The following is a 57,671-nucleotide window of genomic DNA, read 5'->3' as shown; positions in this document are numbered from 1 at the left end:
GTTCCGAGGTGACCAAGCTCTCCCGCCTTTCCGGTCAACTTCGCCGCGACGCCGTTCGTCTCGTTGACAGAGACGTCTCCGCGACTCCGGTCCGGAGGCGTCCGGCGGAACAATGGAAAACCGCACTGCTTGGGGGAATGCAATGACCGACCACGACTTTCCCGCTATCAATTTCCTCACCTCCGGCGACGTCGCCGAGGCCGACCGGACGGCCGCCGCCGCGGCCGTCCGCACGGCCTTGGACGACGAGGGGGCCGATGTGACGAGCGTCCAGGTGACCCTGAGCGTTGTTCCGGGCGCGGACGTTCCGCGCCCGGCGCTGGCGCAGGCGATCGTCGGCATCGACGGCCACCGCCTCCGCGCCCAGGCCGCGGGCCGGACGCTCCCCGAGGCGATCGGCCTGCTCCGCGATCGTCTGCACGTCCGCACGGCCTACCTGCGAGCCGGCTGACCCAGCCCGGCGGGGCCGCGCCGGACGGAAAGCGCGGACCGACGCCGGTCCGGCCGCAGCACGACCCGGCCGGGCCGTCCCCCGGCACCACCGGCCCCGCCTCCCTCCCGGCGGCGGCTCCGGCGACCGGAGCCGCCGCCACCCCTTCGCCGGTGTTGTGGCGTCGCCTGGCGGTCGTGGCGCGGTAACCCTCGGCGCGTGGCCGTCCGCAGAGAGGAGCGCTCGCTGTGCTGGGCTCCGTCCGGTGCACGTTCATGGCGAGGTTCCCACGTCGTAGCCGAGGAAGCCGTACAGCGGATCGGACAGTTCCTCCCACAACCATTCGTTGAGCGAGCCGGGGAACCGGCTCGGCGGGCCCACGTGCAGCAGGCGCGGGCCGAGCGGCTCCAGGAGCACCGGGACGGGGTCGTCGTCCCACACCGCCCCGTCCACGCCCCAGTAGCCCGCCAGATCGTCGCCCGTGAGCGCCGGCTCGCGCGGGACGTGGTGGACGCCCGGCCGGTCTCCGAGGGGCAGCAGCCGCCGCGCGGTGGCGCGCAGGAGGTTGAGCGCGGCCAGGTCGTGCCGGCACGCCACCCCGCTGACGCGCAGCTCCGGCAACCCGAGACGGCGCAGCCCCCGCGTCGTCATCTCCACGCACGCGCAGCCGTCGACGTCGTCCTCGTCGGCCGTGCAGCGGCCCGCGTCCCGGTGCGGCGGGAGCCAGACGCCGAGCCAGTCGTCCGCGAGCGCGAACACCGGGGGTTCGGGGAGCGGCGGGAGGACCTGGCCCGAGTCCGGGTCGATGACGACGCCGTCCGCCGCCTCGGCGAGGGAGCGGGCGGCGGCGCGCGCGATCCACGCCCCGTCCGGCCGGTCGCCGGCGGGCAGGATCGCGGTGATCCAGATGCGGCGGGCGGCGGGCCACGCCGTGACGGGCGTCGGGTCGCACGACGCGGTGTCGGCCGCTTCCTCGGTGACTTCGAGCGCAGGTGAGCCGAGCCGCCTGGCCGCCTCGTCCGCGAACGGCGCGTCGAGCCGCACGGCCGAGCGCGGCACCTCGTCGGTCCGGTCGGTGGCGACGACGAACGCCGCCCGGGTGGTCTCGGGGACGGTCAGGGCGATGGTGCCGGACATGACGCCTCCTGGAAGCCGGTGGGCCTCCAGCGTCCGACAGCCCGGCACCGGCCCGAAAGTCGAACCCCGTTCTGTGGATAACGCGCCGCGGCCCGGCATCGCGTGATGCCGGGCCGCGGAAAGCGCGAGGTCAGCGCGAGGAGATGTCGGCGTAGTGCCGCTCCGTCGGGCCGGTGTAGACCTGCCGCGGACGGCCGATCTTGGTGGCGGGGTCGGCCATCATCTCGCGCCACTGCGCGATCCAGCCGGGCAGGCGGCCGAGCGCGAACAGCACGGTGAACGCGTTGGTCGGGAACCCGAGGGCCTTGTAGATGACGCCGGTGTAGAAGTCGACGTTCGGGTAGAGCTTCCGCTCGGCGAAGTAGTCGTCGCTGAGCGCGACCTCCTCCAGCCGCATCGCCAGGTCCAGCAGCGGGTCGGACTTGCCGAGCGCCTCCAGGACCTTGCCCGTCGCCTTCTTCACCACGGCCGCGCGCGGGTCGTAGTTGCGGTACACGCGGTGACCGAAGCCCATCAGCTTGACGCCGGGCTCCTTGTTCTTCACACGGTTGACGAACGTCTCGATGTCGTCGCCGTTGGCGTGGATGCGCTCCAGCATCTCCAGGACGGCCTGGTTCGCACCGCCGTGCAGCGGGCCGAACAGGGCGTCCACGCCCGCCGACACGGACGAGAACAGGTTCGCCTGGCTCGACCCGACGAGCCGCACGGTGGACGTCGAGCAGTTCTGCTCGTGGTCCGCGTGCAGGATGAACAGCATGTCGAGGACCCGCACGATCTCCGGGTCGATCTCGTAGGGCTCGGTGGGCAGGCCGAACGTCATCCGCAGGAAGTTCTCGACGTAGCCGAGCGAGTTGTCCGGGTACAGCAGCGGCTGACCGATCGACGTCTTGTACGCGTAGGCGGCGATCGTCGGGAGCTTCGCGATGAGCCGTACGCTCGACAGGTCGACCTGCTCGGCGTCGAACGGGTCCAGGCTGTCCTGGTAGAAGGTCGAGAGCGCGCTGACGGCCGACGAGAGCACCGCCATCGGGTGCGCGCGGCGCGGGAACGCGGAGAAGAACGCGCGGAACTTCTCGTCCAGCAGCGTGTGTTTGCGGACCTTGTCGGTGAAGTCCCACAGGGCGTCGGAGGTCGGCAGCTCGCCGTAGATCAGGAGGTAGGCGACCTCCAGGAACGACGACTTCTCCGCGAGTTCCTCGATCGGGTAGCCGCGATAGCGCAGAATGCCCGCGTCACCGTCGATGTAGGTGATGGCCGACGTGGTGGACGCGGTGTTGGTGAACCCGGGATCGAGCGTGACGTGGCCCGTTTCCTTGAGCAGGCTTCCGATGCCGAACCCCGAGGGTCCTTCGCTCGCCTGCGTGATCTCCAGGGGCATACGGCCACCCGCGTGGTTGAGCTCGAAATCGGACATGCTCGCTCGCTCCCAACTCCGTCCACACCTGCGTAGACGTTCCGTCGTTCATCGTAACCAGCCGATCATTGCAGGTCGTTCCGGGGCCTTCGGGACAGCGGGGTCGTCCGCGCGCCATCGTGCCCCGGACGCCGCGAACACCGCCGAACGCGCGTCCACCTTGCGATCTCGTGGCCGTGGACGCGGGTCGGCCGTGCCGAGTCCATGAGATCACCGTCGTTACACGGCCGTTCGATGAGCCGTATCGAGTGACGAGGATCTCAATGCCGCGTGTCGCCCCGGGCGCGTCGCCGTCGCCGCGAGCCCGATCTTCGCCGCTTCGGCGGCCCACTCGCATGATCAACAGCTTGGATGTCGCCGGGTATTCGGCCAGAGTTTTCCCCAGAATTGGATTCGGGTTTTCTGGCGTTTCGGCGCGGCGCAGGCTGGTCCCGACGCACTCACGCGAAGGGAGAATCGAGATGTCCCAGACCTACGGGCAGCGGGCTTTCGCCGCCGCTCTCGACCTCGGCGACTGGCAGTTCCGCTCGGCCCGCACGCTCGGCCTGGTGCCCGCCCCGGACGCCGGACCCGGCCGGTGGTCCGCCGACCTCGTGGACCGCTGCGGCGGCGAGGCCGACCGGATCCGCGCCGAGCTGGGGTCGGATCCGCCGGTCGGGGCCGCCCGGGCCGCGGCGCGGTTGGCGCGGCGCGTCGTGCTCGACGTGGAGCGCGTCGACGTGGACGTGCTGGCGGCCAGCGGAGTCCTCGCGGCGGCGGGCCGCTACCGCGGGCACCCGGTCTACCTGGTGCGCCATCTCGACGCGGTCCCGGCGGACACGCTCGCCGAGGTCGTCGCGGCCCGGAAGGGGCCGCTGCGCGACACGATCGACGCGGGCGGCGCGGTGCGGGCGCTCGGCTGGCGGTCGCAGCAGTTCGGCCGCGTCGCCGCCGAACGCGGGCTGGCCAAGGACCGGCTGGGACGCTACGCCCTCGCCGACGTCCGCGCGCTCGCCGCGGACGAGGAGCTGATGGCCACGGCGGTCGCCGACGCGGCGCGGGCGGACGTCCAGCGGGCGCGCCGGGCCGAAGAACGGTGCACGACGGCGTTGCGCGGGTGGCTCGCCGACTGCGCGCGCTTCCTGGACGGCACCGAGACTCGCTCGCCCGACCTGGCGGCGGCCCGCCGCGCCCTCAGCGGCCTCACGTCTGCCCGCTACATCTTGTCCGCCACGACGGACCGAGAGGTGCGATGAGCCCAAATCTCCCATTCGGCACACACGGCCGACCGAACGTGCGGAGCGATGAGGCGCGGGCGTCGTCCCCATGCCCGGCGCGTCGTCAGCGGATTCGTCCCCCTCCCAGGGGCTGAGCGCGCGGCCGTGCCGGGAGGGGGCCGGTACTACTTCCTCTTCAGGAGGCCGAGGCCGCGACGGCGCGGCGCCGCCGGTTCGGGGACCATCGTGTAGAGGCGGTCGCGGGCGGCCGTGCGGGAGAGCGCGGGCAGGCGTTCCGGGAGTCGGTCGGTGAGGGCCGCGGTCGTCTGGACGGTGCCCTCGCCGTCGACCTCGGCGCGCTCGCCCGGCCAGTCGCCGAGCAGGACGGCCGCGACCTCGCCCGGGTGGGCGGTGACCAGGCGTTCGATGCGCTCGACCTCGTCCTCGCAGTCGGCGACGAGCAGGAAGCGCCGGGTGCAGGTGCCGCCCGCGTCCCGGCGGACCGCCAGTTCGGTTTCCATCGAGCCGAGCGCGGACTCCAGGTTGCCCGGAAGGAACAGCCCGTCGGGGCCGCCTTCGAGAAGTTCGTCCTCCGCGAGGCCGAACAGGGCGATGGCGTCCGGGCGCGGCACGACGACGAGGGCCGTGTCCTCGAAGTCCTCCAGCGCGGCGAGGGCAAGCACGCGGGCGGTCGCGGGCGCCCCGGCCCCCGACAGGCCCATGAGCGGCACCGAGAAGGGGTCGATCGCCGGACGGTAGCTGAACCGGGTCGTCCGGCGCGGCTCCACCTCGACCGAGACAGGGGAGAACCACGGACCGACCAGCGCCTGGATCCGCCGACGGAGCGGATAGCAAAGAGCGACGAGCGACAGGACGAGCCCGAGCAGAACGACAGGAGGACGCATGATGCGCGGACGGCCGACGGCGCTGTCGTGAGAGACGGGGACCGGTACGGGCGCCGCGGCCTCGGCGGTCGGCGCGGCGGCGGTCGGCGGGGTCTCGGGCGGTGTCGGGACGGGCCCGGCCTTGCGCGTCCGTTTGGCACGGACCGCCGGCCGCGGCGGCGCCACACGGCGCTGGGGCTTCACCTGTTTGCGATGCGAGCGCCCGCCGTGCCGGGCACCGCTGGCCGGCGGCCGTCCGGCGCCCTGGAACGCCTCCCAGGCGGCGCACAGCCGCGAGAGCCGCCAGTCGCGGACGGGAGGGACGCGGCACATCGCGGGCGCCGACGCGCGCTCGGCCGGACGCGGAGGCGTCGCCGCACGGGCGGGGTCTGCCGTGCTGAATGCGACGGTCCCGGCCACGATCACGCAGCCCAGTACTCCGCAGGCGGAGAGGAGAGCTCCGTTGTAACTGCCATGTGGGTTCATTCACTGCCCCGGGGGGATCGCGGTGGTCACCGTAAGGGCACCGATGGTAGCCACTCCGGCTACTCAGCGTTGACCATTGGTCACACTTGATCAAGGAACAGTTCTTCGCGCACGGCATATCGGCTTTTCTCACACGCGAAAGCCGACCGCAGTGCCGGATAAGCGGCTTCCGACCGTCCAGTTCCCACCGAACCCACGAGACGCCGAAGCCGAGCCCCACACCGAAGCCGACCGCATCCGAGCAGCCAACCCCGAGCTGGCCCTCCGAACCGAGCGAAGGAGGACACCGAATCTGCACACAAGCCACCACGCCGACTGAACCAGCCGCCACCCGACCGCCGAGCCACGGCCCCCGCTCGCCCGACCCGACCCGCGTCGACCCACGGCCCGGCTCGGCCCGGCCCCGCCCGGCCCCCGCCCACCGCGCCGTGCCGTTCCGTGTCGCGTCACGTTGTGCCGTGCCGCGGTGGGTTGCATTGGTGCCGTGATGGCTGTGCGGTTTCGTGTCGTGGTGTGCCTTGCTGGGTCGGGCTGTGCGGGGCCGTGTCGTGTGGTGTTGCGATGCATTTGGCCGCGTTGTGCGTGTCGCATCGTGCTGTGCAGGGTCGCGGTCGGCCGTGCCGTGGTGGGCTGCGCACGGGCGGGTTGTCCTGTGCTTGGCGGCGTTGGTTCCTGGGGGTCTTTCGTGCCGTTGGTTCTGGTTGTTGGGTCTGTCTGTCGCTTGTCGTGGGGCTGGTCTCTGCTGGCTTGTCCTCGCGTGTGGCAGTTGACGCTTTGTGGTGGTTGGTCTGTGTTCGGCGATGGACGTTCGTTTGTTGCTGGTTCGTGGCGGGTCGAGGGTGGGGTGCTTGGTTGGGCTTTGCTGGTGGGCTTGGCGGGTGGGTGTGGGGTGTGTGTGGTGGGGCTTGGGTTGCTGGAATTTGGGCTTGGGGCGGTGTGGTTGCTTGGGGGTTCGTGTGGGGTGGGTGGTGGTGGGGTGGGCTACGTATTTGGGGTGTTTTTTTGGGCTCGTGGTGTCATTGTGATGGTTTGTGGGGTTGGGCTGGGGTGGGGTTGGCGGTTTGTAGGCGGTGGGGGAGTGACGCGGGGGTGGGTTGTTGCGCTTCTGGTGTGAGGGCGGGGTGGAAAACTGCACTTCACCGGGCTGGTAAGTGGGGTATTTGGGGTTCTTGCGGGTTGTGGTCGGGCCGGGTGGGGTGTGGGGTCGGGTCCTAAAGGGGGTTTCGGCGGGTCGGGAGAATTCGGGCGGCCGGTGGGTCGGAGGGTGGGAACGCGACCAGGGGGCGCTTCGTCCGGCGGAGTGGGGGAGCGGCAACGGTTTCGGGTGTGCTTGCGGGTGTGGGTCATCTGTCCGGTGTTGACACGCCGTACGCCGTGAAAAAGACCGGCATCGGCCTATCTTGTGCTGTTCCGGCGGTAGCGCGGGGGGATTTGCGGGCAATGTGTACGTTGGGGGGTAGATCAACAGCGCTGTGAGCTGCGGGATCGCCCGCGCTCCGGCCCAGACGCAGGAGGTAAACGTGAGTCGCACTCTGGCGAGGGGGACCCGGGTCACCGGCGCCGAACGCACACAGCTCGCGGCGGAACTCGCGCCGCGCTACGCCGCGGGGGAGAGCATCCGCGACCTTGCCGCCGAGACCGGGCGGTCGTACGGCTTCATCTACAACGTTCTGAAGGAAGCGGGCGTCCCGCTGCGCGGGCGCGGGGGGAACACGCGTCGCAAGAAGGGCTGAGCGCGTGTCGTCCGCGCCCTCCGGGTGGACGGACGGCGCTCAGCGTCCGCCGGAGGGGTCGGCGACGGCGCGCCGCCCGTCCAGCCCGGCGAGGTCGGCCGCCGCGCGCCCGGCCGCCCAGCCGGCCGCGTTCGAGACGGTCCGCGCCCGTCCCCGGACGAGACCGGGGAACAGCGCGTCCACGGTCCGGTCCACGGCGGCGTCGCGCGCGGCCAGTGCCGGGACCAGGTCGGTCCGCGGCCCGGCGTGCCCGGCGGCGTTGTCGGCCGCCGCGCGCAGGCGCTCGCCGACGCGCGCCGCGTAGGCGTTCAGGAAGGAGTGCCGGAACGAGCGGATTCGCGTCCGCGCGGGCGCGTCCCCGCGCGTCCCGGCGTGCGTCATCGCGGCCGTCGCCTGGACGAGCAGGGACGTGAACAGCATCTCCACGGCGGCCAGCTCGGCCGGGTGCCCGATGACGGTTGCGAGTCCCAGGTCCCGGTGCCAGACGGCCCGGCAGCGGTTCGCCTCGGCCACCACGCCGAGCAGTACCGCCTTCGGCCCTTCGTACGGGCCCTCAACGACGATCCTGCGGCCGACCGGCGCGTCCCCGGCTGCGGGGACTGCTCCCGCGAGCAGCGCACGATCGAGGCTGTAGCGCGTCATCAGTTCCTGCGCGCGGGCGCTCAGCGCCTCGGCCTCGGCGGGGAATGCGGTGGACTCGGCCTTGGCGAGCAACGCGCGCACGCGCCCGAGCACCCGCCGCTCCACCTCCGGATCAATCCCGCCGGGCGACCCGCCTGCACCGGGCCCCCCGCCGCCCGGCGTCTGGTCGGCTTCGGGTTCCGTGCCGCTCGTTGCCCGGTCGGGCTCAGGTCTTGTGCCGCCTTGTGCCCGGTCGGATTCTGTGCCGCTCGGCGCCTGGTCGGGGCCGGGGCCTGTGTCGCTCGGTGTGTGGGCGGGCTTGGGGTCGGCGGTGGCTGATGGGTGGTCCGTCTCTGGGGTGCTGTTATCCGGGGACGGGCCGGGCTGGGACGGGGTCGGGGCGGGTGGTGGGAGCGTTCCAGGTGGGGGGCCGATCCTTGCCAGTGCGGGGGCCTCGGACAGGAGGCGTAGGACGTCGCTTGCGCAGGAGACCAGGGCGTCCGGGTCGGCGCGTTCGCGGGTGCACCAGGACGTTGCGTAGGAGCCGTCCGACGGCCACCACAAGTGGGCGCCGAGGGCGGCGGGTTGGTCGGTCCAGACCGGGTCGCCGAGGGACGGGTAGGTGCGCAGTTCGGCGGCGATCGCGTCCAGGACCAGGCGGCGTGCGCGGGCGCCGTGCGTCCGGGCGGTGTAGGCGGCCAGGTCGGCGGGCTGCCAGCCGCGCGACCAGGCGGACGTGACGCCGGCGGTGAGGGCGCCGAGGAGGGCGCGGCCGGTGGCGTCCGGCCAGAGCGGGGCGAGGGTCAGCAGGGCGGCGCAGCGGCGGCGGAGCGCGGCGTCGCGGGAGCGGGCCAGCTCGGCGGTCAGGGTGCGCGCGGTGGCCAGCGCGGGCGTGTGCCCAGCCGTCATGTCGCCTCCCGTCGTCGCCCCCTCGATCCTGCCACGGGGCGCCGGGACGGTCAGCGGTACGAGCGCAGGCCCTCGGTGATCACGCTGCGGTACGCGCGGGTCGTGTCGGGGACGTAGGTCAGGCGGGCCAGCACCCGGCCGCCGTCGCGGATCTCGAAGCTGTAGCCGTCCGCGCCGCCGTCCTCGATCTGCGCGACGGCCTGGTCGTGGCGCAGACGGCACATCGTGTCGACCTTCTCCAGGGCCAGATCGAGGCTGCGCGCCTCCGAGATGAGGCGGGCGGGCTCGCCGGTCTCCCAGATCTCGAACATCAGGTCAGTCCTGTCAGGGGATCGGAGCGGTCGGGGGCCTTGCGATGACGTCGACGATAGCTTGCGCCGGTTTGGTGGATCTTTCAATCGTCCAAGATCTCGGATCCATCACGTTTCGGAGCCGTTCGTCATCGTAGCGTCATGACCGAAAGCCGCCCGGACGTTCCTCAGTCCGCCGGGGCGACGGTCACGACCCGCTCGACGGCGTCCGGTTCGGTGAGGGAGAGCAGGGCCTCGCCCTCGGCGGTGAGGGCGTCCAGCGCCCCGTCGGGGAGCGGGCCGAACGGGCGCAGGACCAGTGTCGCGACCTTGCGCTTGCGGGCGGCCTCCCAGGTTCCGGCGGCGAACCCGTCCCACAGGAAGGTGGCGCGGACGCGCAGGTTCTTGCTGGTCAGCAGCGGACGGTCCGCGTCGGAGATCACCCGGGCGCGGTCGGCGTGGGCGAGGACGAGCGAGTCGAACTCGGGCAGGAACCGGGCCGGCGCGGGGACGTCCGGGCCGGGGCGCGGGGCGTCCGGGACGTCGAACAGCTCGCGCCCGCGCTCGTCGGCGAAGACCCGCAGCCGCGGCCGGAGCCGGTCCAGGACGGGGCCGAGCGCGGCCAGTCCGGTGAACGCCTGCGCGTCGGCGGCCGTCGCGGGGCCGAATGCGGCCAGATAACGGACGATGAGCGCGTCGGGCTCCGCGGTGCCCGCGGGCTCGGCGCCGAGCCAGTCCGCGGCGAGCGCGAACCGGGCCGTGCGCGGGAAGCCCCAGCGGTCCTCGCTCGGGACCATCACCAGCGGCACGCACATCCGGACGGTGAAGCCGAGCGCGCGGTCGTTGACGTCCGGGAACCGCTCCTGGAGCAGATCCCGCAGCTCGGCGAACGTGCGCGGACCCGCGAGCAGCAGCTCGCGCGCGACCGGCAGCACGGCGGCAACGTCGAGCCCGGCGGCGCGGTCGCCGAGGACCTTGCGGCCCGCGTCCAGCACCGGCTGCAGCGGCGTCCGGAACGCGGCGAAATCGGCGGCCGTCACCAGGTGCAGCGTGCCGCGCATCAGCGTGGCCCGGACGACCTCACGGCTGTGCAGCGCGGCCGTCAGATCAGAAGGCGCGAAGCCCGCGACCCGGCTCCACAGCCCGACGAACGGTGGCCGCGCCTCCTGCGCCTGGAACCCCCCGAACCGTTCCACGGCCGCCGCCACGCCGAGCGGTTCCCGCGCCAGCAGCCCCTGCCGGGCGAGGGTGGCCCGGTTCAGCGCCCGGACGGTCAGGACTTCGGTCATCGTTCTCCCCGCTCGCCGATGTCCGAAATTGTGCCACCGGGGAGGACGCCGGCCGCGTCCAGCACCGCGTCCCGGACGATCCCGCGCAGCCACGCGTGCGCCGCGTCCGCGTCGTACCGGACGTGCCACGCCATCTCCAGCACGCACGGCGGCAGTTCCAGCGGCGGCACCACCGCGACGAGCCCGAGCCGGTCGATCAGCCGCCGGTGCAACCGCGCGAGCGCGAACGCCACCAGATCGGACCCGGCGACGACGGCCAGCGCGGTGTGCGCGTCCGGCACCGAGCCGACCAGCCGCCGCCGCAGCCCCTCGGCGGCCAGCGCGTCGTCGATCGGGCCGCGCGTCCGGCCGCGGCGGCTCGTCGCGAGCTGGGACGCTGCGGCCCACGCGGTCAGCGGCGCGTCCGGCTTCGTGAGCGGGTGGCCCGGCCGCATGACGGCCACGAAACGCTCCGTCAGCAACGGCAGGGTGCTCGTCTCGGGCGTCGCGCTGATCACGCCGACCTCCAGGTCGACCGTGTCGCGGCGGAGCCGGTGCGTGTCGCGCGGACCCTCGCCGAGGAACCGCAGCGTGACGCCGGGCGCCTCGCGCGCGAGCCGTTCCAGCAGCGGCCCGGCGACGACCGCGATCGTCCCCTCCTCGGCCTGGACGGTGAAGCTCGCCTCCAGCGTGCCCGGATCGACCCGTTCGTCCGGCCCGAAGATCCCGGCCGCCCGCCGCACGACGTCCCGGACCTCGGCCCGCAGCGCGAGCGCGCGCGGCGTCGGCACCATCCCGCGCCCGGACCGGACGAGCACCGGATCCCCGAGCGCCCGCCGGATCCGCCCGAGCGTGCGGCTCATCGCCGGACCGGACAGGTGCAGCCGGGCGGCGGCGCCGGTGACGCTCTCCTCCTCCAGCAGGACGTCGAGCGCGACGAGCAGATTGAAGTCCAGTCTGGATTGCATTTCCCGCACTCCTCGGCTGCAGAAGTTGCATTTGAATGCAAGACACCAATGAGCCTACGGTCAGTCGCGGAGGCCGCGCGCGTCCCGGGATCCCGCCTCCGTTCCTTGTTCCTTTCTCCCGAAGGAGAGCCCCCATGACGGTGAACGCCGTCCGGAAAACCGCGCCGCCGGTCCCGGGACCGGGCCGCGCGCGGCTGATGCCGCCGCTCATGTCGGCGTGCGTGGTCCTCGTCGTCGCGATGGTCGCCGCGACCAATCTCGCCCTTCCCGATCTCGCCCGCAGCGATCTCCACCCGTCCGGATCCCAGCTTCTCTGGATCGTCGACACCTATGTCCTCGTCTTCGGCTGCCTGCTCATCCCGGCGGGCGCCGTCGGGGACCGGCGCGGACGCAAAGGAGCCCTGCTCGCCGGCCTGGCGGCCTTCGCCGCGGGCTGCCTGATCTCGGCGTTCGCGCCCGGCGTCGCCGTCATGCTCGCCGGACGGCTCGTCACCGGCGCCGGCGCCGCGCTGATCATGCCCGCGACCCTGTCCCTGCTCCTCCAGGTCACCGAGCCCGCGCGGCGCCCGCACGCCATCGCGGGCTGGACGGCCGCGACCGGCGTCGCCGGGGCGGTCGGCAACGTCGGCGGCGGCGCGATCCTGCGCTGGCTGCCGTGGCAGGGCCTCTTCTACGTCGGCGCGCCCGCCGCGCTCCTGCTCGCGGCGGCGGTCGCGTGGGCGGCCCCGCGCGGCGAACGCCATGAAGCGGACCTGGACGTCACCGGCGCCGCCCTGCTCACCCTCGGCCTGTTCGCGCTGCTGTTCGGGATCATCGAAGGCCCCGGGCACGGCTGGACGTCGGGCGTCGTCCTCGGCGGGTTCGCGGGCGCGGCCGTCCTGCTGGCGGTGTTCACCGTCCACGCGCTGCGGGCCGCGCACCCGCTGCTGGACCCGCGGATCTTCGCCGTCGGACGGCTGCGCGGCGGCGTCGTCGGCGTCGGGGCGGTGTTCTTCGGCCTCTTCGCGCTGTTCTTCGTCAACGCGCAGTACCTCCAGTACGCCAAGGGCTACGACACGCTGAAGACCGGCCTCGCGATCGTCCCGCTCATCCTCGGCATGATCGTCGTGTCGCGGCGGTCGGTGGCGCTCGCGGCGCGCTGGGGCGAGCGGACGGTCGTCGTCGCCGGCCTGGCGTGCGTCGGCGCGGGCCTGCTCCTGCTGTCGTTCGCGGACGCCGCCACGCCCTACCCCTGGTACGCGGCGATCCTCCTGCTGCTGTCCTGCGGGACGGGCCTGTGCCTCCCGACGCTCTCGGTCGGCGTGATGACCTCGCTGCCGCACGGCCGCGCGGGCCTCGGGTCCGGGCTGAACGGCGCGGCGCGCGAGATCGGGAGCGCGCTCGGCGTCGCGGTCGCCGGGACGGTCCTGGCCGCGCGGCTCGCCGCCGGGCTGCCGCCGGGGGAGCGCGCACGGTCGGCGGGGGAGGCCCTCGCCCACGCGGCGCCCGGCCTGCACGACCAGGTCGTGGGCGCTTTCACGGACGGGATGTCGGCGGGACTGCGGGTCGTCGGGGCGGTCGTCCTCGCCTCGGCGGCGCTCGCCGTGGCGGGCCGCCGCTCCTGAGAGTGTGGCGAATGTCGCTGTGGCGGCCCGGACGGGGCGGACGCCGGTCGCGGCGCCGCCCCGCGCGCCGGGCGCGGCAGGTCGCTGACGAGCGAGAACCGTCCCGGTCGCCGGGAGGCGACCAGGGGGCCGGACTTGAGCGAAATCAGGTGAGATGCACGTGCATCGGCTCTTGCACCTGCACGCCATCTTTAGCAGGATTGCTCCCGGACCACGCACCTCCCGCACTGCGAACGCCCCCCGGAGATCGCGATGACCGCACATCTGAGCGACAGTGACCGACAGGCGCTGCGCCTCGCCCACGACCTCCGCGAAGAGCTGCGCCGTGCGCTTCCGCACGTGCCGGCGGCGCCGTCGATCTCCCCGTTCGTCGACCCGGGCGGTCGCCCGAGCGTCCTCGTGCGCATGGACTCCGACACGGCCCGCGCGCTGATGGCCCTGCTCGGCGAGCCCCGCGCCGTCCAGACCGGCCCCACCCCGCTTCCCCAGCAGCTCCCGCAGCAGCTCCCCCCGCCGCTCCCGCAGCAGCGCCGTGCCGACGGCACCGTGCCGCCGCCGGTGCCGGAGCTGTTCGTCCAGCGCTGACCCCCGCCGTCTCGTCCGGCCCTGCCCGCCTCGTCGGCGCGCAGGGCTCGTCCGCGCGACCCCCTTTCCCGTAGGGGCTTTCGCGCTCTCCGCCGCCCCGCGCCGGTCCGGCGCGGCGGGCCGCCGAGAAAAAGATCTACCTACGCCAGGGTCAAAAAAATGGCGATCTGGGTGGAACGTGACAATTCTGCCTATACTCATCGTCAGATCAGGGTCAAGAGCCCCTTGACCTGGTCGAACCTTCCGGCGTCGTGTCCCGCCCGCCAGGCGGGTCCTCCCCAGCCGAACCGCGACCGGCCATGCAGCGGTCGCACCGGAGCCGCGCCCCGCTGAGGCGCGCCCGGTCGGCGATCCTTCCCGTTCTCCGCCGCACGCCCGTTCCGCCCTGCCCTTTTTTCGGCCGGGGCCCGGGCGCATCCCGTGCTGCCCAGAAAGCACGACGGCGGAATTCCCACGGGTCCATTCGCGGCGCCCGCGCCGGGCCATGCCCCGGCGCCGCCGTTCCCCGCGCGCGACAGCGGCGCAGGGACGGCTGCTCTGTCCGCCGAACGAAGGATTCTCATGCACAAGCGTGCGACGAACGCCCTCCTGGCCGGGGTCACCGGCTCCGCGCTCGCCGGGATGCTGGTCGCCGGCGTGGCCGTCGCGAGCGGCGACGACCAGGCGCCCAAGGAGACCGCGGGCGCGCCGGTCGCGGCGCAGGAACTGGCCCGGGACCGGGCGCGCGTGCCGAGCGCGGTGTCGCAGGACACCGCCAAGCCGTCGCCCAAGCCGTCCGCCAAGAAGCGCGGACGCGGCCCGAAGGCCCTGCTCAGCGGCCGGACGACCGCGTCCTACTTCTGGGACGACGGCTCGGGCGTCAACGGCGACACCGGCGCCCCCGCGTCCGGCAGGCCGATGCAGAAGGGCCTGTTCGCCAGCCCGAGCTGGCCGATGAACACCAAGGTCCGCGTGTCCTACAACGGGCGCAGCGTCACCGGCTTCGTCGGCGACCGGGGGCCGGGCGCCCCCTCGCACAACGGGGTCATGCTCGACCTCGACACCTACACCTTCCGCTACCTGCTGGACGGCGAGAAGCCCGCCAGCAAGTACGAGGCCGGGACCGGGGAGGGTCACCTCCAGGGCCTCCGGTGGGAGGTACTGCAGTGGGGCAGCGGCGCGGGCACCCGGGGTGCACCGCAGCCGTTCGGTTCCTGACGCGAAAGAAGAAGGCCCCGGCGACCGCACGGTCGCCGGGGCCTTCCGCCTTACTTGGCGAGCGCCTTCGCGATGTCGTCCAGGACCGTGGACGCGGCGGCCGGCCCGCCGCGCGAGGTCCAGATCGCGCCGTCCACGTTGACGACGTGCCCGGCCCGGACGACCGGCAGGTCCTTGAACGCCGGGATCTTCTCGGCGTCCTTCAGCGCGGCGGCGGCGTCGGGGTTGAGCGTGCCGAGGAACATCCAGTCGCCGTCCAGGATCTTGAGGTTCTCCAGGCTCAGCGCGTCGCTCGGTGAGAACCCGGCGGGGGTGAGCTGGCCCTTCGGCCGCTCGAAGCCGAGGTCGCGGACGACGAGGCTGGAGAACGCGTCCTTCAGCATGTAGCTCGGGCCCGTCGCGTTCCACCGGACGATGCTGATCGCCGCCCCCGCGTTCCCGCCGAGCTTCCCCTTCACGTCCGCGACGTGCTTGTCGTAGGCGGCGAGGACGTCCCTGCCCTCGGCCTGCTTGCCGAGGATGTCGGCGGTGCGGGTGAACGTCGCCTTCCAGTCCTCGGCCATCTTCGTGGTGAGCACGGTCGCCGGGGTGATCTTCTTGAGCTGCTCGATGACCTTCCCGTCCGGGATGAACCCGGCGAGGATCAGGTCGGGCCGGGCCTCGGCCACCTTCTCCAGGACGGGCGTGCCGAGGTCCCCGACCACCGTGTACCGGCCGGTGAGCTTGGACTTCAGGTAGCCGGGGACGTCCTTGGCGAACCGTCCGTTGGTGACGCCGACCGGCTGGACGCCGAGCGCGAGCGCCGAGTCCAGGTCGGTCTCGGTGAGCGCGACGACGCGCTGCGGGCGCGCGGGGACCCGGACGGTCGCGCCGGTCGCGTCCACGACGGCGCGCGTCGCGCCGCCGGATCCCGTGTCGGAGTCGCCGCCGCCGCAGGCGGTGAGGCCCAGGGCGAGGGCGAGGAGGCCGGCGACGAGACCGGTCGCGCGGTGCCGGACGGTGAGGGGCATGGGGTGTCTCCAGACGCGGGGGCGGTGCTCCGTTCGGCGGCAAACATTAGGTTAGGCTCGCCTTACTTGTCACCTTCTGTGGCCTAGATCGCTCTTGGGGCGGTCGCGGCGGTCGCGGCGTTGACCGCTCCGCGCGGCCGATGCTTAGCTGTGCATGTTCAACTTAGCTAAGCCTTACCTAACTTGATCTCCCGTGGAGGCGACGTGAGCAGCGATCCCGGCACCTACACCAGGCGGCTGGAGGCCGGACTCGCCCCGGAGGTCCTCGCCGCCGGACCGCCGCCCGTCCCGGAGCTGGCGCCCCCGTTCGCCGCGCGCGTCGCCCGGCCGGACGGCCCCGACCTCGACCTCGTCCACCGCTGGATGAACCTGCCGCACGTCGCGGCGCACTACGACCAGGCGTGGCCGCGCGAGCGCTGGGCCGCGGAGATCGCGGGCCACCTCGCCGGGGACTACGCGCGGCCGTTCATCGTGTCGCTCGACGGACGTCCCATCGCCTACGTCGAGCTGTACCGGGCGGCGCGCGACGTGGTCGGCCGCGTCTACCCGTCCCGTCCGCACGACGTCGGGTTCCACCTCGCGATCGGGGAGACCGAGGCCGTCGGACGGGGCGTCGGCGGCCGGTTGTTCGGCGCGTTCATCGACGGGATCTTCGCCGCCGAGCCCGCCTGCACCCGGATCGTGTCGGAGCCGGACGCGTCCAACGCCGCCGCGCGGCGCACCGACGAGAAGCTCGGTCTGCGCTTCCTCGGCGAGGTCGACCTGCCGCACAAGCGGGCCGCGCTGTTCATCGCCCCGCGGACCGAGGCCGACGTCCCGGCGCTGCCCGCATGAGCGACCTCCCGGCGGACGCGTTCGCGCTGACCGGGGCGCAGGAGGGCATCTGGTTCGCCCAGCGCCTCGACCCCGCGAACCCCGCCTACAACACCGCCGAGTACGTCGAGATCCACGGCGCCGTCGACGCGGGGCTGTTCGAGCGGGCGCTGCGCGCGACCCTCGCCGAGACCGACGCGCTGAACGTCCGGTTCGGCGGGGACGACGCGCACCCCTGGCAGCTCGTCGCGCCCGGCGACTGGCCGCTGCACCGGCCCGACGTCGCCGCCGCGGCCGACCCCCGCGCCGCCGCGCTGCGCTGGATGCGCGCCGACCTGGCCCGCGCCGTCGCGCCCGAGACCGGGCCGCTGTTCACCCAGGCGCTGATCACGGTCGGTCCGGAGTGCGTCCTCTGGTACCAGCGGTGCCACCACATCGTGCTGGACGGCTACGGGTTCTCGCAGGTCGCGCGGCGCGTCGCCGAGCTGTACACCGCGCTCGCGCGGGACCGCGCCTACCCGGGCGGCCGGTTCCTGCCGCTGCGCGACGTCGTCGCCGAAGAGACCGCCTACCGGCGCTCGGCGCGGCGCGCGGCCGACCGGGCGTACTGGACGGGCCTGCTCGCCGACGCCCCCGAGATCGCCGCGTTCACGACCGGCGCACCCCGCCCCGCGCCGGGCTTCCTGCGCCGGACGGGCGCGCTGCCCGTCCCGCACGCGCTCGCCGCCGCGGCCGGGGCGACCTGGCCGGAGGCCGTGCTCGCCGGGGTCGCCGCGTACGCGCACCGCCGGACGGGCGCGCGCACGGTCGTCCTCGGGCTGCCGCTGATGGGACGGCTCGGCACGGCGGCGGCGCGGGTCCCGTCGATGGTGACCAACGTCGTCCCGCTGCGCCTCGACCTGCGGCCCGCCACGACGGCCGGGGAACTGGTCGGGCAGGTCGCCGCGCGGCTGCGCGAGGCCCGCAAGCACGGGCGGTACCGGTCCGAGGACCTGCGCCGTGACCTGCGGCTGCTCGGCGAGGGACGGCGGCTCACCGGCCCGCTCGTCAACGTCAAGCCGTTCACGCCCGAGCTGCGGTTCGGCGACGCGCCCGCGACGACGCACTACCTGTCGGCGGGGCCGGTGGACGACCTCACGGTCACCGTCCACGGCGCCGGGCCGCGCGACGGCGCGCTGCCGCTGGAGGTCGACGCCAACCCCGACCTCTACTCCGAAGCCGACCTCGACGGGCACGTCGCCGGGCTCACCGGGCTGCTCGCCGCGTTCGCCGCCGGCGGTCCCGACCTGCCGGTCGGGCGGTTGGACACCGTCCGGACCCGGCCGCGCCCGGCGGCCGTCGCCGCCCCGGACGGGGACGCCACGCTCGTCGGGCTGTTCGAGGAGCGCGCCGCGAAGACGCCCGACGCGGTGGCGGTCACCGGCGGCGCGGCCCGGCTCACCTACGCCGAACTGGACGCCGCCGCCGACCGGCTCGCCGGGCTGCTCACCGAGCGCGGCGCCCGGCCCGGCGCGTTCGTCGCGCTCGCGCTGCCCCGCTCGGCGGACCTCGTCGTCGCGGTGCTGGCGGTGCTGAAGACCGGCGCGGCCTACGTCCCGATCGACCCGGCGTACCCGGCGGCGCGCGTGACCGCGACGCTGGCGGACGCCCGCCCGGTCGCGACCGTCACCCCGGACACGATCGCCGAGGCCGCGCGGTACCCGGCCGTCCCGCCGCGCCGCGACCTGCACCCGGACCTGCCCGCCTACGTGATCTACACGTCCGGCTCGACCGGCGCGCCGAAGGGCGTCGTCGTGCCGCACCGCAACGTCGTCCGGCTGTTCACGGCCACGCGGCACTGGTTCGGCTTCGGCGCGGACGACGTCTGGACGCTCTTTCACTCCTATGCCTTCGACTTCTCGGTCTGGGAGCTGTGGGGCGCGCTGCTGCACGGCGGACGGCTGGTGATCGTCCCGCAGGACGTCGCCCGCTCCCCGGAGGCGTTCGCCGCGCTGCTCGCCGCCGAGCGGGTGACCGTCCTCAACCAGACGCCGTCGGCGTTCTACCAGCTCATCGCGGCCGACCCCGGCGCCGGACCCGCGCTGCGCTACGTCGTCTTCGGAGGCGAAGCGCTCGACCCCGGACGGCTCGCCCCCTGGTACGCCGAGCACGGCGCGCACCCGCGTCTGGTGAACATGTACGGGATCACCGAGACGACCGTCCACGTGACCCACCGCGCGCTCGGCCCCGGCGACCGCGCGGGCAGCCCGATCGGCGGCCCGATCCCGGACCTGCGCGTCCACCTGCTGGACGACGCGCTGCGGCCCGTCGCGCCCGGACGCGCCGCCGAGATGTACGTCGGCGGCGCGGGACTCGCCCACGGCTACCTGCACCGGCCCGGCCTCACCGCCGGACGGTTCGTCGCCGACCCCTTCGGCCCGCCCGGCGCCCGCATGTACCGCACCGGCGACCTCGCCCGCGCGCTGCCGGACGGCACCCTGGAGTTCCTCGGCCGCGCGGACGACCAGGTGAAGATCCGCGGGTTCCGGATCGAGCCCGCCGAGATCGAGGCCGCGCTGCTGGCGCATCCGGACGTCGCGCAGGCGGCGGTCGTCGTCCGCGAGGACCGGCCGGGGGACCGGCGGCTCGTCGGCTACGCGGCGACCGGCGGCGGGCACGGCGTGCGCGCGGACCTGCGCGCCCACCTGGCCGCACGGCTGCCCGCGCACATGGTCCCGGCCGCCGTCGTCGGGCTCGGCGCGCTGCCGCTGACCGTGAACGGCAAGCTGGACCGGGCCGCGCTGCCCGTCCCGCTGCTCGCCGGAGCCAGGACGGCGCCCGCGAGCGCCCGCGAGGCCGCGCTGTGCGCGCTGTTCGCCGAGGTGCTCGGCGTCCCGGCGGTCGGCGTGGACGACGGGTTCTTCGACCTCGGCGGGGACTCGCTGCTCGCCGCGCGCCTCACCGCCCGCGTCCGCGCCGTGCTGGGCGCCGAACTGGGCATCCGCGCGATCTTCGAGACCCCGACCGTCGCCGGGATCGCCGCCGCGCTCGGCGCCGGGGCGGACCGGCCGCCGCTCGTCCCGCTGCCGCGCCCGGCCCGCATCCCGCTGTCGCCCGTGCAGCGCGGCCTGTGGTTCCTGCACCGGACGGGCGAGAGCGCCGCCTACAACGTCCCGATCGCGCTGCGCCTCACCGGCCCGCTCGACACGGCCGCGCTGACCGCCGCGCTCGGCGACCTCACGGCCCGGCACGAGATCCTGCGCACCCGCTTCCCGGCGGACGACGGCGAGCCGCGCCAGGAGATCGCGCCCGCCGCGCCGCCCGTCCTGCACCGCGCCGCGACCGGGGACGACCTGACCGCCGCCGCGCGGCACGTCTTCGACCTCGCCGCCGAACCGCCGCTGCGCGCCGCGCTGCGCTCCGCCGGGCCGGACGAGCACGAACTGCTGCTCGTCCTGCACCACGTCGCGGGCGACGAGTGGTCGGCGGGCCGGCTCGTCGGCGACCTCGCCGCCGCCTACGCCGCCCGCCGCGCCGGACGCGTCCCGGACTGGGCGCCGCTGCCCGTCCAGTACGCCGACTACACGCTCTGGCAGCGCGACCTGCTCGGCGCCGAGGACGATCCGGACGCCATCGCGGGCCGCCAGCTCGCCTACTGGCGCGACGCGCTGCGCGACCTGCCCGCCGAACTGGACCTGCCCGCCGACCGGCCCCGGCCCGCGACCGGCACCGGACGCGGCGGCGTCGTGGCGTTCGCGCTCGGCCCCGACCTGCACGCGGCGCTCGCCGCCCTCGCCCGCGACGCGCGCGCCAGCCTGTTCATGACCGTCCAGGCCGGGGTCGCGGCGCTGCTCACCCGGCTCGGCGCGGGCACCGACGTCCCGCTCGGCACCCCGGCGGCGGGCCGCGCCGACGACGCTCTCGACGCTCTCGTCGGCTGCTTCGTCAACGCGCTCGTGCTGCGCACCGACACGTCCGGGAACCCGGCGTTCCGCGACCTTCTCGACCGGGTCCGCGCCGCCGACCTGGCCGCGTTCGAGCACCAGGACGTCCCGTTCGACCGGGTCGTGGAGGCGCTGGCGCCGCCGCGCGCCCTCACCCGGCACCCGCTGTTCCAGGTCATGGTCACCTACGCGGCCGACCCGCCGGCGAGCCCGGACCTGCCGGGCCTCACGGCGTCGGTGCGCATGGTCGCGACCGGCGGCGCCAAGTTCGACCTCGCGTTCCGGTTCACCGAGCGGCCCGGCGGCGCGGGCCTCGACGGCGCCGTCGAGTACAGCGCCGACCTGTTCGACCACGCGACCGTCGAGGCGCTGGCGAGCCGGCTCGTGCGGCTGCTCGGCGAGGCCGCCGCCGACCCCGGCCGCCGCATCGGCGACCTGGACCTGCTCGGCGCCAGCGAGCGCCGCACGATCCTCGACGCGTGGAACGCCACCGGGCACGACCGTCCCGCCGCGACGCTGCCCGCGCTGTTCGAGGCGCAGGCGCGGCGGTCGCCGGACGCCGTCGCGCTCGTCTTCGCCGACGAGGAATTCACCTACGCGGAGCTGAACGCCCGCGCGAACCGGCTCGCGCACCGGCTGCTCGGCGCGGGGACCGGCCCGGAGGACCTGGTCGGCGTGCGGATGCCCCGGACGCCCGACATGGTCGTCGCGGTGCTCGGCGTCCTCAAGGCCGGGGCCGCCTACCTGCCGCTCGACCCGTCCTACCCCGCCGAACGGCTCGCGGCGATGATCGAGGACGCGCGTCCGGCGCACGTCGTCACCCCGGCCGACTTCACCGGGCTGGACGCGTTCCCGGCCACGGATCCGCCCGGGCCGCCGTCGGTGGACCACGCCGCGTACGTGATCTACACGTCCGGGTCCACCGGGCGGCCGAAGGGCGTCGTCGTCACGCACGCCGGCATCGCGGACCTGGTCGAGACCCAGGAGACGCGGCTCGGCGCCGGGCCGGGCGCGCGCGTCCTGCACTTCGCCTCGCTCAGCTTCGACGCCGCGCTCTGGCAGCTCTGCATCCCGCTGCTGTCGGGCGGGACGCTCGTGCTGTGCCCGGACGACCTGCGCGTCCCCGGCGCGCCGCTCGCCGAGTACGCCGCGCGGCACGGCGTGAACCTGCTCGGGCTGCCGCCGTCGCTGCTCGCGATGTTCCCCGCCGACGTGGACCTGCCCGCGGGCGCGACGCTCGCGATCGGCGCGGAGAAGGTGCCGCCCGAACTCGTCGCGCGGTGGGGAAAGAGGCACCGCGTCGTCAACGCCTATGGGCCGACCGAGGCGACCGTCAACGCCACGCTCTGGGACTGCGACCCCGACGACAGCGGCCCCGTACCGATCGGACGGCCCGACCCCGGGACCCGCGCCTACGTGCTGGACGACGCGCTGCGTCCCGTCCCGCCCGGTGTCACCGGCGAGCTGTACCTCGCGGGGGCGGGGCTGGCGCGCGGGTACCTGAACCGTCCGGGCGTCACCGCCGAGCGGTTCGTCGCGAACCCGTTCGGCCCGCCGGGCTCGCGTCTCTACCGCACCGGCGACCTGGCCCGCTGGACGGCCGACGGGGTGCTGCGGTTCGCCGGACGCGCCGACGACCAGGTCAAGATCCGCGGCTTCCGGATCGAGCCCGGCGAGGTCGAGAGCGCCCTCGCCGAGCTGCCCGGCGTCGCGGCGGCGGCCGTGGTCGTCCGCGAGGACCGGCCCGGCGACCCCCGGCTCGTCGGCTACGTCACCGGCGCGCCCGCCGGGGACCCGCGCCGCGCCCTGGCCGCCGTGCTGCCCGCGCATCTGGTGCCGTCCGCCGTCGTCGTCCTGGACGCGCTGCCGCTCGGCCCGAACGGCAAGCTGGACCGCCGCGCGCTGCCCGCGCCCGGCCCCGCCGCGACCGCCGGACGCGGCCCCCGCACCCGCCAGGAGGAGATGCTCTGCGCCCTGTTCGCCGAGGTCCTGGACCTGGAGCGGGTCGGGGTCGACGACTCCTTCTTCGACCTCGGCGGCCACTCGCTGCTCGCCGCGCGGCTCATCGGACGCGTCCAGGCCGAGTTCGGCGTGCGGCTGAGCGTCGGGCAGATCTTCGCCGCGCCGACCGTCGCGGAGCTGGCCGGACGGCTGGAGAGCGGCGGGGACGACGAGGCGCTGGAGATCATCCTGCCGTTCCGGACGTCCGGCGACGGCGTTCCGCTGTTCTGCTTCCACCCGGCGGGCGGGATCGCCTGGTGCTTCTCGGGGCTGCTCAAGCACGTCCGGGACGTCCCGCTGTACGGCGTCCAGGCCCGCAACCTCGCCCGCCGCACCCGGCCCGCCGACTCGCTGGCGGAGATGACCGCCGAGTACATCGCGGCGATGCGCGAGGCCGTCCCGCACGGCCCGTACGCGCTGCTCGGCTGGTCGTTCGGCGGCGTCATCGCCCACCACGTCGCGGTCGAACTGCGCGCCCAGGGCGAAGAGGTCGCCGTGCTCGCCATGCTCGACTCCTATCCGAGCGGCGTGTGGGACACCCTGCCGTCCGAAGAGGACGCCCTGCGCGCGCTCCTCTACATGGTCGGCCACGACATGACCGGCCCCGACACGACCGGCGACGGCCCGCTCGACCGCGACCGCGTCATGACGATCCTGCGCGCCGAGGGCAGCGCCCTCGCCAACCTCCGCGAGTTCACCCCCGCCGCGATGATCGACAACTTCGCGACCAGCGCGCGGCTGGAGAAGGACGCCGCGTTCGGCCGCTTCGACGGCGACCTGCTGTTCTTCACCGCCGCGCTGAACCCCGCCGAACTCGGCAAGGGCGCCGCGTCGCCGACCTACGACCTGTGGGCGCCCTACATCGGCGGGACGATCGCCAACCACGACATCGCCTGCGAGCACAAGGACATGACCCAGCCGGGCCCGATCGCCGAGATCGGCGCCGTCGTGGACGCCGCCCTGCGCGGGACGGTCGCGTGAACGCCCGGACGACCGTCGCGGCCGTCTACGTGACCGTCGTGTTCCTCGTCAGCATGGACATGACGATCGCGAACGTCGCGCTGCCCGCCATCGCCCGCGACTTCGCCGTCCCGGCGAGCGCGACGGGCGCCGTGGACGCCGCCTACCTGGTGAGCGTCGCGGTGTGCATCCCGGCGTCGGGCTGGGTGAGCGACCGGATCGGGCCGAAGGCGGCGTTCCTCGGCGCGCTCGTCCTGTTCGCGGCGGCGTCGCTGGCGTGCTGCCTGGCGGGCGGGCTCGGCGCGCTCGTCGCGGCGCGCGCGGCGCAGGGGGCGGCGGGCGCGCTGCTGCTGTCGGTCGGGCTGACCGTCCTCTACCTCGCCTACCCGCCCGACGAGCGGATGCGGCTCGCGCGGGCGATCGTGCTGCCGGGCGCGCTCGCGCCGACGCTCGGGCCGGTCGTCGGCGGGCTGCTCGTGGACCACCTGTCGTGGCGGTGGGGGTTCGCGCTGAACCTCCCGGTCGGCCTCGCCGCGCTCGTCGCGGGCGCCGTCGCGCTGGACGGCGGCGGGGAGCGGCACCGCCGCCGCTTCGACCTGCGCGGGTTCCTGCTCATCGCGCCCGGCGCCGGGCTGCTGACCGCCGGGCTCAACCACGGCGCCACGCACGGCTTCGGTCCGGTCGCGGCCGGGCTCACGGCGGCCGGGCTCGGGCTCGCCGCCGCGTTCGCCGTCCTGGAGCCCCGCACCCGCGACCCGCTGGTGGACCTGAACGTCTTCCGGGACGCGGCGTTCCGGCTGTCCGGCGGCGCGATGGTGTTCCTCGTCGCCGGATTCATGGCCGCCGGGTACACGTTCACGCTGCTGTTCCAGCGCGGCCTCGGGCACTCGGCGGCGCTGACCGGGCTCGCCGTCCTGCCGAAGGCGGTCGGGCTGATGGCCGCCTCGCAGGTCGCCGCGCGGCTGCGGGACCGGTTCGGCCCCGGACGGGTCGTCACCGCCTGCATGACCGGCGCCGCCGCCACGATCGCGCTGACCGTCTGCGTCGGCGCGGGCACGCCCGTCGCGCTCGTCATGGTCCTGCACCTGGCGATGGGCTTCTGCGTCGGGCAGTCCTCGATCCAGCTCCAGATCACCGCGTTCGCGACGGTCGGGACGGCCGCGACCGCCGCCGCCTCCACGGTCTACAACGCCGAACGGCAGCTGGCTTCCGCGCTCGGCGTCTCGACGGGCGCGGGCGTCCTCGCCGCCGTGTCCGCCGGAGGGCTCGCGTCCTATCACGCGGCGCTGCTGGCGGCGGCGGGCTGCGCGCTCGCCGCCGCGTTCGTCGCCGTCCGCCTCGGACGGGCCGCCGCGCCCGTCCCCGCCGCCCGTTGAACCGCCTAGCCAGGGAGACACCTCATGTCCGTTCCGTCCGACCGCGTGCCGGGCCTGCGCGTGCTGACCGTCCTGCGCGCCGCCGCGCTCACCCCCCGGATGCGCCGCATCACCCTCGGCGGGCCCGAAGTCGCCGGGTTCGGGACGGGCCCGAACGTCAAGCTGCTGTTCCCGCCGTCCGGCGACCCCGATCCGCAGTGGCCCACGGCCGGAGCCGACGGACGCCCGGTCTGGCCGCCCGCCGACCGCCGTCCCGTCATGCGCACCTACACCGTGCGCCGCCACGACCCGGCCGCCGGGGAGGTCGACGTGGACTTCGTCCTGCACGGGGACGCGGGCGTCGCGTCCCGGTGGGCGGCGGCGGCCCGGCCCGGCGACGTCGTCGGCGCGCTAGGCCCGGGCGGGCGCGTGCTCGGCCCGGCCGACCATTACGTCATCGCGGGCGACCAGACGGCGCTGCCCGCGATCGGCGCGATGATCGAGAACCTGCCCGCCGGGGCGCGCGGCCAGGCCGTCGTGGAGGTGCCGGGCCCGGCCGAGGTCCAGCACCTCATGCCGCCGCCCGGCGTCGAGCTGACCTGGCTGTTCGGCGACGGCGCCGGGCCTGGCGCGCTCGCCGCAGCGGTCCGCGCGCTGCCCTGGCCGGACGGCGACGTCTTCGCCTGGGTCGCGGGCGAGTCCGCGTCCGTCCGCGCGATCCGCTCGTACGTCCGCGACGAGCGCGGCCTGCCGCGCGGCCGGGTGCTGGCGATCGGCTACTGGAAGCGCGGCCTCACCGAGACCGCCTACCACGACGCGCACGACAACGACCGCGACGCGGACTACTACGCGGCGGGCCGGGAGGAGGCCGCCGCCCGCGCGTGACCAGCCCGTCCACCGCCCGTCCCGCACCCGAAGGAGCCGCCGTGTCCCGAGAGGGAACCTACGATCTCGTCGGCGTGGGCTTCGGCCCCGCCAACCTCGCCCTCGCCGTCGCGATCGAGGAGCACAACGCCGCCGCCCCGCCCGGCCGCCGCGTCACCGCCCTGTTCGCCGAGCGCCAGCCCCGCTTCGGCTGGCACCGGGGAATGCTCATCGAGGGCGCGACCCTCCAGGTGTCGTTCCTCAAGGACCTCGTCACGATGCGGAACCCGGGGAGCGACTTCTCGTTCCTGGCGTACCTGAAGGACCGGGGCCGGTTGGTCGACTTCATCAACCACAAGACCTTCTTCCCGACGCGGGTCGAGTTCCACGACTACTTCGACTGGGTCGCTGCCCGCCTCGCCCACCACGTCGCCTACGACAGCGAGGTCACGGGCGTCGCGCCCGTCCCGGACGGCCGCGGCGGGGTCGGCGCGTTCGACGTGACGCTGGCGGGCGGCCGGACGGTCCGCGCCCGCGACGTCGTCGTCAGCGGCGGCCTGCAACCGTGCATGCCCGAGGGAGTCGAGCAATCGGCCCGGATCTGGCACAACCAGACCCTGCTGACCCGGCTCGCCGACTACGGCGGGCCGACCCGGAGCTGGACGGTCGTCGGCGCGGGCCAGAGCGCCGCCGAGGTCACCGACCACCTGCACCGGACGTTCCCCGACGCCGAGGTCACCTCGGTGTTCGCCCGCTACGGCTACAGCCCCGCCGACGACAGCCCGTTCGCGAACCGGATCTTCGACCCCGACGCCGTCGACCTGTTCCACGGCGCGCCCGAGGAGGTGAAGCGCCGCCTGTTCGACTACCACCGGGGCACGAACTACTCCGTCGTGGACCTCGACCTCATCGAGGAGCTGTACCGGCGCGCGTACCAAGAAAAGGTGCGAGGACGGGAACGGCTGCGGATCCGCAACGCGACGGCCGTCCTCGACATCCGCGAGATCCCCGGCGGCGCCCGCACGACCTGCGAGTTCCTGCCGACGGGGGAGCGCGCGGTGCTGGACTCCGACGTCGTCGTGTGCGCCACCGGGTACCGTCCGTTCGACGCGCTCGCGCTGCTCGGTCCGGCCGCCGGACTGTGCCTGCGCGACGACCTCGGCCGCGTGAAGGTGGAGCGCGACTACCGCGTCGCGACCGCGCCGGGCGTGACGGCGGGCCTCTATCTCCAGGGCGGCACCGAGCACACGCACGGGATCACCTCGTCGCTGCTGTCGAACGCGGCCGTCCGGGCGGGTGAGATCCTGGCGTCGGTGCTGCGCGCGGACCGGGACGCGGCCCGTCCCGCCGAGGAGGTCGCCGCCACCTGACCCCGTGGCCGGAAGCGGACAGCGGCCGGATCAGCGGACGACCTCGGTCCGGGCTCGCCTTTTATCAGGTTCCTGACAACGCGGGGCTCCGATTGCACTGCCGGATATCTTGCGGTCGCTGTCCGTTCTCCCCATAGTCGAAAGGCTTTCCTGACGACGAGGTGGAGGTGGCCCCATGACCGGAACGTCCGAGACGGACTTCGACGTCATCGTGATCGGTTCGGGTTTCGGCGGCAGCGTCTCGGCACTGCGGCTGGCCGAGAAGGGGTACCGCGTGGCGGTCCTGGAGGCCGGGCGCCGCTACACCGAGGAGAACCTGCCGAAGACGAACTGGCGGGTGCGCAAGTACCTGTGGGCGCCGCGGCTCGGGCTGCGCGGGATCCAGCGCGTCCACCTCGTCCGGGGCGAGGCGGGCGTGCTCGTCCTCGCCGGCGCCGGGGTCGGCGGTGGCTCGCTCGTCTACGCCAACACGCTCTACCAGCCGCCGCGCCCGTTCTTCACCGACCGCCAGTGGGGCCACATCACCGACTGGCAGGCCGAGCTGGAGCCGTTCTACGACCAGGCCAAGCGGATGCTCGGCGTCGTCACCAACCCGATCGTCACGCCCGCCGACGAGGCGATGGAGCGCGTCGCCAAGCAGATGGGCGTCGGCGACACCTACCACGCGACGCCGGTCGGGGTGTTCTTCGGCGACGGCGAGCCCGGCAAGAAGGCCGCCGACCCGTACTTCGGCGGCGCCGGCCCGGAGCGGACGAGCTGCACCGCCTGCGGGTCCTGCATGGTCGGCTGCCGCGTCGGCGCCAAGAACACGCTCGTCAAGAACTACCTGTACCTCGCCGAGAAGGCGGGTGTCCAGGTCATCCCGGACACCACGGTGACGGCGGTGACGCCGCGCGCGGGCGGCGGCTACGACATCGACACGACTCGTGGCGGCGTCCTGCCGTTCGGCAAGAAGAAGTACACCGCCGGGCAGGTCGTCTTCGCCGCCGGGACGTACGGGACGCAGCGCCTCCTGCACCGGATGCGCGACGCCGGGAACCTCCCCGAGCTGTCGCCGCGCCTCGGCGAGCTGACCCGCACCAACTCCGAGGCGCTGCTCGGCGTCGAGCGGATGACCGGCTGGCACCGCAAGGGCGACGCCGACCACAGCGCGGGCCTCGCGATCACGTCCTCGTTCCACCCCGACGACAAGACCCACATCGAGCCGACCCGCTACGGCGCCGGGCAGAACGCGATGGGCGTCATCCGGACGCTGCTCATCGACGGCGGCGGGAAGCCGCGCTGGCTGAAGTTCTTCGGCGCGGCGGCGCGGCAGCCCGGCACGATCATCCGCGGCCTGTCGCTGAAGGACTGGGCGAAGCGGACGGTCATCGCGCTCGTCATGCAGACCGCCGACAACTCGATCACGGTCGGCGAGAAGCGCGGGCTGTTCGGGCGTCGGCTCGTCGCGCGCAACGGCGAGGGCGAACCGAACCCCAAGTGGATCCCGGTCGCGCACGACGCCGTCCGCAAGCTGGCCGACGAGCTGGACGCGACGGCGGGCGGCACCTGGTTCGACCTGTTCGACATCCCGACGACCGCGCACTTCATCGGCGGGTGCGTCATCGGCGAGTCCCCGAAGACCGGCGTCGTGGACCCCTACCACCGCGTGTACGGGCACCCGGGCCTGCACATCGTGGACGGGTCGGCGGTCACCGCGAACCTCGGCGTGAACCCGTCGCTGACGATCACCGCGCAGGCCGAGCGGGCGATGGCGTTCTGGCCGAACAAGGGCGAGCAGGACCCGCGTCCCGCGCTCGGCGAGACCTACCAGCGGCTGGAGCCGGTCGCGCCGCACAACCCGGCCGTGCCCGCGTCCGCCCCGGCGGTGCTGCGGCTCGGCCCGACCCGCACGGCCTGACCCGTCAGGGGCGGGCGAGCGCTTCGGCGAGCCCGCCCCGCCAGCACGCGAGGTCGTGCCCGCCGGTGTATTCGGCGAGGTCCGCGTCGTAGCCCCGGTCGCGCAGGACGGCGTGGAACCGGCGGACGGCGGGCCGCAGCCGCCACTCGTGCGTCCCGACCTGGAGCCGGAACCGGACGGGGCGTCGGGGCGTCGCCGCGTACGCGGCCGTCAGCGCCTCGCCGTCGGTCCAGAACGCGCCGGACTGGGCGACGACGGTCCCGAACGCGCCCGGATGCCGGAGCGCGGCGGCAGCGGCGGCGTACCCGCCGAGGCTCTGCCCGGCGATCGTCCGCCGCCCGGTCGGCGCCCGCAGCCGCGCGGCGAGGGCGGGCAGGTCCTCGGCGAGGAACCGGCAGTGGGCGGGGCCGCCGAGGTCGGCGTCGCGGGAGCCGCCGGACTCGGGCAGCAGCGCGAGCGTCGGCGGGATCAGCCCGTCGGCGAGCAGGTTGTCCAGCGTGGGCGCGATCGGGACGAGCCCGGCCCACAGTTCCCCGTCCAGCAGGACGAGCAGGTCGGCGGGCCCGTCGCCGGGCGGCCGGTACACGTGGACGGTCCGTCCGGCGACGCGTTCGGTGCTCAGCGAGCCCGCCGGGACGCCCGGACGCGGGTCGCGCCACGGCTGCGGCGGCGCGTCCGGCAGCTCCAGCAAGGACGTCACCGCGCCGGGGATCCACGACGGCAGCCGGTGCGGGTTGAGCGGATCGGGCACCGCCGCGCGCCGCACCGCCGCCCAAACAGCGTGGTCGGCGGCGTCCAGCGGCCCGTCGCACGGGTGGAACTGGTAGGTGGCGCGCAGGTCGGACGGGCAGCGGAACGTCCGGTGCCAGAGGTCCGTGCCCGGCACGCGGTCCATGAGGATCGGCGCCAAGTCCGTGCGATGCCCCTCCGACACCGTGTTGACCAGCACGAGCACCCGCTCGGCCGCGCCGCGCCAGGCGAACGTCACGAGATGCGTGCCGTCCCCGAGGTCGCGCAGCACCGGCGACCGGACGGGATCGGGCGGCGGCGCGGCCACGGCCGCCAGCGGCCGGAACGGCTCGGTCTGCGCGGGCGCGGGCGCGCTCACGCCGTCGCCGCCGGGACGATCACCGGGGCCCCGTCGCCGGGCGCCGCGAGCACGTCCGCCTCGATGCCGTAGAGCGTCCGGACGAGCCCGGCGTCCACCACGTCGCGCGGCGGCCCGGCGGCGACGATCCGGCCGTCGCGCAGCGCGACGAGCAGGTCGGCGTACCGGGCGGCGGAGGCGATGTCGTGCAGGACCATGACGATCGTCCGGCCGCCGCGCGCGACCGACCGGACGAGGTCCAGCACCTCGACCTGGTGGCCGAGGTCGAGCGCGCTGGTCGGCTCGTCCAGCAGCGTCACCGGCGTCTCCTGCGCGAGGACCATCGCGAGCCAGCAGCGCTGCCGCTGCCCGCCCGACAGCCGGTCCACGCGGCGTCCGGCGAGCGCGGCGACGCCGGTGGCCTCCATCGCGTCCGCGACGACCCGTTCGTCCTCGGCCGACCACTGCCGGAACAGGCCCTGGTGCGGGTGGCGGCCGTAGGCGACGAGCCCGGCGACCGTGACGCCCTCGGGCGCGACCGGATGCTGGGGGAGCAGCGTGACGCGGTGCGCCGCCTGCCGGGGCCGCAGCGCCCACAGGTCCGCGCCGCCGACGGTGATCCGCCCGGCGAGGGGCCGGTGGACGCGCGCGACCGACCGCAGCAGCGTCGACTTCCCGCAGCCGTTGGGCCCGACGATCGCCACGACCTGGCCGGACGGGACGCGCAAATCCACGCCGTCCACCGCGACGAGCCCGGGATAGCCCGCCCGGACGCCCTCCAGCACGAGTTCCACGCCTGTCCTCCAGCGGTTCAGCCCCGCCGCTCGCGCAGCAGGACGGTCAACAGGAACGGCCCGGCCACCAGCCCGGCGACGGCGCCGACGGGGATCTCCGACTCCCCGCCCGCGACCCGCCCGAACGTGTCGGCGAGCGCGACGAACACGGCCCCGGCCAGCCCGGACGCGACCAGCGGCACCCGCGCGGGCCCGCTGATCCACGTCGCGACGACCGGGGCGCTGAGCGCGACGAACCCGATCGGCCCGCCCACGCCGACCGCGAGTCCGGCCAGGCACGCGGCGACGACGAGCGCGAGCAGCCGGGTGCGGCGGGCGTCGGAGCCGAGCACGCCCGCGACGTCCGGGCCGAACCGCAGCAGCGCCAGCCGCCGCCCGGCGAGCAGCGCGAGCGGCAGCAGCACGGCCAGCCCGGCGCACAGCGGCCCGGCGGACGCGTAGTCGCGCCCGTTGAGGCTGCCGACGCTCCACGCGAACATCGCGTAGGCGAAGTCGAGGTCCTTGCGGGCGAGCAGCAGCTCCACGAGCGCGCGCAGCACGGCCGCGACCGCGAACCCGGTGACGAGGACGCGGTAGCCGCCGGTGCCGGTCCCGCCTGCGATGAGCAGGACCAGCGCGGCGGCCAGCAGCCCGCCGAGCGGCCCGGCCCACCACGCGCCGAGCGTCCCGCCGCCGATCAGCGTCAGCAGGACGGCGAGCGTCGCGCCCTCGTTGACGCCGAGGAAGTCGGGTGAGGCCAGCCGGTTGCGGGCCATCGTCTGGGTGAGGCAGCCCGCGACGCCGAGCGCGCCGCCGACGAGCATCGCGACGGCGATCCGGGGCAGCCCGAACTCGCGGACCATGAGGACGTCGCCGGGCGGCGCGTCCCCGAACAGCGCCCGCAGCGCCTCCCCCGGGGACAGCACGGTCGAGCCGAACACCGCGCACCCGGCGAGGACGAGCGCGGCGAGCGCTCCGAGCCCGAGCGCCGCGAGCGCGCCCCGGCACGGGACGAGCACCGACCGGTCCCCGGCGCGTAGCACGAGGCTGTCGTCGGGACGCGGCACGCCCGGCCGGGCCCTTTCCCGTCCGCGTCCGGCCGCCGGGGGAGCGGGCGCGCCGAGCAGCAGCACGTTCCGGGACCGGACGAGCAGGATCAGCAGCGGCGCGCCGAGCACCGCCAGCACCAGCGCGACCGACGTCTCGTACGGCTTGATGACCACGCGGGCGGCCAGGTCGGCGGCCGGCAGGACGGCCGCGCCGGTGAGCGCGGCGGCGGCGAGCTGGACTCCGGTGCGCGGCCCGGCGAGGCGCCGCGCGGCGTAGCCCGCGACGAGGCCGAGGAACGTCAGCGGCCCGGCGAGCGCGACGGATCCGGCGGCCAGCAGCGTCACGGCGACGGCGACGAGCACGCGGGTCGCGCCGGGCCGGTGGCCGAGCGCGCGGGCGGTGTCGTCGCCGAGCGCGAGCGCGGCCAGCGGGCGCACGGCGGGCACGGCCAGGACCGCGCCGGCGGCGAGCACCGGCAGCACGCCGAGCAGGGCGTGCGCGGTGACGCCCGCGAGCGAGCCGAGCACCCAGAACCGGTACTCGTCGTAGGTCCTGCCCGTCCCGAGGACGATGAGGTTGATCGCCCCGGACGCGCTCGTGGTGATCGCGGCCCCGGCCAGGACGAGCCGCAGCGGCGACGCGCCCGTCCGTCCGGCGCCCGCCACCAGCAGGACGAGCGCGCTCGCGGCCAGCGCCCCGCCGAGCGCCCACGGCAGGTAACCGGCGCCCGAGCCCGCGCCGAAGAACGTGAGCCCGGTGACGACGCCGAGCGCCGCGCCGCCGTTCACGCCGAGCAGTCCGGTCTCGGCGAGCGGGTTGCGCGTGGCGGCCTGCAGCAGGGCGCCGGCCAGGCCGAGCGCCGCGCCGACCGCGAGCCCGGCGAGCGTGCGCGGGACGCGCAGCGTCGTGACGACCGTGCGCAGGTCGCCGTCGGCGCGCGCGCCGTGCCGGTCCAGCAGGAAGTCCAGGACGCGTCCGGGCGGGGTGTCGCCGCCGCCCACGAACAGCGACGCGACCGCCAGCAGCGCGACGGCCGCGCCGAGCAGCGCCAGCGGGCCGAGGACGCGCCCGGCGCGGGGCCGCGGGGACGCCGGGCCGGCGGCGGCGCGCGGTGCGGCGGAGACGGCGGACGGGGGAGACATGAAGGCAAGGCTAACCTAACTGCAACCGCCCGCCCGTGCGTGATCACCGTCACCCGGAACCCGGACTTGACGCCACCGGCCCGATTCGGGAACTTAGGTAAGGCATTCCTAACTTCCAACCGAAGGGGTCGTGTGGACGGCATCGACGGCACGACCGCCCTGGTGACCGGCGCGGGCGGCGGCATAGGCGCGGCCGTCGCCCGCGCCCTCGCGGCGGCCGGCGCGTCCGTGGCCGCGCTCGACCGGGACGCCGACGCCGCCGAGCGCACCGTCGCGGACCTGCCCGGTCCCGCGCTGGCCCTGCCCGCCGACGTCGCCGACCCCGCCGCCGTCGAGGCCGCCGTCGACCGCGCCGAACGCGACCTCGGGCCGCTCGGCGTCCTCGTCAACGCCGCCGGAATCCTGCGGCCCGCGCCCGTCCTGGACCTCGCCGACGCCGACTGGGCCGCCACGTTCGCGGTCAACGCCACCGGCGTGCTGCTGGCGTCCCGCGCGGTCGCGCGCCGCATGGTCCCGCGCCGCGCCGGAGCGATCGTCACGGTCGGCTCCAACGCGGCGCGGGTCCCCCGCGCCCGCGTCGCCGCCTACGCCGCCGCCAAGGCCGCCGCGGTCCAGTTCACCAAGTGCCTCGGCCTGGAGCTGGCCGCGCACGGGATCCGCTGCAACGTCGTCTCGCCCGGCTCGACCGGCACCGCGATGCAGCGCGACCTGTGGCCCGACGCCGCCGCCGGGGAGCGCGCGGCCGTGCGCGGCGACCTCGCCGAGCACCGCGCCGGGATCCCGCTCGGCCGGATCGCCGACCCCGCCGACGTCGCCGACGCCGTGGTGTTCCTCGCCTCCGACCGCGCCCGCCACATCACCCTGCACGACCTGTACGTGGACGGCGGCGCGTCCCTGCGCTGACCGCCCCGGAAGAAGGAGACCCCCGATGCTCCCCGGAGCCGTGCCGTGGCCCGCCGACGCCGCCGCGCACTACCGCGCCGCCGGATACTGGCGCGGCGAGACGTTCGGCGCGCTGCTGCGCTCGGTCGCGTCCCGCCACGCCGGGCGGACGGCCGTCGTCGGCGGCGACCGCCGCTGGACCTACGCCGAGCTGGACCGCCGCGCCGACCGCGCCGCCGCCGGGCTGCGCGCGCTCGGTCTCGGGCCCCGCGACCGCGTCGTCGTGCAGCTCCCGAACGTCGCCGAGTTCGCCGAGATCGTGTTCGGGCTGCTGCGGCTCGGCGCGATCCCGGTGTTCGCGCTGCCCGCGCACCGCCGCGCCGAGATCGGGCACTTCCTCGACCACGCCGAGGCCGCCGCCTACGTGATCCCCGACCGGCACGCCGGGTTCGACCACCGCGTTCTCGCCCGCGAGGTCAAGGCCCGCAACGTCATCGTCGTGGGGAACGCCGAGGAGTTCGTCCCCTACGCCGAGGTGCCCGCCGAGCCGGTCGACCTGCCCGATCCCGACCCGTCCGACGTCGCGCTGATGCAGCTCTCCGGCGGAACCACCGGCACGCCCAAGCTGATCCCGCGCACCCACGACGACTACCTCTACAGCTGCCGCGCCAGCGCCGAGATCTGCGGTCTCACGCCCGACAGCGCGTACCTGTGCGCGCTGCCCGCCGCGCACAACTTCCCGCTCAGCTCGCCGGGCGTGCTCGGCGCGCTCACCGCCGGGGCGAAGGTCGTGTTCGCGCCGCTGCCGAGCCCGGACGTCGCGTTCCCGCTCATCGAACGCGAGCGCGTCACGATCACCGGGCTCGTGCCGCCGCTCGCGCTCGTCTGGCTCGCCGCCGCGTCCGCGACCCGCCACGACCTGTCCAGCCTGGAGATCCTCCAGGTCGGCGGGGCCAAGTTCGCCGCCGAGGCCGCCGCCCGCGTCGGGCCGGTGCTCGGCTGCGAAGTCCAGCAGGTGTTCGGGATGGCCGAGGGGCTCGTCAACTACACCCGGCCCGGCGATCCCGAGGACGTCCGCGTCGCGACGCAGGGGCGTCCGATCTCGCCCGACGACGAGGTCCGCGTCGTGGACGACGACGACCGCGACGTCCCGCCCGGAACCGTCGGGCATCTCCTGACGCGCGGCCCGTACACGATTCGCGGCTACTACCGATCGCCCGAGCACAACGCCCGCGCGTTCACCACCGACGGTTACTACCGCACCGGTGATCTCGTCCGCCGTACCCCGGACGGCAACCTCGTCGTCGAGGGACGCGCGAAGGACCAGATCAACCGGGGCGGCGAGAAGATCGCCGCCGAGGAGGTCGAGAACCATCTGCTCGCCCACCCCGCCGTCCACGACGCCGCCGTCGTGGCCGTCCCCGACCCGGTGCTCGGCGAGCGGACCTGCGCGTTCCTCGTCCCCGCCGGCGACCCGCCGACCCTCGCCGCCGTGCGCGCGTTCCTGCGCGGCCGCGGCCTGGCCGACTACAAGATCCCCGACCGCGTCGTGCCCGTCGCGGCGTTCCCGTCCACCGGCGTCGGCAAGACCAGCCGCCGCGACCTGCGCGCCGCCCTGCTGGCCGGCCTGACCACCCGCTGAGGAGAACACCGTGGCCCTGCCCGCGATCGCCCCCTACCCGATGCCGGGCGCGGACGAGATCCCGCCGCCCCGCGTGGGCTGGCGCCCCGACCCCCGGCGCGCCGTCCTGCTCGTCCACGACATGCAGAACTACTTCCTGGACGCCTTCGCGGGCGACCCGGTCCCGACCCTGATCGCGAACATCGACGCGCTGCGGCGGGCGGCGCGCGCCGCGGGCGTCCCGGTCGTCTACACCGCCCAGCCCGGCGGCCAGACCCCCGACCAGCGCGGCCTCCAGCTCGACTTCTGGGGCGCCGGGGTCGGCGCCGCCGCCCGCGAGCCCGCCATCGTGGACGCCCTCGCCCCGCAGGACGGCGACACCGTCCTCACCAAGTGGCGCTACAGCGCGTTCCTGCGCACCGACCTCGCCGACCTGCTGCTGCCGCGCGGACGCGACCAGCTCATCGTCACCGGCGTCTACGCCCACATCGGCTGCCAGGCGACGGCCGTGGAGGCGTTCATGCGCGACGTCCAGCCGTTCGTCGTCGCCGACGCGCTCGGCGACTTCTCCGCCGCCGACCACCGCGCGGCCGTGGCGTTCGCCGCGCGCCGCTGCGCGGTCGTCACCGCGACGGCCCCGCTCGTCCGCGCGCTCGCCGCCGTCCCCGCCCGCTGAGGAGAACCGATGGACGTCACCCTGGACGGCCTGCGGGCCGAGGTCGCCGCCGTGCTCGGCGTCGACGCCGCCGAGCTGGAGCCCGAGGGCGACCTCATGGACGCGGGCCTGGACTCGATCCGCGTCATGATGCTGATCGAGCGCTGGCGCGCCGACGGCGCCGCCGTCGGGTTCGCCGAACTCGCGGAGGTCCCGACGCTCGCGGGCTGGCACGCCGTCCTCACCGGCGCGCGGGAGTGACCGTCAGGCCGCGATGAACGCGTGCGCCCGGCGGAACAGGCCGAGCGTGATCGCGTGCAGCAGGTCGCCGGTGCTCTTGGACGCCTTGCCCGCGCACGCCCGCGCGTGCGTGCCCTCCAGGACGATCCCGAGCTTGAAGCAGGCGAGCACCGCGTACCAGGTGATCGCCGACAGGTCCCGGCCGGCGGTCGCGGCGGGCCGCTCGGCGTACGCGGCGACCAGCTCGTCCGGCGCCGGGAGCCCGCCCGCCGCGCCGAGCGGCCCGGCCAGCAGCGCGCTCTCGGCGTCCTCGCCGGGCCAGGTCGCCAGCAGCCAGCCGAGGTCCAGCAGCGGGTCGCCGATCGTGGACATCTCCCAGTCCACGATCGCGGCGACGTCCGGTCCGGCGGGGGAGAACATCAGGTTCGCCAGGTGGTAGTCGCCGTGCATGACGCCCGGCCGCCACGTCGTGGGCCGGTTGTCCTCCAGCCAGCGCGCGACGCCGGCGAAACCGGGGATCTCCGGGCCGGGATAGCCGTCCAGCTCGGAGTAGGACTCCAGCTCCGCCGTCCACCGGCCGACCTGCCGCTCCAGGAAGCCGTCCGGACGGCCGTAGTCGCCGAGCTCGGCGGCCTCGTGGTCGACCGAGCCGAGGGCGGAGAGCGCGCGGGCCGCGTTCAGGCCCATCTCCCGCCGGATCTTCGAGTCGGACGCGTGCGGCTCGGGCAGCGTCACCGAGGCGTTGAACCCGTCCACCGGCGTCATCAGGTAGAACACCGCGCCGTTCATGACCGTCTCGTCCGGGCACGCGGCGATGAGGCGCGGCGCGGGCACGTCGGTGTCGTTCAGCGCGGTCAGCACGCGCGCCTCGCGGCGCAGCACCTCGTTGGTGCGGGCGCGCAGGTGCCGGGGGCCGCGCCGCAGCACGTAGTCGCCGCCGCCGCGCCGGAACCGCACGAGGACGTTCTGGGTCCCGCCGGTGAGCGGCGCGACGTCCTCGAACGGGCCGCCGGGCAGGCCGCGGTCGTCCATCCACGCGGCCAGGACGTCGAAGTCGACGAGCTCCGGGTCGATTCCCTCGGGCACCGGATTCCTCCTCGCAGGGTCGGCGGGTACCGCTGGGTAACACTAGAACACCGCTCGGATCGTCGGCGCGCGGCCCGCGAAAAACCACCAGAGACCCGGACGAGTCCGGTGCTACGGTGCGGGAGCCGGCCGCGGGACTCGGGTGCGACTTCCGGAACCCGCCTGTGAAGCGATGCTTCGACGTTCGTTCCCTCCGACCCCGGCCGGCCCTCGACCACCCGCCCACCGGGGGACCCGCATGACCGAGACCCTCGCGGACCTCGTCGCGTGCGAGGACGCGCTCATGTTCGTCAACGCCGCGATGACCTCCACCGGGCAGCGCGAGCACTACGACGACGCCGCCGGGCAGCGCCTCTCGCTGGACTTCCTGCACGCCTACATGCGGGAGAACTACCGCGAGGTCTACGCCGCCGCGCTCGCGCTGGACGTCAACGACCACAACGCCGCCCTGATCGTCCGGTCGCTGCTCGTCCACACCGCGGGCGTGCCGGACGACCGCCGCCGCGCCGAGGGCGCCCTCATCGCCCGGCGGCTGCGGCTGCTGCCCGCGCCGCGCGTCTACCGGCTGTTCCGCGAGCTGCGCGCCGCGCGCGTCAACAACCGCCGCACGCGCGCGATCATCCGCGACTGGCTCGCCGCCCGGCCCGATCCGGCGTTCGACGCCGTCAAGTACCGCACGGCCCTGAAGACCGCGCTGCGCCACATCGGCCTGCGCCCGGACGGCGAACTCGGTGACTTCCTGTTCTGCCCGGCGTCTCGGCCGCGCTACGAGACGCCGATCCTGGAGACGTGGCGGCGCGCCCACTTCGAGAAGCGGGCCGTCTACGAGCTGCCGTACACGGTCGCGGAAGGCTTCGCGGCCCGGCACGGCATCCCGCGCGCCCAGTTCCTGGAGCGCATCGAGCCGAACCTGACCCGGCTGGAGCGGCTGCGGCTCCAGGAGAGCGCCCGCCGCCTCGGCGCCGGATCCGTCGCCGCCGACCTGGCGACGATGCCGCTGACCCGGCTCGCGAGCTACGTCCTGTCGCTGCCGTTCGCCGACCGCGCGGCCCGCCGCGCCGAGCTGACCGGCGCGCTGCGCGCTGCCGCGCTGCGGGCCGCCGGACGCGACGCGGGCACGTGGGGGAGCGTGTCGGCCGTCCTGGACGACAGCTACTCCAGCCGCGGGTCCGGGCAGAAGCCGCGCCGCCCCCTCGCCGTCGCGCTCGCGTCGTCGTTCCTGCTCGCCGCGCTGGCCGCGCCGGGCCGGTACCGCGCGCACTGGCTGTCGGGACGGGCCGACGAGCTGATGGCCCACCCGTCCGGCCCGACGCCGCTCGGCGACCGCGTCCTCGACGCCCTGGACGACGCGCCGGACCGGCTCGTCCTCGTCACCGACGGCTGGGACAACGCGCCGGACGGGCTCGCCGCCGACGTCCTGCGCGTCTGGCGCACCCGGCTCGACCCCGGCGGCGCCGTCCAGATCACGCACCTCAACCCCGTGTACGACGCGGAAGGCTACGACGTGCGCCGCCTCGCGCCCGGCGTGCCCACCGCCGGGCTCCGCGACGCCGAGAACCTGCCGTCGCTGGTCGAGCTGGCGCGGTTCGCCGAGGGCCGCGTCGGGCTCGCCGACCTGCGCGCCCACCTGGACGCCCGCGTCGCCCGCTTCCTGGAGGAGCGATGACCCTCGACCTCACCGGCCTCACCACCGGGCCCGCGCAGACCCGGGGGTCGCTCCGGCTCGTGCCGCTGCTGCGCGACAAGCCCGTCCACGGCCTGCGCCTGGACCGCCGCGCGCACCACGAGGACGTCGTGGACGTCGGCGACGGCACCTACTACGCGAGCTACATCCCGCACGCCTACGTCCTGCGCTGGACGGGCGACGACCACGCCACCGCCGCCTACGGCACCCGGCTGGCCGCCGCCAAGGCCGACAAGGCCGACCGGGAGCGGCCCGCGCGGATCCCGGTGCGCGCGACCCGCCGCATGGCGCGGCGCACCGGCCGCGACCGGCTGCGCTTCCTGCCGCTGCACCTGGCCGTCGAGGGCTACCTCGCGCTGCACTTCGGCGGCCCGGAGATCCTGTGGGAGGAGTGGTCGCGGCGGGCCGTCGCGCGGGGCCTGTCGCCGCGCGAGGAGGCCGCCTACCTCGGCTGGTCCGTGCCCGGCCTGGACGACGCGCTGCGCGTCTTCGAGATCCACCCCGGCCAGTGCGGCGTCGCGGTGTACGTCGCGGACGCGCTCGCGAGCGTGTTCGTCGTCCCGCACCCGGGCGACTACCGCGCCCTGCACCCGACGCTCGTCGAGGACCTGTACGGCGAGCTGGTCCACCGCCACGCCGCCGCCGGGCTGCCCGCCGCCGCGCTCACCGACCCCATCGACCCCGCGTCGGTGTCCTCCCTCGCGGACCTGCGCGCGCAGGCGGAGCGGCGGCGTCGCCGGTGGGCGGAGTTCCACGACGGGACGATGGCCGCGGGGCTGCTCGACCAGGAGGATCTGACCTGGGAGACCGTCCAGTACCTCGACGTCCGGGGCGTCCCGGAGGCGCCGTCGTACTCCCTCGCCCGGTTCCTGCCGCCGTTCGTCCCGCGCCGCGAGAACCACATCGGCGAGGCGATCCTGGACCGGGACGGCCGCGTCGCCTACCTCAAGACGTTCCGGCTGTCGGAGACGCAGGTCCGGCGCGGCTTCCTGCTGCGGACGCTCGCCGCGCACGGCTGGCGGCTCGCCGACGCCGCCGCCGCGCTCGGGCAGCGCGAGAGCGAGCTGGCGATGCGGCTCAACTCGCTCGGCTTCGGGACGCTGCTGCACCAGCACGTCCTGGACCGCCACCGCGCGGCCCTGCGCCGCTGAGCGCTCAGCCGCGCAGGCCCGCGAACAGGTCGTCCTCGTCGTCGGGCACCGGGACGGAGCTGGCCACGCGGGTGAACATCTCCGTCCCGAACACGCGGGCGCGGATCTCCGGCGGCAGGCTCAGCAGCATCGCGCCGTCGCCCTGGCTGGCGTGCGCCTCCAGGGCCTTGCGCTTGACGTCCGCGTGCGCCGCCACGTCCACCCGGGTGGTGATCGCCTCGTCCGGGACGCCGAAGTCGTCGGGCGGGCCGTCGCCGAGGTCCAGCCCGAGGTCGGCCGCGAGCGCGAACAGCTCCTGGATCGCCGAGCGCTGCACGGCGGTGTAGTAGAACTTCGCCGGGATCCCCGTCGCGTCGGCCGCCGCCCGCGCCACCCGGTGCGCCTGGATGTGGTCGGGGTGCCCGTAGCCGCCGTTCTCGTCGTAGGTGACGACGACCTGCGGCCGGTACCGTTCCATGAGTTCCGCGACGCGCGCCGCCGCGTCCGCGAGCGGGACGTTCGCGAACGCCTCCGCGCGGGCGTTGCCGTCCCAGCCCGCCATGCCCGAGTCGTGGTAGCCGAGCGTCTCCACGTGCGAGATCCCGAGCAGCCGCGCCGACTCGGCCAGCTCCGTCCGCCGCAGCCGCGCCACGGCGGCCGGGTCGTGCCCGGGCTCGCCCGGCTTGATCCCGCCGGGCGCGTCGCCCAGCTCGCCGCCGGTGCAGGTGACGAGGACCGTCCGGATCCCCTCCGCCGCGGCGGCGGCCAGCACGCCGCCGGTCCCGATCACCTCGTCGTCGGGATGGGCGTGCACCGCCATCAGGGTCAGATCGGACATCGGGGAAGGCTCCTCGGACAGGGGACGGCCGGCGCGTCCACTCTACGGCGGGCCGGAACCGGCCGGTCCGGACGCACGTAAAACCCTGCCGCACCGGATATCCCTGACATACGGTCGCGACTATGGGCTCTCCTCTGCTCCTCGTGGACGTCGACGGCGTGCTCAACCCCCGCAAGCGCCCCAGCCGACGGTTCAGGCGGCACAAGTGCGCCCCCCAGGGCATCACGTTCAAGCTGTGGCTGAACCGCGAGCACGGCCCGCTGCTGCTCGACCTCGCCGAGCGCACCGGAGCCGAGCTGGCCTGGGCGAGCTACTGGTGCGCCACCGCCAACGAGTGGATCGCGCCGCGCGTCGGGCTGCCCGAACTGCCGCACGTCCCGATCCCGCGGTTCCCCGGTACGGCCGAGGGCGGCACGCTCGGCGCCTGGAAGGCCCGGCACGTCGCCGCCTACGCCGACGGCCGCCCGTTCGTGTGGTTCGAGGACGAACCGGACGCCGCCGAGCGCATCGCCGCCGAGGACGGCGTCGGCCCGCACCTGCTCGTCGCCGTCGACCCCGTCCACGGCCTCACCGACGACCACTTCGCCCGCGCCGCCGACTGGCTCGCCGCACTGGAGCGGTGACCGGGGCGCGACCGGGGTCCCGCGCGTTCTACGCTTGGGGCATGTCTTCCACGTCTTCGATCCGTGTGCGCTTCGCGCCGTCGCCGACCGGCATGTTCCACGTCGGCGGCGCCCGCTCCGCCCTGTTCAACTGGGCGATGGCCCGCCAGTCCGGCGGGACGTTCGTGCTGCGCATCGAGGACACCGACGCGTCCCGCAACAGCCCCGAATGGACCGAGGGCATCCTCAGCGCCCTCGCCTGGCTCGGCATGGACGGCGGCGAGTACGAGGGCCCCCACTTCCAGTCCGCGAACGCCGGGAGGCACGCCGAGGCCGCCGAGCGGCTGCGCGCCGACGGCCGCGCCTACTACTGCGACTGCACCCGCGACGCGATCGTCGCCCGCACCGGCGACTCCCACAAGGGCTACGACGGCTTCTGCCGCGACCGCGGCCTGGAGCCGGGCCCCGGCCGCGCGCTGCGCTTCCGCACCCCCGACGAGGGCCAGACCACCGTCGTGGACCTGCTGCGCGGCAAGCCGGTGTTCGAGAACGCGCTGCTGGAGGACTTCGTGATCGCCCGCGCGGACGGGTCGGTGACGTTCCTGCTGGCCAACGCCGTCGACGACATCTCCCAGGGCATCACCCACGTCGTGCGCGGCGAGGAGCACCTGTCCAACGCGCCCAAGCAGCAGCTCCTGTGGGACGCGCTCGGCGCCGAGCCCCCGGTCTGGGCGCACGTCCCGGTGATCGTCAACGAGAAGCGGCAGAAGCTGTCCAAGCGCCGCGACAAGGTCGCGCTGGAGGACTACCGCGCCGAGGGCTACCTCGCCGAGGCGATGCGCAACTACCTGATGCTGCTCGGCTGGGCGCCCGCCGGGGACCGGGAGATCGTCCCCTGGGACGAGATCGTGTCGGAGTTCCGGATCGAGGACGTCAACACCTCCCCGGCGTTCTTCGACGTCAAGAAGCTCCGCGCGATCAACGGCGACTACATCCGGATGCTCGCGCCGGACGCGTTCGCCGCCGCCTGCGTCCCGTTCCTCGACGCCGCGCCGTTCGACTACGACCCGGCGGTGTTCGCGCAGCTCGCGCCGCTCGCGCAGACCCGGATCGGGGTGCTGTCGGAGATCGTCCCGATGGTCGACTTCGCGTTCCTGCCCGCGCCCGTCGAGGACGAGGCGTCCTGGGCCAAGGCGATGAAGGAGCCCGCCGCGGCCGTCCTCGCGGGCGCCGAGGAGGCCTACCGGGACGCCCCCTGGAACGCCGAGGAGCTGAAGACCCGGCTGGAGGCCGTCGGCGCCGCGCACGGGCTGAAGCTCGGCAAGACCCAGGCGCCGGTGCGCGTCGCCGTCACCGGGCGGACGGTCGGGCTCCCGCTGTTCGAGTCCCTGGAGATCCTCGGCCGCGAAACCGTGCTCGCCCGCATCGCCGCCGCCCGCGCCCGCCTCAGCGGAACGTGACCGCGCCGGGGTAGTGGCCGGACGCGCACACGAACCGCATCCGGCCGCGCCCCGGCACGCCGAGGTCCACGCGCGTCGTGCCGGTCTCGGGCAGCGCGACGTCCCGGTTCCTCGCCGGGATCGTCAGCACCCGCGTGTGGCCGTGGGTGTTCTTCGTCCGGACCTCCAGGACGGTCGGCACCCCGGCCCGCGCGGTGAGCAGCGCGGGCCGGTACCCGTTCGTCAGCGCCCACAGCGTGACGACCTGCACGCCGGACGGGTCGGTCCGCACGAACCGCGCCGTGTCCGCCGCCGCCGTGCCGCCGTCCGGCAGCCATCCGCCGAGCCGGAGCCCCGACAGCAGCGTCCAGCCCGCGACCAGCACGAGCGCCGCCGTGAGCAGCGCCGTCAGCCGCCCGCGCAGCATTGTCAGCACGCGCCCGGCCGCGAGGCCGGCGATCGCGAACACCGGGACGGTCCCGAGCACGAACCCCGCCATCACCGCCGCCCCGCCCACCGGCGACCGCGACGTGACGGCCAGCAGCTCCGCCGACAACGTCAGCCCGCACGGCACCAGCAGCGTCGCGGCCCCGGCCGCGACCGGCCGCCGCCACCGCCGCGTCCCGCCCCCGGCGCCCGCACCGCCCGGCTCGTCCGCCGCGCCGCCTTGCTTGTACGCCGCGCCGTCCGGCTTCCCGGGCTCGTCCGCCGGCGTGTCGGCGCCGCCGGGAGCGCACTGGTCGGCGGCGTGCGGCCGGTCCGTCGTGCGTTCGTTCGCTTGCGGGCGGTCGGGTGCGCACGCGTGCGGCGTGCCCGCGCGGGAGCCCGGGCGGCGGGTCCAGGACGGGCGGGGGACGCCCGCCAGGTCGAGCGCGAACAGCAGCAGCACGACGGCCGCGCCGATCAGGAACGCGCCGCGCCAGTGCGGGCCCGGCTGCACGCCGGCGCCCACCGTGCCGAGCAGCGCGCCGAGCGCCGTGTGCCCGGCCAGCTTCGCGCCCAGGAACGCGGTGACCGGCGCGGCGGGCCGCCGGGCGTCGCGCAGCGCGCCCGCCAGCAGTCCGAGCTGCACGGCCGCGCAGGACGTCGCCCCGGCCAGCAGCCCGCCCCCGGCGCCCGCGACGAAAAGTGCGGTGGCGTCCAATGTCCCACCTCCGCCGCGAAACAGTCCCCAGTGGGACGAATCGCCAAGCGTGGCGGGACGGTGACGGTTTACCGACCGTCCGGACCGCGCGTCATTCCCGGGCGCCGAGCGCCGCGTCCAGCTCGTCGAGCCGGCGCCGCAGCTCGGAAAGCTCGGTCTCCGCGCCGTCGCCGGTCCGCTTGGCGACCGCGTCCACCTGGTCCCGGACGGCCTGGAGCCGCTCGCGCGCCGCCGCGCCGTCGACCGCCGCGCTGTCGACCGCCGCCTCGCCGCCCGCCCGCGCCGCCAGCAGCGCCGACTGGTCCCGCAGCTGCGCGGCCTGCTCGCGCAGCCGCGCCGTCTGCTCGCGGAGCTGCTTGTTCTTGGCGTGCAGCTCCACGAACACCGACACCTTCGCGCGCAGCACCCACGGGTCGAACGGCTTGGAGATGAAGTCCACCGCGCCCGCCGCGTACCCCCGGAACGCGTAGTCGGGGTCGCTGTTCACCGCCGTCAGGAAGATGATCGGCAGATCGCGGGTCTTGCGGCGCCGCTTGATGTCGCGGGCGGTCTCGAACCCGTCCATCCCGGGCATGACGACGTCCAGCAGGATCACCGCGTACTCGCCGGTGAGCAGCGCCTTCAGCGCCTCCTCGCCGGACCGGGCGCGGACCAGCTCCTGGTCGAGCGAGCTGAGGATCGCCTCCAGCGCGATGAGGTTCTCCTCCCGGTCGTCCACGAGAAGGATCTTCGCCCTGTCGTCCACGCCCCGCCCTCTCCCGCTCGGTCCCGGCTACGGCTCCCGTCTATCGAACCACGGACGGTTGCAGCCAGTTGCGCATCACGTCCAGCAGGTGATCGACGTCGACCGGCTTCGGCACATAGTCCGACGCCCCCGACTCCAGGCTCCGCTCCCGGTCGCCCTTCATCACCTTCGCCGTGATCACGATGATCGGCAGGTCGGCGAACTGCGGCATGTCGCGGATCGCCGCCGTCGTCGCGTACCCGTCCAGGCCGGGCATCATCACGTCCATCAGGACCAGCGAGATGTCCGGGTGGCGGTGCAGGACGTTGATGCCCGCCTGCCCGTCCTCGGCGTACAGCACGTCCATGCCGTACCCCTCCAGCACGCTGGTCAGGGCGAACACGTTGCGGACGTCGTCGTCCACGATCAGCACCTTGCGGCCCGACAGGACCGTGTCGAGGTAGTCGGCGGGCGGCTCGGCGAACGTCCCGGTCAGCGCCGGCTCGCCCGCGCCCTCGTCGCCGCCGGGCGCCTCGGCCACCGGCTCGGCGCCGTTCGCGGCCGGCTCGGCGGGCGCGGCGGGCGCGGTGATCTGCTCCTCGGCCGGGGGCAGCGCGCGGCGCCGCCCGTCCGGCTCGGCGTACTGCGCCGGGAGGTACAGCGTGAACACGCTGCCGCGCCCCGGCTCGCTCTCGGCGTGGATCTCGCCGCCGAGCAGCCGCGCGATGTTCCGGCTGATCGACAGGCCGAGGCCGGTGCCGCCGTAGCGGCGGCTGGTCGTCCCGTCCGCCTGCTGGAACGCCTCGAAGATCACCTGGAGCTTGTCGGCGCTGACGCCGATGCCGGTGTCGATGACGCGGAACGCCAGGACGTCCGGAGTCGTCCACAGCGTCGGCAGCGTGAACTCGATGTCCCCGGCGCGCTCGATCCGCAGCCGCACCTCGCCCTCGGCGGTGAACTTCACCGCGTTGGACAGCAGGTTCCGCAGCACCTGCTGCAGCCGCTGCTCGTCGGTCAGCAGCACCGCAGGGACGTCCGGCGCGACCTCCACGCCGAACCGCAGCCCCTTGTCGGTCGACAGCGGACGGAACGTCGCCTCCACGTAGTCCACCAGCGCCGCCACCGACAGCCGCTGCGGGTGCAGCTCCATCTTGCCCGCCTCGACCTTCGCCAGGTCCAGGATGTCGTTGATCAGCTCCAGCAGGTCGGTGCCCGAACCGTAGATCGTCCGCGCGAACTCGACCTGCTTGTCGGTGAGGTTCCCGCCCGGGTTCTCCGACAGCAGCTTGGCCAGCACGAGCAGGCTGTTCAGCGGCGTCCGCAGCTCGTGCGACATGTTCGCCAGGAACTCCGACTTGTACCGCGACGACACCGCGAGCTGCTGCGCGCGCTCCTCCAGCGTCCGCCGCGCCTGCTCGATCTGGAAGTTCTGGATCTCGATCGCGCGGTTCTGCTGGGCCAGCAGCGCCGCCTTCTCCTCCAGCTCGGTGTTGGAGTGCCGCAGCTCGCCCTGCTGGCGCTGCAGCTCGTCGGAGCGTTCCTGCAGCTCCTGCGCCAGCCGCTGGGACTCGCCGAGCAGCGCCTCGGTGCGGGTGTTGGCGCTGATCGCGTTCAGCGTCACGCCGATCGTCTCGATGAGCTGGCTGAAGAACGCCAGGTGGACGTCGGTGAACCGGCTGAACGACGCCAGCTCGATCGCGCCGAGCACGGTGTCCTCGAAGACGATCGGCAGGACGATGATGTTCACCGGCGCCGACTCGCCGAGCCCCGAGCGGATCTTCACGTGCTCGGCGGGGGCGTCGGAGATGAGGATCGTGCGGCGCTCCTGCGCGGCCTGCCCGACCAGGCCCTCGCCGAGCCCGAACGACACCGACCCGGCCAGGCCCCGCTTCACCCCGTACCCGGCGAGCAGCACCAGCTCGGTCTCGTCGCCGTCCTCCTCGGCCAGGTAGAACGCGCCGTACTGCGCGCTCGCCGTCGGCGTCAGCTCCCGCATGATCAGCTCGGCGACCTGCATCATGTCCCGGTGGCCCTGCATGAGGCCGCCGATCCGCGCCAGGTTCGTCTTCAGCCAGTCCTGCTCCTCGTTGGCGCGCGTGCTCTCCCGCAGCGTCGCGACCATGAGGTTGACGTTGTCCTTCAGCTCCGCGACCTCGCCGCGCGCCGCGACGGTGATCGTCCGGGTCAGGTCGCCGGTCGCGACCGCGCTCGCGACCTCGCCGATCGCGCGGACCTGCGTGGTCAGGTTGGACGCCAGCTCGTTGACGCTCTCGGTGAGCCGCTTCCACGTCCCCGACACGCCCTCGACCTCGGCCTGCCCGCCGAGCCGTCCCTCGCTGCCGACCTCCTTGGCGACGCGGGTGACCTCGGACGCGAACGACGACAGCGTGTCCACCATCGTGTTCAGCGTCGTCTTCAGCTCCAGGATCTCGCCCTGGGCGTCGACGTCGATGCGGCGGGTCAGGTCGCCGTGCGCCACCGCCGTGGCCACCTGGGCGATGTTGCGGACCTGGTAGGTCAGGTTGGACGCCATCCGGTTGACGTTCTCGGTGAGGTCCCGCCACATGCCGCCCGCGCCGGGCACGATCGCCTGGCCGCCGAGGCGTCCCTCGGTGCCGACCTCGCGGGCGACGCGGCTGACCTCGTCGGCGAACGCGGACAGCGTGTCGACCATCGTGTTGATGGTGTCCTTGAGCTGCAGGATCTCGCCCTGCGCGTCCACCGAGATCTTCTTGCCGAGGTCGCCCTGCGCGACGGCCGTCGTGACCTGCGCGATCCCGCGGACCTGCGTGGTCAGGTTGTTGGCCATCGAGTTGACGTTGTCGGTGAGGTCCTTCCAGACGCCGCTGACGCCCGGGACCCGCGCCTGCCCGCCGAGGCGTCCCTCGGTGCCGACCTCGCGGGCGACACGGGTCACTTCGTCGGCGAACGCGGACAGGGTGTCGACCATCGTGTTGATGGTGTCCTTGAGCTGCAGGATCTCGCCCTGGGCGTCGACGGTGATCTTCTTGCCGAGGTCGCCCTCGGCGACGGCCGTGGTGACCTGCGCGATGTTCCGCACCTGATAGGTCAGGTTGGACGCCATGCCGTTGACGTTGTTCGTCAGGTCCTTCCAGACGCCGCTGACGCCCGGCACCCGCGCCTGCCCGCCGAGGCGTCCCTCGGTGCCGACCTCGCGGGCCACACGGGTGACCTCGTCGGCGAACGCGGACAGCGTGTCCACCATCTGGTTGATCGTGTTCTTGAGCTGGAGGATCTCGCCCTGGGCGTCGACGGTGATCTTCTTGCCCAGGTCGCCCTCGGCCACGGCCGTGGTGACCTGCGCGATGTTCCGCACCTGGTACGTCAGGTTGTTCGCCATCGCGTTGACGTTGTCGGTCAGGTCCTTCCAGACCCCGCTCACGCCCCGCACGTTGGCCTGCCCGCCGAGCTGCCCCTCGGTGCCGACCTCGCGGGCGACGCGGGTGACCTCGTCGGCGAACCCGGAGAGCTGGTCCACCATCGTGTTCACCGTGAGCTTCAGCTCCTGCAGCTCACCGGTCGCCTCCACGGTGACCTTGCGGGTCAGGTCCCCGGACGCCACCGCCGTCGTCACCTCGGCGATGTCGCGGACCTGCGCCGTCAGCCGGCTCGCCATGACGTTCACCGCCGCCGTCGCGTCCCGCCAGCGGCCCGTCATGCCCTTCGCGGACGCCTTCCCGCCGAGCCGCCCCTCGGTGCCGACCTCCCGGGAGAACTGCGTGACCTCCCAGGTGAACTGGTCCAGCAGCTCCACCATCGAGTTCACCGACCGCGCCATCCGCAGCAGCTCGCCGCGCATCGGCCGCCCGTTCACCCGCAGGTCCACCCGCTGCGTCAGGTCGCCCTTGGCGACGGCCTCCACGACGCGGTGCATCCCGGTCGCCAGCTCCGTCAGCTTCCCGACGATCGCGTTGGTGTCCTCGGCGGCCGACGCCCACTGCCCGCGCAGCTGCGCGGTGCGGACGCGGCCGAGCAGCCGGCCGTCGCGGCCGATCTCCTGGCGCACCCGGCCCAGCTCGGCCGACAGATGGTGGCCGTTCTCGCGGATCTCGTCGAGGATCGCGGCGGCCTGCGCCACCGCTCCCTCGCCGGGCACGTCGACGTCGGCGCGCAGCCGTCCGTCGCGCACCGCCGCGAGGGCGCGCAGCAGCGGTTGCAGGTCGGCGTCGCTGTACCGCGGCGTCGTGTCCTTCGGCGACGCGCCCGCGGCACGGACGCCCTGACCGGTACGGGACGCGGTTCGGGGCATGCTCTCCATCCTCCTCACCCGCGATGCGGGAGGCCCGGAAAGGACGGGCGCCTCGTCCGGGCCGCACCTTTCACTCTACGTCGCGGCGCCGGTGGAACCCGACCGTACGGTGCCCGGACGCCCGAAGGCACCGAACTTCGTAATGCTTGTGTTACGGTCTGTCGTATTGTGGCGGCAAGATCGCGCCGCGCTGCCACCGCGTCTCGCGCCATCCGCTGGCCGGGCGGTCGGCCCGTCTGCCACGATAGCCAGGACCGCGGGAATCGTCGCATGTGAGGAAACGACTGGTGGATGGGCAGACGGTGTCGGCCACCTTCCCCTCCGCCGCCGAATCCGTCGCCGACGCCCGGCGGTTCGTGCGCACCGTCCTCACCGACTGGGACATGCCCGCCGCCGTGGACGACGCCGTCCTCGCCACCAGCGAACTCGCCACCAACGCCGTGACCTACGCGGGCACCTCCTTCGAGGTCTGCTGCTCCCGGCAGGGCGACGAGGTCCGCATCGAGGTCCGCGACCTGCACCCCACCCGCGCCCCCGAGATGCCCGGCATCAACGCCACCAGCGGACGCGGCCTGCCGTCCATCGCGCGGCTCGCCACCGCGTGGGGCGTCACCTACGACCGCCGCACCAAGGGCATCTGGTTCCGCATCCCGGCGGGCGGCGGCCAGGACCTGCCCGTCCCGCGCCTCAAGGACGCCGGACGGTCCCGCCGCCCCGCGCCCAAGCCCGCCGAGACCGACCCGGCCGCGCCCGCGACCGCGCTCACCATCGCCGGGGACCGGCTGCTGCGCTCGCCCGCCGCCCGCGAGGCCCTGGCGGACGCCGCCGCGTCCGCCCGCGACGCGCTCAAGGCCGACGCCGCCGCCGTCCTGCTCACCGAACGCGACGGCACGCTCGTCGTCGGCGCCGCGACCGGCCTCCCGCTGGACGCCCCCACCGGCGCCCCGTCGGTTGTCGACCTCGGCCCCGAGGCCCGCGCCGGCCGCGCCTGGATCACCGCCGACGCCGCCGACCCGCTCGCCGCCGCCCTGCACGCCCGGTCCCTGGCCGCCGCGCCGCTGGACGCCGAAGGACGCCTCACCGGCTTCCTCGTCGCGACCGCCGCCGCCCCCGACCGCTTCTCCGACGCCGACGGCGCCCGCCTCGGCCACCTCGCGGGCGAACTCTCGCTCGCCCTGGAGAAGGCCAGGATCGGGGAGCTGGAACGGTCCTGGCGGGGCTGGCTCAGCTTCGTCGCCGAGGCCAGCGACCTGCTCGCCGGAACCCTGGACCAAGAGCGCACGATGGCGCTCGTCGCGCAGCTCGTCGTGCCGCGCCTCGCCACCTGGTGCGCCCTCTACAGCGCCGGCGACGGCGACCCCGGCCGCCTCGCCTACGTCTGGCACGCCGACGAGAACCGCTCCGACGCCCTGCGCGACCTGCTCGCCCGCGCCGGGACCGTCCCCGAACCCGAGGCGCCCGGGCCCTGGAACGCGCTCGCCGACGCGCCCGACGAGGTCCGCGCCGCCGCCCGCGAGACCGCCGACGACGTCGCCTACGCCTTCCCGCTCATCGCGCGCGGCCGGCGCATCGGCTCGCTCGTCATCGGCCGCCCGCCCGGCGACCGGTTCCCGCGCAGCGCCATCGAACTCGCCGAGGAGCTGAGCCGCCGCGCCGCCCTCGCCGTCGACAACGCCCGCCTCTACTCCGAGCAGACCACGATGAGCAGCGCCCTGCAGCGCAGCCTGCTCCCGCCCGGCATTCCCGACATCCCGGGCCTGGAGGTCGCGGTCGTCTACGAACCGGCGGGGGAGGGGCACGAGGTCGGCGGCGACTTCTACGACGTGTTCCCGGCCGGGGACCAGCCCGCCGTCCCGGCCCGCTGGCGGTTCGCGATCGGCGACGTCTGCGGCACCGGGCCCGAGGCCGCCGCCGTCACCGGCCTCGCCCGGCACGCCCTGCGGATCCTCGCCGCCGAGGACATGACCGTCCCCGACGTCCTGACGCGCCTCAACCGCCTCATCCTCGGCGAGGGCGAACGCGCCCGGCTGCTCACCCTCCTGCACGGCGAGATCACGCCCCGGGCCCGCCGCGACGGCGTCAGCATCACCCTGACCAGCGCCGGCCACCCGCCGCCGCTCGTCCTCGACCCCGACGGCAACGTCCACGAGGCCGCCGGACCGCAACCGCTCCTCGGCGTCTTCGACGGCGTCGACTTCCACACCGACGCCGTAGAGTTGCGCAGCGGGCAGGTCCTGCTCTGCGTCACCGACGGCGTCACCGAGCGCCGTTCCGGCACCCGTCTCCTCGGCGACGGGCAGGGCCTGGAACGGCTCCTGGCCGGCTGCACGGGACTCAGCGCGGGCGCCGTCGCCGCACGGATCCAGCGGGCCGTCCGCGACTTCGGCCCGGAGCCGTCCAACGACGACGTTGCCCTCATCGTTCTCCGGGCGTCATGATGAAGCCCGACAATCGGTAAGGTGTGGTGGCGTGGGGCTGGCCTTGCAGACGACGCGGCAGGACGGCCGTGCGACCATCGCGGCGCGCGGTTCTATCGACCTGCACTCCTCCGACGAGCTGCGCTCGCGGCTGACCGAACTGGTCGACGCGGGCGAACGCGACGTCGTGGTGGATCTGACCGCGGTCGACTTCTGCGACTCCTCGGGACTGAACGTCCTCGTCCGCGCCTACAAGCACGCGCGGGCGCAGAACGCCACCCTCACCGTCACCGGCGCCTACGGCCGCGTTGAGAACGTCCTGCGGACCACCGGCCTCGACCGCTTCCTCATCGCCGGGGCCGGGGACGGCTCCGCATCATGAACGCGACGGCGAGCGAGGCTGAGTGACCGACCCGATGACCGAGACGACCCTGCGCGCCGCGCCCCAGACCGAGGCCGTCGAGTACGCCCGGCGCCTCGCGACCCGCACCATGCGCACCTGGGCGCTCATGGACCGCGAGGAACTGGTGACCGCGATCGTCGCCGAACTCGTCGCCAACGCCGTCCGGCACGCCGGGACCGCCCTCGAACTGCGGCTGCTGCGCGGCACCGGCCGCGTCCGCGTCGAGGTCCGCGACCGCGCACCGCAGATGCCGCGCATGACCGTCCCCGGGCCGCTGGACGAGTCCCACCGCGGCCTGTTCATCGTCGACCGCTTCGCCAGCACCTGGGGCGCCGAGCCCGTCACCGGCGGCAAGGTCGTCTGGGCCGAGGTCGCGCTGTGACCCGGCCCGGGTCGCCCCGGGCCGGACGCGTCAGCTCTTGCGGTACAGCTCGGCGACCATGAACGCCAGGTCCAGCGACTGGCCGCGGTTCAGGCGCGGGTCGCACGCCGTCTCGTAGCGCTGGTGCAGGTCGCCCTCCACGATCGGGTGCCCGCCGCCCACGCACTCGGTGACGTCGTCGCCGGTGAACTCGATGTGGATGCCGCCCGGATGCGTCCCGAGCGCCCGGTGGACCTCGAAGAAGCCCGCCACCTCGTCCAGCACGTCGTCCACCCGGCGGGTCTTGTGCCCGCTCGGCGCCTCGAACGTGTTCCCGTGCATCGGGTCGCAGATCCACGCCACCGGCGCGCCGCTCTGCCGGACCTTCTCGATCAGCGGCGGCAGCGCGTCCCTGATCTTGCCCGCGCCCATCCGGGTCACGAACGTCAGCCGGCCCGGCTCGCCCTCGGGGTTCAGCTTCTCGATCAGCGCCAGCGCGTCGTCCGGCGACGTCGTCGGGCCGAGCTTCACGCCGATCGGGTTGCGGATGCGGCTCAGGAAGTCCACGTGCGCGCCGTCGAGCTGCCGCGTCCGCTCACCGATCCACAGGAAGTGCGCGGAGACGTCGTAGGGGAGCCCGCTCAGGCTGTCCACCCGCGTCAGCGCCCGCTCGTACTCCAGCAGCAGCGCCTCGTGGCTGGAGTAGAACTCCACGCCGTGGAACTCGTCGGGGTTCGCGCCGCACGCCTTCATGAACGTCAGCGCCCGGTCGATCTCCCCGGCCAGCCGCTCGTACCGGCGGCCCGCCGGGCTCTGCGCCACGAAGTCCTGGTTCCAGCGGTGGACCTGGCGCAGGTCCGCGTACCCGCCCTTGGTGAACGCCCGGCACAGGTTCAGCGTCACCGCCGACGCGTGGTACGCCCGCAGCAGCCGCCGCGGGTCGTTGCGCCGCGCCTCGGGCGTGAACTCCAGGCCGTTGACCATGTCGCCCCGGTAGGCGGGCAGCTCGACGCCGTCGCGCGCCTCCATCGGCTTGGACCGCGGCTTGGCGAACTGCCCCGCCATCCGGCCCATCTTCACCACGGGCACGCTCGCCGCGTACGTGAGCACCACCGCCATCTGCAGCAGCGTCTTCAGCTTGTTGCGCACCGCGTCCGCGTTGGACCCGGCGAACGTCTCCGCGCAGTCGCCGCCCTGCAGCACGAACGCCTCGCCCCGCGCCACGTCCCCGAGACGCGCGCGGAGCTGGTCGCACTCGCCCGCGAAGACCAGCGGCGGAAGCTGCGCCAGCTCCTCCACCACGGCCCGCACCTCGGCGGGGTCGTCCCACTGCGGCTGCTGGAGGGCGGGCAGGCCGCGCCAGACGTCGAGGTCGTTGGTTGTGCTCACGGACGTCAAGGCTAAGGCACCCGCACCGGTGCCGGAAGCGCGGAGCGGCCCGGACGGCCGTGGCTCGTCCGGGCCGCTCCCCGCGCCGCTCAGGCCGCGCGCCCCCGCACGGCCACCGCCAGCTCCGCCGGGGGCTCGGCGCCGACCTGCACCGGCACCGGACGGCGGCCCGACAGGTCCCCGTCGACCGCGAGCTGCCGCAGCCGCCGCAGCGACCGGTCGGTGATCTGCCGCACCCGGTTGTGGCTCAGCCCGTACCGCGCGCCGATCTGCGCGTACGACAGCGGCTGCCCGCTCTCCATCCCGAACCTGGCCCGCACGATCGCCGCCTCCCGCTCGGGAAGCCGGTCCAGCAGGCGCGCCAGGCCCTCGATGTCGTCCAGCGCCAGCACCTCCGCCTCGGGCGTCACCGCCTCCGGGTCCTCCAGCAGGTCGCCCATCGGCGTCTCGCCGGCGTCGTCGACGGTCGCGTCCAGGCTCGCCGGGTCCCGCCGCCAGCGCAGCAGCTCGTCGACGTGCTCGGGCTCGGCGCCCACCGCGTCCGCCAGCTCGTCGCGGGTCGGCTCCCGGCCCAGCTCACGGCCGAGCTGACGCTCCGCCCTGCGCAGCCGCGACAACTCCTCCTCCACGTGGACGGGCAGCCGGATCGTCCGCGCGGTGTGGCTGAGCCCGCGCCCGATCGCCTGCCGGATCCACCACGTGGCGTACGTCGAGAACTTGAACCCCCGGCGGTAGTCGAACTTCTCCACCGCGCGCATCAGCCCGAGGTTGCCCTCCTGGATGAGGTCGATGAGCGGCAGCGCGTCGGTCGGGTACTTGCGGGCGATCGAGACCACGAGGCGAAGGTTGGCCTCGACGAAGCGCTGCTTGGCGCGCAGCCCGGCCGCTACAAGGTCCTCGAGCTCGGCGGAACGGACGCCGTCCGGCACCCGGCCCTCGTCGAGCAACTGTTCCGCGTACAGGCCCCCCTCGATCGCCTTCGCCAGATCGACCTCTTCCTCCGCGTCCAGCAGGGGGGTGCGGCCGATCCGGTCGAGGTACGCCCCGACCAGGTCCTTGTCGGGGGCGTCGACCCTGTCCGCCTTGGTTCGGGTTGCAGCCATCCTGACCCTTCTCTGGTTCGATCTCCCTAAGAGAGGAACGTGATTTACCGCTCTGTGATTCCCAGTTCCGGAATACTGCGGAGTAAGGCAAGGCCCTACCCTGATCTGATACCCCGGAAGAGGAGAGACCACATGGCGACCGTCACACTCACCGCCGGGAACTTCGACGCGACCGCCCAGGGGGACGGCATCGTCCTCATCGACTTCTGGGCGGCCTGGTGCGGACCCTGCCGGCGGTTCGCGCCCGTCTTCGAGAAGGCCGCCGAGGCCCACACCGACATCACGTTCGGCAAGGTCGACACCGAGGCCGAGCCCGCCCTCTCACAACGCTTCGGGATCACGTCCATTCCCACGCTGATGGCCGTCCGCGACGGCGTCATCGTGTACGCCGAGCCCGGCGCCGTCCCGGCCGCGTCCCTGGAGAAGATCATCGAGGCGGTGCGGGACCTCGACATGGACGAGGTCCGCAGCCGCATGGCGTGACGGGCCGATGCTCGCCGACATCGTCGACGCGCTCCGCTGCCCTCTGTGCGCGGAGCCTCTCGCCCTCGTGGACCGCTCCCTGGCCTGCCCCGCCCGGCACTCCTTCGACGTCGCGCGGCAGGGGTACGCCAACCTGCTGCCGGGCGGCGCGCGTCCCGGCACCGCCGACACGTCCGAGATGGTCCGGGCGCGCTCCGCGTTCCTCGGCGCGGGGCACTTCGCGCCGCTCGCCGCCGCGCTCGGCTCGCTCCTGCGCGGAACCGGCCGGATCCTCGACGCGGGCGCCGGGACCGGGTACTACCTCGCGGCCGTGCTGAACGCGGATTCCGTCGGAATCGCGCTCGACCTCTCCAAGCACGCCGCCCGCCGCGCCGCGCGCGCCCATCCCCGGATCGGCGCGGTCGTCGCCGACCTCTGGCAGGACCTTCCGCTCCGCTCCGCGTCGGTGGACGCGGTCCTGAACGTCTTCGCGCCGCGCAACGCCGCCGAGTACCGCCGCGTTCTGCGTCCGGACGGCGCCCTGTTCACCGTGACGCCGTCGTCCCGGCACCTCGGGCCGCTCATCGCCGAACTCGGGCTCCTGACCGTGGACGACCGCAAGAACGAGCGGACCGACGACGCCCTCGCCGGCCACTTCGCGCTCGCGTCCCGCGACACCCTCGACCTGACCGCCGACCTCGGGCACGCCGAGATCGCCACGCTCGTCGGGATGGGGCCAAGCGCACACCATGTTCCCGCGGATGACCTCGCCGAGCGGATCGCGAAGCTACCCGACCCGTTCCCGGTGCCGCTGTCGTTCGTCCTGTCCGTCTACCGGTAGGGCGGCGCGCGACAGCTCCAGCACGACTTGCGGCACGTCGCCCGGCACGCCCAGCTCGGGGACGTCCACGATCTCGTAGAGGAAAGAGACGGCGACGGACCGGATCGTCGCGGCGAGCAGGACGGCCTGGAGCGCTCGTCCGGCGCGCATCCACGCCTGCGGGGCGTCGCTCCCCGTGGTGAGGACGGCTCGGCACGTTCCATCGCCGGGCAGGACGTGCAGCGTCGCGCCTTCGAGCCGCGCCGTGTCCGAAAGCTCCTGGACGGCCCGGACCTCCGGCGCGCTCCCGCCCCCCGCGACCGCCCTCGACGGAACGGAGCGCAACGTCGCCGCATAGAGCAGGCGTTCCTCGCGCGTGACGCGCCGGCGCCGTGTAAGACGCACGGAGGCCAGGAGCCTCGGGTGCTCGGCGTCCGGGAGCAGCCGGATCACCGCCTCGCGGCCGAGCTGCGCGGCGGCCAGCCGCAGGTTGACGAGGACGGCGCCGCAGCTCAGATGCAGGCTCCGGCCGGACGGGTCGTCCATCGGACGGAACCGCGCCGGATCGGCGTGCACCTCGATGCGCCCGTCGGCCACCGCGAGACGCCACGCGTGCACGTCATGGAGCGTCGGGGCGATCGTCCCCGCGACGACCAGACGTTCCGTCGAGTTGCGGACGACGGGTGCGCTCACGGGCGCTCCTCTCTGACCCTGGCCGACGCGGCGGACCGCCGCCGGCGGGCGGCACCGCGCGCGGACCGGCCGGCCGGTGTCTTTCGCGCGGCACGATGTGTGCGAACCGTACCGCATTGTGACCTGACGCACATAGCGGATGATCTGCGGGAATACGTGTCGTTCCGGCGTCGTTATGGATCAATGTCCGGGTCGCGGACCGAGTTCGTGGGCCTCGCTTCACGATGGATGTGCGAAGCACTGTTCCGTCGGTGTTAAAGTTATGGACACAGCCCAGCGCGGGATGCGGGACGCCTCTGAGGCGGACGGCCCGGTGGGACTCCTCTGAACGATCATGGTGGCGGTTCTGGCCGTCTGGTTCGTCGTGGGGTGGGCTGGTCTCCTGGTGGGATCTGATCCGGTGGGTCGGATTTGACAGGGGGAAGTTCCCGGTAAGTTAGAAGGGTTGCCCCGGAGCGAGCGCCACGTGAGTGGTGGGAGCGCGGTGGGTGTCCGTTTCTTGAGAACTCAACAGCGTGTTAAAAGCCAGTGCCTTTATATGGCCCGACATTGGTTCGGGCCGTCCCCGAGGCCACTGTTTCGATGGTGGTCTGGGATTTCTTTGAGGCAAGCCGATCTTAGGGTCGGCATGCTGGGATTTCGATCCCTTGAGGTTTGGCATGTCCGGGGTTCGCCCCCTGGGTGTGTCGTGTAGGCCTTGATGGAGAGTTTGATCCTGGCTCAGGACGAACGCTGGCG

Annotated in this window: 44 protein-coding genes; 25 read left to right on the top strand and 19 right to left on the bottom strand. The window is 74.3% G+C overall.

The features are described 5' to 3' along the window. Nucleotides 1-142: 142 nt before the first annotated feature. A complete protein-coding gene (locus GQ466_RS29555; RefSeq protein ID WP_161106367.1) occupies nucleotides 143-451 on the top strand; it encodes a hypothetical protein in 309 nt (102 codons plus the stop codon). A 252-nt stretch (nucleotides 452-703) separates the two neighbouring features. Here GQ466_RS29555 and GQ466_RS29550 read toward each other — a convergent pair whose 3' ends face one another. Both GQ466_RS29550 and GQ466_RS29545 read right to left on the bottom strand, forming a co-directional pair. Then, nucleotides 704-1,567, bottom strand: coding sequence for a hypothetical protein (locus tag GQ466_RS29550; RefSeq protein ID WP_161106366.1), 864 nt, complete (start codon nucleotides 1,565-1,567; stop codon nucleotides 704-706). 130 nt (nucleotides 1,568-1,697) lie between these two features. Further along, entirely contained in the window at nucleotides 1,698-2,981 is a 1,284-nt protein-coding gene (locus GQ466_RS29545) for a citrate synthase (protein WP_161106365.1), read from the bottom strand. Between the two features lie 461 nt (nucleotides 2,982-3,442). Here GQ466_RS29545 and GQ466_RS29540 point away from each other — a divergent pair, with 461 nt between their 5' ends. Next, nucleotides 3,443-4,216, top strand: coding sequence for a hypothetical protein (locus GQ466_RS29540; protein ID WP_161106364.1), 774 nt, complete (start codon nucleotides 3,443-3,445; stop codon nucleotides 4,214-4,216). A gap of 146 nt (nucleotides 4,217-4,362) precedes the next feature. Here GQ466_RS29540 and GQ466_RS29535 read toward each other — a convergent pair whose 3' ends face one another. After that, nucleotides 4,363-5,082 carry a hypothetical protein gene (locus tag GQ466_RS29535; protein WP_161106363.1) on the bottom strand — a complete coding sequence of 240 codons (720 nt, stop codon included), beginning with the start codon at nucleotides 5,080-5,082 and terminating at the stop codon, nucleotides 4,363-4,365. Between the two features lie 1,985 nt (nucleotides 5,083-7,067). On the opposite strand from GQ466_RS29535, the gene GQ466_RS29530 reads away from it, so the two are divergent. Next, nucleotides 7,068-7,280: a helix-turn-helix domain-containing protein gene (locus tag GQ466_RS29530; RefSeq protein WP_019630467.1), complete on the top strand. Its 213-nt coding sequence runs from the start codon at nucleotides 7,068-7,070 to the stop codon at nucleotides 7,278-7,280. A gap of 39 nt (nucleotides 7,281-7,319) precedes the next feature. On the opposite strand, the gene GQ466_RS29525 is transcribed toward GQ466_RS29530, so the two are convergent. The 4 genes from GQ466_RS29525 to GQ466_RS29510 form a co-directional block, all read right to left on the bottom strand. Continuing rightward, nucleotides 7,320-8,810, bottom strand: a complete 1,491-nt coding sequence (locus GQ466_RS29525; RefSeq protein WP_202421304.1) for a DUF2786 domain-containing protein — start codon at nucleotides 8,808-8,810, stop codon at nucleotides 7,320-7,322. Between the two features lie 50 nt (nucleotides 8,811-8,860). Then, nucleotides 8,861-9,121 carry a hypothetical protein gene (locus GQ466_RS29520; RefSeq protein WP_161106362.1) on the bottom strand — a complete coding sequence of 87 codons (261 nt, stop codon included), beginning with the start codon at nucleotides 9,119-9,121 and terminating at the stop codon, nucleotides 8,861-8,863. Nucleotides 9,122-9,288: 167 nt separating this feature from the next. Then, nucleotides 9,289-10,389: a winged helix DNA-binding domain-containing protein gene (locus GQ466_RS29515; protein ID WP_161106361.1), complete on the bottom strand. Its 1,101-nt coding sequence runs from the start codon at nucleotides 10,387-10,389 to the stop codon at nucleotides 9,289-9,291. Continuing rightward, on the bottom strand, nucleotides 10,386-11,336 hold the full coding sequence (locus tag GQ466_RS29510) for a LysR family transcriptional regulator (RefSeq protein WP_161106360.1): 951 nt from the start codon (nucleotides 11,334-11,336) through the stop codon (nucleotides 10,386-10,388). The genes GQ466_RS29515 and GQ466_RS29510 overlap by 4 nt, the downstream gene beginning before the upstream one ends. A 134-nt stretch (nucleotides 11,337-11,470) precedes the next feature. On the opposite strand from GQ466_RS29510, the gene GQ466_RS29505 reads away from it, so the two are divergent. The 3 genes from GQ466_RS29505 to GQ466_RS29495 all read left to right on the top strand — a co-directional run bounded on the left by GQ466_RS29505 (nucleotide 11,471) and on the right by GQ466_RS29495 (nucleotide 14,722). Then, on the top strand, nucleotides 11,471-12,940 hold the full coding sequence (locus GQ466_RS29505; protein ID WP_161106359.1) for an MFS transporter: 1,470 nt from the start codon (nucleotides 11,471-11,473) through the stop codon (nucleotides 12,938-12,940). Between the two features lie 252 nt (nucleotides 12,941-13,192). Then, nucleotides 13,193-13,525 carry a hypothetical protein gene (locus GQ466_RS29500; protein ID WP_161106358.1) on the top strand — a complete coding sequence of 111 codons (333 nt, stop codon included), beginning with the start codon at nucleotides 13,193-13,195 and terminating at the stop codon, nucleotides 13,523-13,525. 561 nt (nucleotides 13,526-14,086) lie between these two features. Continuing rightward, complete coding sequence (locus GQ466_RS29495; RefSeq protein ID WP_161106357.1) at nucleotides 14,087-14,722, top strand: RlpA-like double-psi beta-barrel domain-containing protein; 636 nt, start codon at nucleotides 14,087-14,089, stop codon at nucleotides 14,720-14,722. A gap of 50 nt (nucleotides 14,723-14,772) precedes the next feature. On the opposite strand, the gene GQ466_RS29490 is transcribed toward GQ466_RS29495, so the two are convergent. Then, a complete protein-coding gene (locus GQ466_RS29490; RefSeq protein WP_161106356.1) occupies nucleotides 14,773-15,732 on the bottom strand; it encodes an ABC transporter substrate-binding protein in 960 nt (319 codons plus the stop codon). A gap of 204 nt (nucleotides 15,733-15,936) precedes the next feature. On the opposite strand from GQ466_RS29490, the gene GQ466_RS29485 reads away from it, so the two are divergent. From GQ466_RS29485 to GQ466_RS29460, 6 genes are all read left to right on the top strand, one after another. Further along, nucleotides 15,937-16,566 (top strand): GNAT family N-acetyltransferase, encoded by a 630-nt coding sequence (locus tag GQ466_RS29485; RefSeq protein ID WP_161106355.1) that lies wholly within the window; start codon nucleotides 15,937-15,939, stop codon nucleotides 16,564-16,566. Further along, on the top strand, nucleotides 16,563-23,450 hold the full coding sequence (locus GQ466_RS29480; protein WP_161106354.1) for an amino acid adenylation domain-containing protein: 6,888 nt from the start codon (nucleotides 16,563-16,565) through the stop codon (nucleotides 23,448-23,450). The genes GQ466_RS29485 and GQ466_RS29480 overlap by 4 nt, the downstream gene beginning before the upstream one ends. Then, nucleotides 23,447-24,805, top strand: a complete 1,359-nt coding sequence (locus GQ466_RS29475; RefSeq protein WP_161106353.1) for an MFS transporter — start codon at nucleotides 23,447-23,449, stop codon at nucleotides 24,803-24,805. The genes GQ466_RS29480 and GQ466_RS29475 overlap by 4 nt, the downstream gene beginning before the upstream one ends. Nucleotides 24,806-24,829: 24 nt before the next feature. Continuing rightward, nucleotides 24,830-25,669, top strand: a complete 840-nt coding sequence (locus GQ466_RS29470; protein ID WP_161106352.1) for a siderophore-interacting protein — start codon at nucleotides 24,830-24,832, stop codon at nucleotides 25,667-25,669. A gap of 41 nt (nucleotides 25,670-25,710) precedes the next feature. Beyond that, entirely contained in the window at nucleotides 25,711-27,018 is a 1,308-nt protein-coding gene (locus tag GQ466_RS29465) for a SidA/IucD/PvdA family monooxygenase (RefSeq protein ID WP_161106351.1), read from the top strand. A gap of 175 nt (nucleotides 27,019-27,193) precedes the next feature. Then, on the top strand, nucleotides 27,194-28,918 hold the full coding sequence (locus GQ466_RS29460; RefSeq protein ID WP_161106350.1) for a GMC oxidoreductase: 1,725 nt from the start codon (nucleotides 27,194-27,196) through the stop codon (nucleotides 28,916-28,918). A gap of 4 nt (nucleotides 28,919-28,922) precedes the next feature. Here the strand turns inward: GQ466_RS29460 and GQ466_RS29455 are convergent, their stop codons facing one another. From GQ466_RS29455 to GQ466_RS29445, 3 genes are read right to left on the bottom strand one after another with little or no spacing between them, the layout of a single operon-like run. After that, a complete protein-coding gene (locus GQ466_RS29455; RefSeq protein ID WP_161106349.1) occupies nucleotides 28,923-30,026 on the bottom strand; it encodes an enterochelin esterase domain-containing protein in 1,104 nt (367 codons plus the stop codon). After that, complete coding sequence (locus GQ466_RS29450) at nucleotides 30,023-30,799, bottom strand: ATP-binding cassette domain-containing protein (RefSeq protein ID WP_161106348.1); 777 nt, start codon at nucleotides 30,797-30,799, stop codon at nucleotides 30,023-30,025. Before GQ466_RS29450 ends, GQ466_RS29455 begins: the two co-directional genes overlap by 4 nt. Nucleotides 30,800-30,816: 17 nt before the next feature. Further along, nucleotides 30,817-32,970, bottom strand: a complete 2,154-nt coding sequence (locus GQ466_RS29445; protein ID WP_161106347.1) for an iron chelate uptake ABC transporter family permease subunit — start codon at nucleotides 32,968-32,970, stop codon at nucleotides 30,817-30,819. A 132-nt stretch (nucleotides 32,971-33,102) separates the two neighbouring features. On the opposite strand from GQ466_RS29445, the gene GQ466_RS29440 reads away from it, so the two are divergent. The 4 genes from GQ466_RS29440 to GQ466_RS31125 are packed head-to-tail and all read left to right on the top strand — an operon-like array spanning nucleotide 33,103 to nucleotide 36,389. Then, entirely contained in the window at nucleotides 33,103-33,873 is a 771-nt protein-coding gene (locus tag GQ466_RS29440) for a 2,3-dihydro-2,3-dihydroxybenzoate dehydrogenase (RefSeq protein ID WP_161106346.1), read from the top strand. 25 nt (nucleotides 33,874-33,898) lie between these two features. Continuing rightward, nucleotides 33,899-35,494: a (2,3-dihydroxybenzoyl)adenylate synthase gene (locus tag GQ466_RS29435; RefSeq protein WP_161106345.1), complete on the top strand. Its 1,596-nt coding sequence runs from the start codon at nucleotides 33,899-33,901 to the stop codon at nucleotides 35,492-35,494. Between the two features lie 10 nt (nucleotides 35,495-35,504). Then, complete coding sequence (locus tag GQ466_RS29430) at nucleotides 35,505-36,149, top strand: isochorismatase family protein (protein ID WP_337193677.1); 645 nt, start codon at nucleotides 35,505-35,507, stop codon at nucleotides 36,147-36,149. A 9-nt stretch (nucleotides 36,150-36,158) separates the two neighbouring features. After that, nucleotides 36,159-36,389, top strand: a complete 231-nt coding sequence (locus GQ466_RS31125; protein ID WP_202421301.1) for a phosphopantetheine-binding protein — start codon at nucleotides 36,159-36,161, stop codon at nucleotides 36,387-36,389. A gap of 3 nt (nucleotides 36,390-36,392) precedes the next feature. Here GQ466_RS31125 and GQ466_RS29425 read toward each other — a convergent pair whose 3' ends face one another. Next, entirely contained in the window at nucleotides 36,393-37,454 is a 1,062-nt protein-coding gene (locus GQ466_RS29425) for a phosphotransferase family protein (RefSeq protein ID WP_337193676.1), read from the bottom strand. 238 nt (nucleotides 37,455-37,692) lie between these two features. On the opposite strand from GQ466_RS29425, the gene GQ466_RS29420 reads away from it, so the two are divergent. Both GQ466_RS29420 and GQ466_RS29415 read left to right on the top strand, forming a co-directional pair. After that, on the top strand, nucleotides 37,693-39,120 hold the full coding sequence (locus tag GQ466_RS29420; protein WP_161106344.1) for a hypothetical protein: 1,428 nt from the start codon (nucleotides 37,693-37,695) through the stop codon (nucleotides 39,118-39,120). After that, complete coding sequence (locus GQ466_RS29415) at nucleotides 39,117-40,289, top strand: ARPP-2 domain-containing protein (protein WP_161106343.1); 1,173 nt, start codon at nucleotides 39,117-39,119, stop codon at nucleotides 40,287-40,289. The genes GQ466_RS29420 and GQ466_RS29415 overlap by 4 nt, the downstream gene beginning before the upstream one ends. Nucleotides 40,290-40,293: 4 nt before the next feature. Here GQ466_RS29415 and GQ466_RS29410 read toward each other — a convergent pair whose 3' ends face one another. After that, the gene (locus GQ466_RS29410; protein ID WP_161106342.1) at nucleotides 40,294-41,106 is read right to left on the bottom strand and encodes a PIG-L family deacetylase; all 813 of its coding nucleotides are present in this window, start codon (nucleotides 41,104-41,106) and stop codon (nucleotides 40,294-40,296) included. A gap of 122 nt (nucleotides 41,107-41,228) precedes the next feature. Here GQ466_RS29410 and GQ466_RS29405 point away from each other — a divergent pair, with 122 nt between their 5' ends. Then, nucleotides 41,229-41,729 carry an HAD domain-containing protein gene (locus GQ466_RS29405; RefSeq protein WP_161106341.1) on the top strand — a complete coding sequence of 167 codons (501 nt, stop codon included), beginning with the start codon at nucleotides 41,229-41,231 and terminating at the stop codon, nucleotides 41,727-41,729. 41 nt (nucleotides 41,730-41,770) lie between these two features. After that, on the top strand, nucleotides 41,771-43,168 hold the full coding sequence (gene gltX, locus GQ466_RS29400) for a glutamate--tRNA ligase (protein WP_161106340.1): 1,398 nt from the start codon (nucleotides 41,771-41,773) through the stop codon (nucleotides 43,166-43,168). Here gltX and GQ466_RS29395 read toward each other — a convergent pair. The 3 genes from GQ466_RS29395 to GQ466_RS29385 form a co-directional block, all read right to left on the bottom strand. Beyond that, nucleotides 43,155-44,291, bottom strand: coding sequence for a sulfite exporter TauE/SafE family protein (locus tag GQ466_RS29395; RefSeq protein WP_161106339.1), 1,137 nt, complete (start codon nucleotides 44,289-44,291; stop codon nucleotides 43,155-43,157). The genes gltX and GQ466_RS29395 overlap by 14 nt on opposite strands. Before the next feature lie 91 nt (nucleotides 44,292-44,382). Beyond that, nucleotides 44,383-45,036, bottom strand: a complete 654-nt coding sequence (locus GQ466_RS29390; protein WP_161106338.1) for a response regulator — start codon at nucleotides 45,034-45,036, stop codon at nucleotides 44,383-44,385. A gap of 40 nt (nucleotides 45,037-45,076) precedes the next feature. Continuing rightward, a complete protein-coding gene (locus GQ466_RS29385; RefSeq protein ID WP_237418505.1) occupies nucleotides 45,077-49,285 on the bottom strand; it encodes a HAMP domain-containing protein in 4,209 nt (1,402 codons plus the stop codon). 287 nt (nucleotides 49,286-49,572) lie between these two features. Between GQ466_RS29385 and GQ466_RS29380 the strand changes: the two genes are divergently transcribed. Genes GQ466_RS29380 through GQ466_RS29370 form a run of 3 tightly spaced genes read left to right on the top strand, consistent with a single transcriptional unit; the run spans nucleotide 49,573 to nucleotide 52,487 of the window. After that, a complete protein-coding gene (locus GQ466_RS29380; RefSeq protein ID WP_337193675.1) occupies nucleotides 49,573-51,723 on the top strand; it encodes a SpoIIE family protein phosphatase in 2,151 nt (716 codons plus the stop codon). Nucleotides 51,724-51,754: 31 nt separating this feature from the next. Next, nucleotides 51,755-52,084 (top strand): anti-sigma factor antagonist, encoded by a 330-nt coding sequence (locus GQ466_RS29375; RefSeq protein ID WP_161106336.1) that lies wholly within the window; start codon nucleotides 51,755-51,757, stop codon nucleotides 52,082-52,084. Between the two features lie 34 nt (nucleotides 52,085-52,118). Then, nucleotides 52,119-52,487, top strand: coding sequence for an ATP-binding protein (locus GQ466_RS29370; protein ID WP_202421299.1), 369 nt, complete (start codon nucleotides 52,119-52,121; stop codon nucleotides 52,485-52,487). Between the two features lie 30 nt (nucleotides 52,488-52,517). Here the strand turns inward: GQ466_RS29370 and GQ466_RS29365 are convergent, their stop codons facing one another. Together GQ466_RS29365 and GQ466_RS29360 are read right to left on the bottom strand one after the other, a co-directional pair. Beyond that, the gene (locus tag GQ466_RS29365) at nucleotides 52,518-53,855 is read right to left on the bottom strand and encodes a class II 3-deoxy-7-phosphoheptulonate synthase (RefSeq protein ID WP_378186661.1); all 1,338 of its coding nucleotides are present in this window, start codon (nucleotides 53,853-53,855) and stop codon (nucleotides 52,518-52,520) included. Nucleotides 53,856-53,944: 89 nt separating this feature from the next. Then, nucleotides 53,945-54,958 carry a sigma-70 family RNA polymerase sigma factor gene (locus GQ466_RS29360; protein WP_161106333.1) on the bottom strand — a complete coding sequence of 338 codons (1,014 nt, stop codon included), beginning with the start codon at nucleotides 54,956-54,958 and terminating at the stop codon, nucleotides 53,945-53,947. Between the two features lie 132 nt (nucleotides 54,959-55,090). On the opposite strand from GQ466_RS29360, the gene trxA reads away from it, so the two are divergent. After that, nucleotides 55,091-55,441, top strand: a complete 351-nt coding sequence (gene trxA / locus GQ466_RS29355) for a thioredoxin (protein WP_161106332.1) — start codon at nucleotides 55,091-55,093, stop codon at nucleotides 55,439-55,441. A 7-nt stretch (nucleotides 55,442-55,448) separates the two neighbouring features. Next, a complete protein-coding gene (locus tag GQ466_RS29350) occupies nucleotides 55,449-56,261 on the top strand; it encodes a putative RNA methyltransferase (protein WP_161106331.1) in 813 nt (270 codons plus the stop codon). Here GQ466_RS29350 and GQ466_RS29345 read toward each other — a convergent pair. After that, nucleotides 56,208-56,933 (bottom strand): hypothetical protein, encoded by a 726-nt coding sequence (locus GQ466_RS29345; RefSeq protein WP_161106330.1) that lies wholly within the window; start codon nucleotides 56,931-56,933, stop codon nucleotides 56,208-56,210. The genes GQ466_RS29350 and GQ466_RS29345 overlap by 54 nt on opposite strands. Nucleotides 56,934-57,671 lie beyond the last annotated feature (738 nt).

The organism is Actinomadura rayongensis (genome assembly GCF_009831215.1).
Lineage (GTDB): Bacteria > Actinomycetota > Actinomycetes > Streptosporangiales > Streptosporangiaceae > Spirillospora > Spirillospora rayongensis.
Note: the sequence above shows the minus strand (reverse complement) of the source record. Positions and strands in the feature narration are given on the sequence as shown.

Excerpts from the sequence above, each read along its gene's own strand:
- GQ466_RS29555 (WP_161106367.1), top strand. The coding sequence starts at position 143 with ATGACCGACCACGACTTTCCCGCTATCAATTTCCTCACCTCCGGCGAC.
- GQ466_RS29550 (WP_161106366.1), bottom strand. The coding sequence starts at position 1,567 with ATGTCCGGCACCATCGCCCTGACCGTCCCCGAGACCACCCGGGCGGCG.
- GQ466_RS29545 (WP_161106365.1), bottom strand. The coding sequence starts at position 2,981 with ATGTCCGATTTCGAGCTCAACCACGCGGGTGGCCGTATGCCCCTGGAG.
- GQ466_RS29540 (WP_161106364.1), top strand. The coding sequence starts at position 3,443 with ATGTCCCAGACCTACGGGCAGCGGGCTTTCGCCGCCGCTCTCGACCTC.
- GQ466_RS29535 (WP_161106363.1), bottom strand. The coding sequence starts at position 5,082 with ATGCGTCCTCCTGTCGTTCTGCTCGGGCTCGTCCTGTCGCTCGTCGCT.
- GQ466_RS29525 (WP_202421304.1), bottom strand. The coding sequence starts at position 8,810 with ATGACGGCTGGGCACACGCCCGCGCTGGCCACCGCGCGCACCCTGACC.
- GQ466_RS29520 (WP_161106362.1), bottom strand. The coding sequence starts at position 9,121 with ATGTTCGAGATCTGGGAGACCGGCGAGCCCGCCCGCCTCATCTCGGAG.
- GQ466_RS29515 (WP_161106361.1), bottom strand. The coding sequence starts at position 10,389 with ATGACCGAAGTCCTGACCGTCCGGGCGCTGAACCGGGCCACCCTCGCC.
- GQ466_RS29510 (WP_161106360.1), bottom strand. The coding sequence starts at position 11,336 with ATGCAATCCAGACTGGACTTCAATCTGCTCGTCGCGCTCGACGTCCTG.
- GQ466_RS29505 (WP_161106359.1), top strand. The coding sequence starts at position 11,471 with ATGACGGTGAACGCCGTCCGGAAAACCGCGCCGCCGGTCCCGGGACCG.
- GQ466_RS29500 (WP_161106358.1), top strand. The coding sequence starts at position 13,193 with ATGACCGCACATCTGAGCGACAGTGACCGACAGGCGCTGCGCCTCGCC.
- GQ466_RS29495 (WP_161106357.1), top strand. The coding sequence starts at position 14,087 with ATGCACAAGCGTGCGACGAACGCCCTCCTGGCCGGGGTCACCGGCTCC.
- GQ466_RS29490 (WP_161106356.1), bottom strand. The coding sequence starts at position 15,732 with ATGCCCCTCACCGTCCGGCACCGCGCGACCGGTCTCGTCGCCGGCCTC.
- GQ466_RS29480 (WP_161106354.1), top strand. The coding sequence starts at position 16,563 with ATGAGCGACCTCCCGGCGGACGCGTTCGCGCTGACCGGGGCGCAGGAG.
- GQ466_RS29470 (WP_161106352.1), top strand. The coding sequence starts at position 24,830 with ATGTCCGTTCCGTCCGACCGCGTGCCGGGCCTGCGCGTGCTGACCGTC.
- GQ466_RS29460 (WP_161106350.1), top strand. The coding sequence starts at position 27,194 with ATGACCGGAACGTCCGAGACGGACTTCGACGTCATCGTGATCGGTTCG.
- GQ466_RS29445 (WP_161106347.1), bottom strand. The coding sequence starts at position 32,970 with ATGTCTCCCCCGTCCGCCGTCTCCGCCGCACCGCGCGCCGCCGCCGGC.
- GQ466_RS29435 (WP_161106345.1), top strand. The coding sequence starts at position 33,899 with ATGCTCCCCGGAGCCGTGCCGTGGCCCGCCGACGCCGCCGCGCACTAC.
- GQ466_RS31125 (WP_202421301.1), top strand. The coding sequence starts at position 36,159 with ATGGACGTCACCCTGGACGGCCTGCGGGCCGAGGTCGCCGCCGTGCTC.
- GQ466_RS29420 (WP_161106344.1), top strand. The coding sequence starts at position 37,693 with ATGACCGAGACCCTCGCGGACCTCGTCGCGTGCGAGGACGCGCTCATG.
- GQ466_RS29415 (WP_161106343.1), top strand. The coding sequence starts at position 39,117 with ATGACCCTCGACCTCACCGGCCTCACCACCGGGCCCGCGCAGACCCGG.
- GQ466_RS29410 (WP_161106342.1), bottom strand. The coding sequence starts at position 41,106 with ATGTCCGATCTGACCCTGATGGCGGTGCACGCCCATCCCGACGACGAG.
- GQ466_RS29405 (WP_161106341.1), top strand. The coding sequence starts at position 41,229 with ATGGGCTCTCCTCTGCTCCTCGTGGACGTCGACGGCGTGCTCAACCCC.
- gltX (WP_161106340.1), top strand. The coding sequence starts at position 41,771 with ATGTCTTCCACGTCTTCGATCCGTGTGCGCTTCGCGCCGTCGCCGACC.
- GQ466_RS29385 (WP_237418505.1), bottom strand. The coding sequence starts at position 49,285 with ATGCCCCGAACCGCGTCCCGTACCGGTCAGGGCGTCCGTGCCGCGGGC.
- GQ466_RS29370 (WP_202421299.1), top strand. The coding sequence starts at position 52,119 with ATGACCGAGACGACCCTGCGCGCCGCGCCCCAGACCGAGGCCGTCGAG.
- GQ466_RS29360 (WP_161106333.1), bottom strand. The coding sequence starts at position 54,958 with ATGGCTGCAACCCGAACCAAGGCGGACAGGGTCGACGCCCCCGACAAG.
- trxA (WP_161106332.1), top strand. The coding sequence starts at position 55,091 with ATGGCGACCGTCACACTCACCGCCGGGAACTTCGACGCGACCGCCCAG.
- GQ466_RS29350 (WP_161106331.1), top strand. The coding sequence starts at position 55,449 with ATGCTCGCCGACATCGTCGACGCGCTCCGCTGCCCTCTGTGCGCGGAG.